General features: G+C 66.9%; 43 protein-coding genes, 1 pseudogene and 1 riboswitch. Of the genes and pseudogenes, 13 read left to right on the top strand and 31 right to left on the bottom strand.

Going from position 1 to position 47,846, the window contains the following annotated elements; translation table 11 throughout:
* Both ribB and N7590_RS11770 read right to left on the bottom strand, forming a co-directional pair.
* A partial coding sequence (ribB, locus tag N7590_RS11775; protein ID WP_279935526.1) for a 3,4-dihydroxy-2-butanone-4-phosphate synthase occupies positions 1-1,082 on the bottom strand: 1,082 nt, incomplete at its 3' end.
* Complete coding sequence (locus tag N7590_RS11770) at positions 1,079-1,714, bottom strand: riboflavin synthase (RefSeq protein WP_164242613.1); 636 nt, start codon at positions 1,712-1,714, stop codon at positions 1,079-1,081. The genes N7590_RS11770 and ribB, both read right to left, overlap by 4 nt.
* A 74-nt stretch (positions 1,715-1,788) precedes the next feature.
* A riboswitch (FMN riboswitch) is annotated at positions 1,789-1,933 on the bottom strand.
* Between the two features lie 230 nt (positions 1,934-2,163).
* Here N7590_RS11770 and N7590_RS11765 point away from each other — a divergent pair.
* The 6 genes from N7590_RS11765 to N7590_RS11740 all read left to right on the top strand — a co-directional run bounded on the left by N7590_RS11765 (position 2,164) and on the right by N7590_RS11740 (position 7,678).
* Positions 2,164-2,784, top strand: a complete 621-nt coding sequence (locus tag N7590_RS11765; RefSeq protein WP_164242614.1) for a hypothetical protein — start codon at positions 2,164-2,166, stop codon at positions 2,782-2,784.
* Between the two features lie 142 nt (positions 2,785-2,926).
* Positions 2,927-3,583 (top strand): hypothetical protein, encoded by a 657-nt coding sequence (locus tag N7590_RS11760; RefSeq protein ID WP_164087437.1) that lies wholly within the window; start codon positions 2,927-2,929, stop codon positions 3,581-3,583.
* A gap of 101 nt (positions 3,584-3,684) precedes the next feature.
* The gene (locus N7590_RS11755; RefSeq protein WP_164242615.1) at positions 3,685-4,563 is read left to right on the top strand and encodes a hypothetical protein; all 879 of its coding nucleotides are present in this window, start codon (positions 3,685-3,687) and stop codon (positions 4,561-4,563) included.
* A gap of 125 nt (positions 4,564-4,688) precedes the next feature.
* A complete protein-coding gene (locus N7590_RS11750) occupies positions 4,689-5,585 on the top strand; it encodes a hypothetical protein (RefSeq protein ID WP_164242616.1) in 897 nt (298 codons plus the stop codon).
* 138 nt (positions 5,586-5,723) lie between these two features.
* Positions 5,724-6,611 (top strand): hypothetical protein, encoded by an 888-nt coding sequence (locus tag N7590_RS11745; protein WP_164242617.1) that lies wholly within the window; start codon positions 5,724-5,726, stop codon positions 6,609-6,611.
* A gap of 170 nt (positions 6,612-6,781) precedes the next feature.
* On the top strand, positions 6,782-7,678 hold the full coding sequence (locus tag N7590_RS11740) for a hypothetical protein (RefSeq protein WP_164242618.1): 897 nt from the start codon (positions 6,782-6,784) through the stop codon (positions 7,676-7,678).
* Between the two features lie 124 nt (positions 7,679-7,802).
* On the opposite strand, the gene ribD is transcribed toward N7590_RS11740, so the two are convergent.
* From ribD to N7590_RS11700, 8 genes and pseudogenes are all read right to left on the bottom strand, one after another.
* The gene (gene ribD / locus N7590_RS11735) at positions 7,803-8,888 is read right to left on the bottom strand and encodes a bifunctional diaminohydroxyphosphoribosylaminopyrimidine deaminase/5-amino-6-(5-phosphoribosylamino)uracil reductase RibD (protein ID WP_164242619.1); all 1,086 of its coding nucleotides are present in this window, start codon (positions 8,886-8,888) and stop codon (positions 7,803-7,805) included.
* 78 nt (positions 8,889-8,966) lie between these two features.
* A complete protein-coding gene (gene nrdR / locus N7590_RS11730) occupies positions 8,967-9,488 on the bottom strand; it encodes a transcriptional regulator NrdR (protein ID WP_004154186.1) in 522 nt (173 codons plus the stop codon).
* 94 nt (positions 9,489-9,582) lie between these two features.
* Complete coding sequence (locus tag N7590_RS11725) at positions 9,583-10,014, bottom strand: hypothetical protein (protein ID WP_164242620.1); 432 nt, start codon at positions 10,012-10,014, stop codon at positions 9,583-9,585.
* A 113-nt stretch (positions 10,015-10,127) separates the two neighbouring features.
* On the bottom strand, positions 10,128-10,565 hold the full coding sequence (locus tag N7590_RS11720; protein WP_164242621.1) for a hypothetical protein: 438 nt from the start codon (positions 10,563-10,565) through the stop codon (positions 10,128-10,130).
* Positions 10,566-10,661: 96 nt separating this feature from the next.
* Complete coding sequence (locus N7590_RS11715; RefSeq protein ID WP_164242622.1) at positions 10,662-11,084, bottom strand: hypothetical protein; 423 nt, start codon at positions 11,082-11,084, stop codon at positions 10,662-10,664.
* Positions 11,085-11,111: 27 nt separating this feature from the next.
* Entirely contained in the window at positions 11,112-11,528 is a 417-nt protein-coding gene (locus N7590_RS11710; protein WP_164242623.1) for a hypothetical protein, read from the bottom strand.
* Between the two features lie 67 nt (positions 11,529-11,595).
* A complete protein-coding gene (glyA, locus tag N7590_RS11705; protein ID WP_053509807.1) occupies positions 11,596-12,849 on the bottom strand; it encodes a serine hydroxymethyltransferase in 1,254 nt (417 codons plus the stop codon).
* A gap of 173 nt (positions 12,850-13,022) precedes the next feature.
* A pseudogene (locus N7590_RS11700) lies at positions 13,023-13,503 on the bottom strand (RcnB family protein).
* Between the two features lie 254 nt (positions 13,504-13,757).
* Between N7590_RS11700 and ettA the strand changes: the two are divergent.
* Both ettA and N7590_RS11690 read left to right on the top strand, forming a co-directional pair.
* Positions 13,758-15,422 carry an energy-dependent translational throttle protein EttA gene (gene ettA, locus N7590_RS11695; protein WP_005412220.1) on the top strand — a complete coding sequence of 555 codons (1,665 nt, stop codon included), beginning with the start codon at positions 13,758-13,760 and terminating at the stop codon, positions 15,420-15,422.
* Between the two features lie 83 nt (positions 15,423-15,505).
* Positions 15,506-16,822 carry an NCS2 family permease gene (locus N7590_RS11690; RefSeq protein ID WP_008268362.1) on the top strand — a complete coding sequence of 439 codons (1,317 nt, stop codon included), beginning with the start codon at positions 15,506-15,508 and terminating at the stop codon, positions 16,820-16,822.
* A 39-nt stretch (positions 16,823-16,861) separates the two neighbouring features.
* Here the strand turns inward: N7590_RS11690 and bcsZ are convergent, their stop codons facing one another.
* The 13 genes from bcsZ to N7590_RS11625 all read right to left on the bottom strand — a co-directional run bounded on the left by bcsZ (position 16,862) and on the right by N7590_RS11625 (position 36,087).
* Positions 16,862-18,004 carry a cellulose synthase complex periplasmic endoglucanase BcsZ gene (bcsZ, locus tag N7590_RS11685; protein WP_164242533.1) on the bottom strand — a complete coding sequence of 381 codons (1,143 nt, stop codon included), beginning with the start codon at positions 18,002-18,004 and terminating at the stop codon, positions 16,862-16,864.
* On the bottom strand, positions 17,988-21,569 hold the full coding sequence (gene bcsC / locus N7590_RS11680; protein ID WP_164242534.1) for a cellulose synthase complex outer membrane protein BcsC: 3,582 nt from the start codon (positions 21,567-21,569) through the stop codon (positions 17,988-17,990). Before bcsC ends, bcsZ begins: the two co-directional genes overlap by 17 nt.
* Positions 21,569-23,938 (bottom strand): cellulose biosynthesis cyclic di-GMP-binding regulatory protein BcsB, encoded by a 2,370-nt coding sequence (gene bcsB, locus N7590_RS11675; RefSeq protein ID WP_164242535.1) that lies wholly within the window; start codon positions 23,936-23,938, stop codon positions 21,569-21,571. Before bcsB ends, bcsC begins: the two co-directional genes overlap by 1 nt.
* Positions 23,935-26,559, bottom strand: a complete 2,625-nt coding sequence (gene bcsA / locus N7590_RS11670; RefSeq protein ID WP_164242536.1) for a UDP-forming cellulose synthase catalytic subunit — start codon at positions 26,557-26,559, stop codon at positions 23,935-23,937. Before bcsA ends, bcsB begins: the two co-directional genes overlap by 4 nt.
* Positions 26,559-27,314 carry a cellulose biosynthesis protein BcsQ gene (gene bcsQ / locus N7590_RS11665; protein WP_164242537.1) on the bottom strand — a complete coding sequence of 252 codons (756 nt, stop codon included), beginning with the start codon at positions 27,312-27,314 and terminating at the stop codon, positions 26,559-26,561. Before bcsQ ends, bcsA begins: the two co-directional genes overlap by 1 nt.
* Positions 27,311-27,490, bottom strand: coding sequence for a cellulose biosynthesis protein BcsR (gene bcsR / locus N7590_RS11660; RefSeq protein WP_053509792.1), 180 nt, complete (start codon positions 27,488-27,490; stop codon positions 27,311-27,313). Before bcsR ends, bcsQ begins: the two co-directional genes overlap by 4 nt.
* Positions 27,490-29,121: a cellulose biosynthesis protein BcsG gene (bcsG, locus tag N7590_RS11655; RefSeq protein ID WP_164242538.1), complete on the bottom strand. Its 1,632-nt coding sequence runs from the start codon at positions 29,119-29,121 to the stop codon at positions 27,490-27,492. The genes bcsR and bcsG overlap by 1 nt, the downstream gene beginning before the upstream one ends.
* The gene (gene bcsF, locus N7590_RS11650; RefSeq protein ID WP_040008940.1) at positions 29,118-29,297 is read right to left on the bottom strand and encodes a cellulose biosynthesis protein BcsF; all 180 of its coding nucleotides are present in this window, start codon (positions 29,295-29,297) and stop codon (positions 29,118-29,120) included. The genes bcsG and bcsF overlap by 4 nt, the downstream gene beginning before the upstream one ends.
* A complete protein-coding gene (gene bcsE / locus N7590_RS11645) occupies positions 29,294-30,832 on the bottom strand; it encodes a cellulose biosynthesis protein BcsE (protein WP_164242539.1) in 1,539 nt (512 codons plus the stop codon). Before bcsE ends, bcsF begins: the two co-directional genes overlap by 4 nt.
* Positions 30,833-31,045: 213 nt before the next feature.
* Positions 31,046-32,083 (bottom strand): fimbrial protein, encoded by a 1,038-nt coding sequence (locus N7590_RS11640; protein ID WP_164242540.1) that lies wholly within the window; start codon positions 32,081-32,083, stop codon positions 31,046-31,048.
* The gene (locus N7590_RS11635) at positions 32,074-34,638 is read right to left on the bottom strand and encodes a fimbria/pilus outer membrane usher protein (protein WP_345781937.1); all 2,565 of its coding nucleotides are present in this window, start codon (positions 34,636-34,638) and stop codon (positions 32,074-32,076) included. The genes N7590_RS11640 and N7590_RS11635 overlap by 10 nt, the downstream gene beginning before the upstream one ends.
* Positions 34,639-34,730: 92 nt before the next feature.
* Positions 34,731-35,462 (bottom strand): molecular chaperone, encoded by a 732-nt coding sequence (locus N7590_RS11630; protein ID WP_008266722.1) that lies wholly within the window; start codon positions 35,460-35,462, stop codon positions 34,731-34,733.
* 85 nt (positions 35,463-35,547) lie between these two features.
* Positions 35,548-36,087, bottom strand: coding sequence for a fimbrial protein (locus tag N7590_RS11625; protein WP_004154162.1), 540 nt, complete (start codon positions 36,085-36,087; stop codon positions 35,548-35,550).
* A 459-nt stretch (positions 36,088-36,546) separates the two neighbouring features.
* Here N7590_RS11625 and N7590_RS11620 point away from each other — a divergent pair, with 459 nt between their 5' ends.
* A complete protein-coding gene (locus N7590_RS11620; RefSeq protein WP_004154160.1) occupies positions 36,547-36,912 on the top strand; it encodes a hypothetical protein in 366 nt (121 codons plus the stop codon).
* A 22-nt stretch (positions 36,913-36,934) separates the two neighbouring features.
* Here N7590_RS11620 and pncB read toward each other — a convergent pair whose 3' ends face one another.
* The 6 genes from pncB to N7590_RS11590 form a co-directional block, all read right to left on the bottom strand.
* Positions 36,935-38,116, bottom strand: coding sequence for a nicotinate phosphoribosyltransferase (gene pncB / locus N7590_RS11615; protein WP_008264910.1), 1,182 nt, complete (start codon positions 38,114-38,116; stop codon positions 36,935-36,937).
* A gap of 105 nt (positions 38,117-38,221) precedes the next feature.
* Complete coding sequence (locus N7590_RS11610; protein WP_164242541.1) at positions 38,222-39,061, bottom strand: glycosyltransferase family 2 protein; 840 nt, start codon at positions 39,059-39,061, stop codon at positions 38,222-38,224.
* On the bottom strand, positions 39,058-39,909 hold the full coding sequence (locus N7590_RS11605; protein WP_049456281.1) for a glycosyltransferase: 852 nt from the start codon (positions 39,907-39,909) through the stop codon (positions 39,058-39,060). Before N7590_RS11605 ends, N7590_RS11610 begins: the two co-directional genes overlap by 4 nt.
* Positions 39,910-40,297: 388 nt before the next feature.
* Entirely contained in the window at positions 40,298-41,200 is a 903-nt protein-coding gene (locus N7590_RS11600) for a sulfurtransferase (RefSeq protein WP_164242956.1), read from the bottom strand.
* Positions 41,197-42,009: a CoA pyrophosphatase gene (locus N7590_RS11595; RefSeq protein ID WP_053512056.1), complete on the bottom strand. Its 813-nt coding sequence runs from the start codon at positions 42,007-42,009 to the stop codon at positions 41,197-41,199. Before N7590_RS11595 ends, N7590_RS11600 begins: the two co-directional genes overlap by 4 nt.
* A 102-nt stretch (positions 42,010-42,111) precedes the next feature.
* On the bottom strand, positions 42,112-42,813 hold the full coding sequence (locus tag N7590_RS11590; protein WP_005408797.1) for an FKBP-type peptidyl-prolyl cis-trans isomerase N-terminal domain-containing protein: 702 nt from the start codon (positions 42,811-42,813) through the stop codon (positions 42,112-42,114).
* Positions 42,814-42,980: 167 nt separating this feature from the next.
* Between N7590_RS11590 and N7590_RS11585 the strand changes: the two genes are divergently transcribed.
* Genes N7590_RS11585 through nth form a run of 3 tightly spaced genes read left to right on the top strand, consistent with a single transcriptional unit; the run spans position 42,981 to position 44,813 of the window.
* Complete coding sequence (locus N7590_RS11585; RefSeq protein WP_164242957.1) at positions 42,981-43,763, top strand: enoyl-CoA hydratase-related protein; 783 nt, start codon at positions 42,981-42,983, stop codon at positions 43,761-43,763.
* Between the two features lie 4 nt (positions 43,764-43,767).
* Positions 43,768-44,121, top strand: coding sequence for a hypothetical protein (locus tag N7590_RS11580; RefSeq protein ID WP_164242958.1), 354 nt, complete (start codon positions 43,768-43,770; stop codon positions 44,119-44,121).
* Positions 44,121-44,813 carry an endonuclease III gene (gene nth, locus N7590_RS11575; RefSeq protein ID WP_053449246.1) on the top strand — a complete coding sequence of 231 codons (693 nt, stop codon included), beginning with the start codon at positions 44,121-44,123 and terminating at the stop codon, positions 44,811-44,813. Before N7590_RS11580 ends, nth begins: the two co-directional genes overlap by 1 nt.
* Before the next feature lie 79 nt (positions 44,814-44,892).
* Here nth and N7590_RS11570 read toward each other — a convergent pair whose 3' ends face one another.
* Both N7590_RS11570 and N7590_RS11565 read right to left on the bottom strand, forming a co-directional pair.
* Positions 44,893-46,125, bottom strand: coding sequence for a porin (locus N7590_RS11570; RefSeq protein WP_053449245.1), 1,233 nt, complete (start codon positions 46,123-46,125; stop codon positions 44,893-44,895).
* Positions 46,126-46,264: 139 nt separating this feature from the next.
* A complete protein-coding gene (locus N7590_RS11565) occupies positions 46,265-46,489 on the bottom strand; it encodes a hypothetical protein (RefSeq protein WP_164242959.1) in 225 nt (74 codons plus the stop codon).
* A 133-nt stretch (positions 46,490-46,622) separates the two neighbouring features.
* On the opposite strand from N7590_RS11565, the gene pstS reads away from it, so the two are divergent.
* On the top strand, positions 46,623-47,639 hold the full coding sequence (gene pstS / locus N7590_RS11560; protein ID WP_164242960.1) for a phosphate ABC transporter substrate-binding protein PstS: 1,017 nt from the start codon (positions 46,623-46,625) through the stop codon (positions 47,637-47,639).
* Positions 47,640-47,846: the final 207 nt, after the last annotated feature.

The raw sequence follows: 47,846 nt of genomic DNA, 5'->3' as shown, positions 1-47,846 counted from the left end.
ACCACTTCCAGGCCGAACCCGGCCAGGCCGACCTGGCGGCGCGGGGTGCCCAGCACGCGCAGCTTGCCCAGGCCCAGGTCGGACAGGATCTGCGCGCCGGCACCGTTGCGGCGCCACTGGCCCACATCCTTGTCCTTGCCCGGCACCACCGGCGCCGGCTGCTGGCGCAGGCGGGCCAGCAGGGCCTCGCCATCGCGCGGCGCCGACAGCACCACCATCACCCCCGCCCCTTCGGCATCGATCGCACGCAGGGCATCGGTGGCGGCCACGCCGAAATCGTCGCAGCGCCAGTGCAGCAGGTCAGCCAGCGGATTTTCCACCTGCACGCGCACCAGCGTGGGGCTTTCCGCGTCCGGGGTGCCACGGACCAGGGCGAAATGCAGGTCGTGGGCGATGCGGTCGCGGTAGGTGACCAGCTTGAATGGGCCGAATTCGGTGTCGATGTCGCGCTCGTCGACGCGCTCGACGGTCTTTTCGGTGGCCAGCCGGTAGGCGATCAGATCGGCGATGGAACCCATCTTCAGGCCGTGCTCGCGCGCGAACACTTCCAGCTCCGGGCGGCGCGCCATGCTGCCATCCGGGTTCAGGATCTCCACCAGCACGCCGGCCGGCTCCAGCCCGGCCAGCATGGCCAGGTCGACACCGGCTTCGGTGTGGCCGGCACGGGTCAGCACGCCACCCGGCTGCGCGATCAGCGGGAAGATGTGGCCCGGCTGGTGCAGGTCGGCCGGCTTGGCATTCGGCTTCACCGCAGTACGGATGGTGTGGGCGCGGTCGTGCGCCGAGATGCCGGTGGTGACACCCTCGGCGGCCTCGATGCTGACCGTGAAGTTGGTCTGGAACTGTGCGGTATTGGCCTGCACCATCGGCGCCAGGCCAAGGTCGGCGGCACGGGTACGGGTAAGCGGCAGGCACACCAGGCCGCGGCCGTGGGTGACCATGAAGTTGATGTCCGACGGCTTGACCAGTTCGGCGGCCATGATCAGGTCGCCTTCGTTCTCGCGGTCTTCGTCATCGACGATGACCACCATGCGGCCCAGGCGGATCTCTTCCAGGATTTCCGGAATCGGGGCGAAATTCATGCGGCATCTCCCTCTTCAGACGGTAGCTGCCGGCCGCTGGCCGGCAGGCTGACAAGCCTTTCCACGTAACGGGCGACCAGATCGATTTCAAGATTGACCGCGCTGCCCACGCCCGAGGCGGAGAACGCGGTATTGGCCACGGTGTGCGGGATCAGGGCGACTTCAAAGCCTTCGTCATCCACTTCGTTGACGGTAAGGCTGACGCCGTCCACGCAGATCGAGCCCTTCTTGGCGATGTAGCGGCGCAGCGAGGCCGGTGCGGCAAAGCGCCAGCGCTGGGCGCGCGCGTCTTCGTGGATGGACAGCACCTGGCCGAGGCCATCGACGTGGCCGCTGACCAGATGGCCGCCGAGGCGGTCGGTCGGGCGCATGGCGCGCTCCAGATTGATGACCGCGCCCCCGCCCAGCTGGCCCAGCGTGGTCAGGCCCAGGGTCTCGGTGGAGGCATCGGCCTGGAAGCTGCTGCCGTCGAATGCGATGACGGTGAGGCAGACGCCGTTGATGGCGATGCTCTCGCCCATCTGCACGTTGTCGAACGGCAGATTCCCGACATTGAAGGTGAAGCGGACATCGCCGCCGATGGATTCGCGTGCGGCCAGACGGCCGACGCCTTCGATGATTCCAGTAAACAAGTAACGTTCTCCGCAGAATGTGAGCGAAAAACGCCGCAAGGCAAACAGGCGCACGCAGGGCATGAGCCCTGTGGCACCGTCTTCTTTCATCCGGACTATGACCGTCGGCTCCGGCATTGGACCGGATCTGCTGACCCCCGGCGTAGGCCCGGGCGCTCGCGGGCTCGTGCTTGCGCACCTACCGCCGGTGGGGAATTGCACCCCGCCCTGAAGACGTTTGTGTACCGGCGAACCGGCACGGGTAGTGTACCAGCCGCCTTGCCGGGGTCGCTCAGGGTCGGGCCATCCCACGTTCAGCTGTGACCGGCGTCGCGTTGCTGGACATGCCTTCGCCCCGCGGCTCGCATTCTGTAAAATTTTCATTAAAATCCGTCGCCGGACGACACGAGGTCGCCACGGGCCGGCCGCAGGGCCGGCTCGCCAATGGACTGAAATTCACAGGAATTCCCATGCGCAAGATCCTGATCGTGGCCGCTCTGCTGGCCGCCGCCCCCTTCTCGGCTTCGGCTGACGCCCTGAGCTACACCTACGTGGAAGGCGGCTGGACGCAGGTCAAGGTTGACGACAACGCACTGGACGACCCCAAGGTCGACGGCGCCTATCTGCGCGGTTCGTTCGCACTCTCCGAGCAGGTGCACGTGTTCGGCGGCTGGTCGCGTACCCGCAAGACCTACCACTACAACGACGGTTCGCTGAAGCTGGAACTGGACCAGCCGGAGCTGGGCATCGGCTACCACATGCCGTGGACCGACCGCGTCGACTTCACCGCCGACGCCGCCTGGGTGCGCCAGAACGTTGAGCTGACCGATCGCTACTACGGCTACTCCGAGCGCTTCAAGGACCACACCAACCTGGGCCGCGTCACCGTGGGCCTGCGCGGCAAGCCCTCGCCCATGACCGAAGCCTGGGTCAAGACCGGCTACATGGACGGCGGCAACAACTTCAAGGGCACCTGGGTGGGCACCCTGGGCGGCCAGATCAACTTCACCAGGACCTGGGGCCTGGTGGGCGAAATCTCCGGCTACCGTGACGTCACCCAGTACTCGGCCGGCGTGCGCGCCAGCTTCTGATCCAACGATCGCTCCTCGTCGTGCGATCGAACGGGCCCCGCAAGGGGCCCGTTTTTTTTGGGGGCTGTCTTTTCAGACAAATTGCATGGTGTCCGGCGGGCCAATGCCACAGGCTGCTGCTTTTTCCCCTTCTGGATGGATGATGCTGGCCTATCGCCTCCCCCTGCTGCTGTGCCTGCCGCTTGCCGCGCAGGCCGCCACCGCGGAAAAACTGAGCCCGGAACAGGCCTTTGACCTATATGCCCGGGCCCTGCTGGAAAGCGATGCCCAAGCCGCAGAAGCCCTGGTCCGCGCGCTGCCCGCCGATAGCCTGTGGACTACCGATATGGTTCGGGGACTTGCCCGTTTCGAAGCGGAAATGCGCGCAGCGGTAGCCGGGCAAAGCGATGATGAGGAGGAGGTCCCCGCCGCACTTACCGAGGCGATGGTCGCCCAGATCACCAGAACATTTGCCAGCAGCCACTGCCGGGCAGTGCCTGGACAGGTCATTGCCGAAACTGCACCGGGCGGGAAGGCGCGGGTCACATTCACCTGCCAGGTACCGGTGTGGGATACAGAAAGCGGTCTGCTGGCCGAGCCGGACATCCAGCAGAAACTGCGGGACGATCAGGTGTTTGCTACGTATCTGATCGCATCGGAGCTGCGCATGGCAGAGCTGCAGACGATTACCGGCACCGCCGTGCTGGAAGGAAGCGCCGAGATGGGATATTTCCCAGGCGGCGGCATGATGCGATCCCTTTCCCCGGTGCTTTTCTCGGTCTTTCCCGCAGCACTGACCGATGCGCTTAAGGACGAATAGTGCGGTGTTCGCATGGCTTGCACACCCGTGCCATCGAATCCGCGTGCAGATGCGCTAGTCTTTCGCGCCTCTGCACTACCCACTGGAAACGGAACACCGTCATGAAGACTCCCCTGCGCACCCTGCTCGCCAGCGCTCTGCTGTGCGCCCCTGTGTTGACCACCGCCGCGCCGGCGCAGACGCCCGAACAATCGCTGGACCTGTACGCACGCGTGCTGATTGAAGACGATGCCGCTGCCGCGCGCACGCTCAACGATGCCCTGCGCAGCGCCCCCGACAGCGAGGACGCGTTGACGCTCGCGCCGGGCGCGGTGGCCAAGGCCCTGGCCGAACCGTGGATGGCGCTGCAGGCCAGCATCGGCGTCACGCCCGATGCCGCCGCGGCCGAAGAGATGTTCGCCAAGGTGCTGAAGGCATCGGCCTGCCGCGCCACCGGCAGCACCATCGAAGACAACGAGTACGTGAACGGCCAGAAGATCGCCACGGTCGATTTCAGCTGCAAGGTGGTGGACCTGGACAGCGTGCGCCCGCTGTTCATCGCCAGCATCAGCAGTGACGACCCCGCCGCACGCCGCCGCTTCATCGATGCCTACACGCAGGCACTGAAGAGCGGCGCGCGGCGCACGGTGAAGGGCAGCCACAAGATGTACTCCAGCGCAGAGCAGGCGTACTGGTTCACTGGCAGCTTCGATATGCTGATCAGCCCGGTGCTGGATGCACTCGCGCCGTTCGAGCAGTGGAGTGAAGATGCCCAAGCCGCCAGCGTACCGAAGGTGACCGGCGTGCCCAGCTGCGACCTGCTGCTGCAGCAGCACCGCAGCTGCGTGGCGAAGATCGCCCCGGACCAGATCAGCGGCGTGGACGCGATGGCCGAGGAACTGAAGGCCAAGGCACAGGTGCAATCGGCCGATGAAATGACGCAGGAGTGCAAGGCTCTGCGCCCGATCGCACGGATGATGTGGACCGACGAGTGCGCCTGAGAGGGTGACACTGGAACACTTTCCAGAGCGTGACAACCGGCTACCGTTCTATTTCAAACAAATCTGATAGCCGGTACCTGGCGACCACTGCACACTCGCGAGCCCTTCGCCCAAAGGCTCTAGTGATGCGCCTCCTGCTTCTCTCGCTGCTGCTGGCCACGGTGCCAGCAGCAGCTCGACCAGCGCCGCTCTCGCCGGAATCCACCTTCAACCTGTACATGCGGGCGCTGGTAGAGAACGACCGCCAAGCGTGGCGGGAGTTCCACGCAACCGTGGGACCTGCACTGGACCTGTTCCGCGGATGGGAAGACGAAACTTCACCGTTGGCCAAAGCCTTTCCAGACGCTGCTCTGGAATGGGTGGCCGATAATGCTGGGGCGGTCGAGGCCGCTCAAGCGCAGCAGGAGTGGATTACCGCGGTTACCCGCAGCTCGCGCTGCCGCGCTTTGAGTAGCGATACCTGGCACCGGCTGAGCGACGGCTATCGCGTCGCCACTGTTCGCTTCACCTGCCAAGTGGGCGATATCGAGCGACTGCGCTCCGTGTTTGAGGCTTGGCAGTTTGACGATCAGGATGAGAGAGATCATCTCATTTGGTCGTCCTATGTCACGCTTTTGCGCGATGGCCCGTTTCGGGCTCTCAACGGCACAACCCAGCTGGTGATGGCTCCCGATAGCGATATCTGGCATAGCGAAGAGCTCGACCAGCTCTCGATCCATGGCCGGATTGAAAAAGATATCAGCCGGGTGCTGATGGAGGCATGGGTACCGATGCTCCACTGGTGGGGTCAGACGCTTACAGCGAGCGAAAAACACATGACACTGGTTGCCGATTGTGACGGCATGATCCAGCACTATCAGCGCTGTGCGGCCCGCTTCGCACCGAATGAACTGCTGGGCGCATACGAGCTGGCAAGGCATATCAGCGTAAAGCACAGGACGGTAGCGGACAGCGAGCTGGCACAGCAATGCCTGGCACTGCGAGCCAAGGTTGACGCCCTGTGGCCGGAGCCTTGCGATTAACGGACAGATGCCCCGCAGTGTGCGCCAGTAGTCGCCAATGCCGCATCCACCTTGATCAATGTCATTTCGAAATAATTGCATGGACGGCCATTAGAGGTCGGGCAATGCTTTCCGCTCCTTCGCCGAGGGCGATCCTTGATGCGTATGCTTCTCTACTTCCTGGTCCTTACCGCCTTTCCGGCGGCAGGCAACTCCGATCCTCTTTCGCCCGAGGCTGCGTTTGATCTGCACGCGAGGGTAATGCTGCGGAACGACGCCGATGCGCGCCGCGAATTCGATGCACGCATCGGGCCGGCGCTGGGTCCGTACCAGGGTATGCACCCCGAGGTGCCGCCGCTTGCCAGAGGCTTGTCCTCGTCATCCCTGGACCTGATGCTTCAGAGTGCCGCGGCCGACGGCGTGCGACGCCATACCTATCCTTGGGCCACGGCCGTCCTGCGCCGGACGCATTGCCATGCCACCGGCAGCAAGGTCTGGCAGCGAAGCGGCGATGGCTACCACGTGGCCGATATCCGCTTCACATGCCAAGTCGCTGATGTTCAGAACCTGCATGACTGGTACATCGCCACACTGTTCGACCAACGCCATGGCAAGGATCGGTTCTGGTCGGCGTACATGAAGCAGCTGCTGGAAGGCCCCTTGCGAACAACGGAAGGCACCACGCAACTCGTCGCCGCATCTGACGACGGCATCTGGCACAGCGAGCGCCTGGGCGGCACATTTCCTGTCATTGAGCAGAATGTGGCCGAGGCACTGTGGGCAACCTGGCTGCCAATGAAGCAGTGGCAGGCCGAGGCAAAGCAACGCATGGCGCAGCACCTGACCCGCAACACGGAATGCGATTCACTACTCCGACGGTACTGGACGTGCTCCGCACGCCTCGGCCCGCGCGATCTTTCCGGCGCTGATGCACTGGCAGCGATGCTGGTCGACTCGCAGCACAACATGCCGGAAGCCGAACGTTCACAGCAGTGCACGGCACTGCGTTCGAAGATCGAGGCGCTGTGGCCGGAGCCCTGCGAATGAGGACTCCGCCATCCGGATGTCAGGGCGGCGCCTGCAGCGCAGACCGACCCTGGCGCAAAGCCTGATCACGCAAGTGGTGAAGCCAGATGTCCTCGAAAATTCGAACAAATTGCATGGACAGCCGCTGGCGTGCCCTGCACCCTCGCGGGCCTACACTCAGGACTACGATGATGCGTCTAGTGCTTCTTCCACTGCTGTTGGTCATGGTGCCGGCAGCAGCCCGGCCGGTCCCACTCACACCAGAAGCCACGTTCGACCTGTACATGCGGGCGGCGATCGAGAATGACCCCTTGGCGCGGAGGGAATTCGAAGCAAACTTGGGCCCTGCACTGCACCTGTTCCCCGACATGGGGACCGACGCATCCTCGTTGGCCGAAGCGCTGCCATCCGGCGCTTTGGAATGGTTGGTCAACGACGCCGGAGCGGAAGATGCCACACGTGTCCAGCAGGCGTGGACGACTGCGGTTCTCCGCAACACACGCTGCCGCGCCTTGAGCAGCGATATCTGGCACCGGCTAAGCGACGGCTATCGTGTTGCCACCATTCGTTTCAGCTGCCAGGTGGGTGACACCGAACGACTGCGCACATTGAGTAATGCCTCGATGTTTGACCCCCAGGAGGACGAGGACGATCACTTTTGGTCAGCGTATGTCGCACTCCTGCGGGATGGCCCTTTCAAAACGATTTACGGCACATCACAGCTGGTGATGGCTCCTGACAGTGAAATCTGGCACAGCGAAGCACTCGATCCGCGAACCCTCGGTAGCGAGGTCGACAACGATGTCGGCAGTGCGCTGGCGGGCGAATGGCAGGCGATGCACAGCTGGTGGTTTCAGACGATACGCATGACGGAGCGACACATGACCTTGGTTGCAGAGTGCGACGAACTTGTCCAACAGTACCGCCGCTGCGCCGCCCGCTTCGCGCCGCAAGAGCTTCTGGGTGCCGCAGCGCTGGCGAAGCAGGTAAGTGACCAGCACGGGACCATTGTAGACAGCGAGTTGGCACAGCAGTGCCTGGCGCTGCGGCCCAAGATGGAGGCCTTGTGGCCCGAGCGCTGCGAGTAACACAGCAACCTCCAGCGCCGTTCCAAGCATGAACAGACTCGGGAGGTGTGGAGCAGGCTTACCGTAGAGGAGCAACGCGCTGGCCCGTTCCGGGAAGCCGGCAAGCGGCCGGTGCTCTTGCGAGTCACGTGCGCAGCAGCAGCCGCAGGTCATCCCCCACCTGGCGCTGATCGACCACGCGCAGGCGGCGCTGCTGGTCCATCGCGTCGATGCCGAGGCCAGCCAGCAACGGGCGGCCACTGTCACCCAGCAACGTGGGCGCCAGGTACAGCAGCAGTTCGTCTACCCAGCCACCGCGCAGCAGCGCGCCAGCCAGGGTCGCGCCCGCTTCGGTGTGCACTTCGTTGATGCCGCGCTCGGCCAGCAGCGCCAGTACCGCGCCCAGATCGAGATGCCCATGGCGCAGCGCCACGCTGGCGAATAAGGCGTCGGCCGCATCAGGGGGACTGACGACCGCGTTGTGCAGGTACAGCGTGGGTGCCCCGCCCTCGCGCACGCGGCTGCATTCCAGCGAACGCAGGCGCGAATCGAGCACGACGCGCAGCGGTGGCATCACTTCGGCATCGGCCAGGCGCACGGTCAGCATCGGGTCGTCGGCCAGCACGGTATCGGCGCCGGTGAGGATCGCACCTGCGCGCGCACGCCAGTGCTGCACGTCTTCGCGCGCGGCTGGGCCGGTGATCCACTTGGAGCTGCCATCGGCCATCGCGGTGCGGCCATCCAGGCTGGCGGCCAGCTTCACCCGCAGCCACGGACGGTTGCGCTCCACGCGCGACAGGAAGCCCTTGTTGAGCTCGCGGGCCTGCGTGGCCATCAAACCCTCGGCTACGTCGATGCCTGCCTCGCGCAGCAGATCGAAGCCACCACCATCGACCTTCGGGAACGGATCGCGCATCGCCGCGACCACGCGCGATACGCCAGCCTCAATCAGGGCCAGGGCGCAGGGCGGTGTACGCCCGTAGTGCGCGCAGGGTTCCAGCGTGACGTAGGCGGTGGCACCGCGCGCTTCGCTGCCAGCCTCGCGCAGCGCGAACACTTCGGCATGCGGCCCACCGGCACGCTGGTGCCAGCCCTGCCCGACCACGCGTTCGCCATGGGCGATGACGCAGCCGACCATCGGGTTGGGGCGAGTGGTGTAAGCACCGCGCTCGGCCAGACGCAACGCGTTGGCCATGTGCAGGTGGTCAAGGACGGAGAACGGGGTGGTCATGCCGCCATGGTAACGCCGCCAGCATGGATCCATGCCATGCGGTCTCTGTGCCAACCAAGGTTGGCACCCACCAGGGCGTCAGCCCTTCTTCTTCTTGGTCAGGGCGATCACATCGCCCAGCAGCTGCAGCTGTTCGGTGCTGGAAGGCAGTTCGCGTTCCAGCTTCTCGATCTCCTCGCGGAAATCGGCCACATCCTCGAAGCTGCGGTACACCGAGGCGAAACGCACGTAACCCACATGGTCGAGCTTGCGCAGTTCGTTCATCACGAACTCGCCGACCTTGATGGAAGGCACTTCGCGTTCGCCACTGATGCGCAGCTGGTGAACCACCGCGCGCACCGCCGCTTCGATTTTCTCTTCGGGCACGGCGCGCTTCTGCAGCGCGCGGTCGAAGCCGGCGCGCACCTTGCGCTGGTCGAAGGCCTCGCGGGTGCCATCGCTTTTGACAATGGCCGGCAGCTTCAGCTCGACCGTTTCCAAGGTACTGAAGCGCTCGTTGCAGGCCTCGCACTCACGCCGACGACGGATCGTCGCGCCGTCTTCGGAGACGCGCGAGTCGATGACCCGGGTATCGGCATGCTGGCAGAAGGGGCAATACATGGAACGCCTGGCTCGCGAGAAGACCTGCGGCCACGGTCGTGGCAGCGTCGCAAAGGTACCTGAGAAGGGGCGCAGCAGCAATCTCCGCGCTTCTTCACTCAGGCCCGCCGCCCTTTGCCAGCCATCGCAAGTGGCAGGCGAGGCTGAGCCAGGGGGCCCCCCAACCCATTGCCAGCGCCAGCAGAATCGGGTCGCCTCCAAGGCCTGGAACCGTCAGGACCAGCGCGCACACAAGCTGAGCGGCAGACAGCAGAAACAGCGCCACCAGCATTGGCGCGGCCGCTTTCAATCCGTCCGGTCCACGCATCTGCCATGTATCTGCCAGCCAGACAACAAGAATGCACGCTGCCACGGACAGCACACCCCAAGCCGCACCCCATGTGAGAAATGCTCCCTTACCGCTGCCATGTGCCCATCCCCACAGCAGCACCAGCAGGCCCGCCAGGCCAGCCAATGCGCAGGGAATGGAGAAAAACAAGCTATGAAGAAGCAGATAGAGGCCGTGTCGACGGCGCACGGTGCGCATTGGGGTGTCCATGCAGGGAACCTAGGCCGGCTTTCCCCGGCAAACCATGCAATTTCTTTGAAACCGCTGGTCGTGCCGTCCCAGCGGCAATGACGACACGCACGCCGAAGGCTTTACTCCTCCTGCCTTGAAAGCCACCGCATATGCCAGCTCAAACTGGCCCATGGAGCGCAGATAGTCATCAGGAAGGGGGTATACAGCAGAGCTGCTGGCTCCCACCCAATGGCCGTGAACAGCATCGCCACGGCCGCAGCGGCCTGGAAGGCAGAAACGATGGGCAGCGCCTCCAACAAGCCTTCATGCGAATGTAGCCCTTCCATACCCGTAGTCCGCCAGCTGTCGCCCAGCACTACAGCGGCATAGGCGCTCCAGACCGAGATCACCACCCAGTTGGCGGCAGCCATCAGGAACGCTTCGGATGGCTGCGGCCTGGCGAGCCACACCATGAAGAGCGCGCATGTGGCCAGCACGCCAACCAACGCGCACGGAATGGAAAACAGCAACAGATGCCACCGCAACCTGACGTGGGTAAAGCGACCCAGCGGATTCATGGGGTATCCCAACCGTGAAGACCGCTGGGAGCTTAGGCAGGGCGCGCGCCTACTACCATGCAACTTGTCTTAAAAATCAGCGCACGGATAACCGGCTCACGTCCCCCAGCGCAACCACGCCAGGTGTGCGGCAGGCAGCAGGAACGGCGGCCCCAGGCCCAGGTAGCTCAACAGCGCGAACTCGCCGTCCTTGAACACCAGATGCAGCGTGACGGCGACCACAGCCAGCGCGGCCAGGACGCCCAGCAGCAAGCCCACCCACGCCGCCGGCGACGATTGCCGCAGTCCATCACGGCCGCGCCGCAGGAATACACCGCTCAGCCACAGCCATGACAGCAGGCCGATGATCCCGCCCAGCGACCACAGCAGCAGCAACGTGGGTTCGTTGCCAGACAGGTACTTGCCGTCCATCGCGACCATCAGCCCCAGCACCGCGACGGTTCCGCCGGCAGCAAGTGCAGGCAGGCCAAGCACGAGACCGCCCACCGCAACCATCCATTTGTGCAGGCCCTCATCCATGCATCCGGCTTCCTTCCATGTGCCGCGTCATGCGCGGCGTTTGAGCCACACCAGCATCGCGGCCGGCATCAGCAGCGACGGGCCCAGCATCAGCACTTCCAACGCCGAGCCGACCTCCTGCCATCCGATCCACGCGGCCAGCCAGATGACCGGTAGTGCGGACAGGCCACCGGCCAGCAGCAGCCACCACCACACCGCGCGCACCTGCAGTCCGGCCCGCCCCTGCAGCAGATACCCGGCGCTGAGCCACAGCCAGGCCAGGCAGCCGGCAATGCCCGCCAGGCCCCACAGCAGCGGCACAATGTCCGGCGCGCGGTTACCGCCGAAGGATTGCAGCCCCTCGACCAGGAACAGCACCGAGACGGCGCCCCCCATCACCAGGCTGGGCAGGCCGAACACCACCGCAAGAGCGGCATACAGGTACTTGAGGCGGCGCTCGTCCATGCGCGGGTGCTCCGATGCCGGGGTCAGAGCCCTTCCCGCGGGAAGGGTTCCGACCCCGCAAAACCGGTCAGCCGTAGACCGGGTACTTGCGGCACTGCGCGCTGACCGCGTCGCGCACGCGGGCGATGACCGCTTCATCGGCCGGTGCATCGAGCACGTCGGCGATCCAGTTGGCCAGGTCCACGCAATCCTGTTCGACGTAACCGCGGGTGGTCACCGCCGGGGTGCCCAGGCGCAGGCCCGAGGTCACGAACGGCGAACGCGGATCGTTCGGCACCGAGTTCTTGTTGACGGTGATGTGGGCCTTGCCCAGCGCGGCTTCCGCGTCCTTGCCGGACACGTCCTTGCCGATCATGTCGACCAGCATCAGGTGATTTTGGGTGCCGCCGGAAACGATCTTGTAGCCACGTGCGATGAGCGTGTTGGCCATCGCCTGGGCGTTCTTCACCACCTGCTGCTGGTAGGCCTTGAAGCCCGGCTCCAGCGCTTCCTTGAAGGCCACGGCCTTGCCGGCGATGACGTGCATCAGCGGACCGCCCTGGATGCCCGGGAACACGATCGACTGCAGCTTCTTGACCAGGTCTTCGTCGGCGCCCTTGGCCACGATGATGCCGCCGCGCGGGCCGCGCAGGGTCTTGTGGGTGGTCGAGGTGACCACGTGGGCATGTTCCAGCGGGCTCGGGTAGACGCCAGCGGCGACCAGGCCGGCCACGTGGGCCATGTCGACGAACAGGTAGGCACCGACCTTGTCGGCGATGGCGCGGAAGCGCGCCCAGTCGATCACCTGCGAGTAGGCCGAGAAGCCGGCCACGACCATCTTCGGCTTGTGCTCCAGCGCCAGGCGCTCGACTTCGTCGTAATCGATCAGGCCCTGGTCGTTCACGCCGTACTGCACGGCGTTGAACAGCTTGCCGGAAGCATTCACCTTGGCACCGTGGGTGAGGTGACCACCGTGGGCCAGGCTCATGCCGAGGATGGTGTCGCCCGGCTGCAGCAGGGCGAAGTACACGGCCTGGTTGGCCTGCGAGCCGCTGTGCGGCTGCACATTGGCGTAGTCGGCACCGAACAGCTGCTTGAGGCGGTCAATGGCCAGCTGCTCGGCGATGTCCACGTATTCGCAGCCGCCGTAGTAGCGCTTGCCCGGGTAGCCTTCGGCGTACTTGTTGGTCAGCTGGCTGCCCTGGGCTTCCATCACCGCCGGGCTGGTGTAGTTCTCGCTGGCGATCAGCTCGACGTGGTCTTCCTGGCGCTGGGTCTCAGCGGCAATGGCCTTGGCCAGTTCGGGATCGTAGGATTCGATGCGGACGTCACGCGGGAACATCGGGTACTCCAGCAGGCAGGGAAAGGGGGTACGACTCAGCCCTCGATTGTAGCCCCGCACCGGCCTGCTGGGGCCGAAACGGACGGGGCCGGCATCCCCGAAGGAATCCGGCCCCGTATGGTTTCGCCTGCCGTATCAGCCACGCCACGCCATGCGTGGACCAGACCGTCGGCTCAGCGCCCGCTGAGCACGTACTGGGCGATCACGCCGGTGGCGATGGCCACCAGCAGCATGTTGCCGCGGTCATCGCGGATCCAGTGGTGGCCATAGGGCGGGCGGCGCAGGTGGTAGCGCGGATAGTCGTTCACCACGTAGACCGGGCCGGAGTAGTAGTTGCGGTAGGGCGAACCGACCCGCCAGCCGTAGCTGCCATAGCGCGGCGGCGGCGGGGCCGGACGGTAGACCACCCGCGGCGGTGCCGGGCGGTAGTAACGATCGTGGTCGCGGTGCCAGTCGCGGCGGTCACGCTCCCAGTCGCGCCGGGCCTCGCGGCGGTCGCGCTCCCACCCAGTCACGGCGGTCCTGGCGCCACTCGCGGCGGTCTTCGCGCCACTCACGGCGGTCGCGGTGGTCGTTGTCGGCGAAGGCCGGGGTGACGGCACCCAACGCCAGCACAGAGGCCACGGCGCCGGCCATTACTCGATTGATGCGCATGTCAGACCTCTGTTCGGGTGGTAGGTGAGCCCATATTGCCCACTTGATCTGAACCGTTTCCGGCTGGAAACGCTTCCCGTTTCAGGACTGTGACCGGGTATTCAGGCGATAGCCAGCCCGGCGCCCCCTGCCCGGCGCGGCCCGGAACCGGTTCCGGCTATAATCGGGGGTACACCTTTTTCAGTCTGTGCCCGCTGCCGCACCGGGATGTTCCCGTGACGGACCGGGCGCAGGGCCGCGCTTACGGAGACCTCATGTCCTCGCAATACATCTACACCATGAACCGCGTGTCCAAGGTGGTCCCGCCCAAGCGGCAGATCATCAAGGACATCTCGCTGTCCTTCTTCCCGGGCGCGAAGATCGGCCTGCTGGGCCTGAACGGCGCCGGCAAGTCCACCGTGCTGAAGATCATGGCCGGCGTGGACACCGATTTCGAGGGCGAAGCGCGCCCGCAGCCGGGCATCAAGGTTGGCTACCTGGCGCAGGAACCGGAACTGGACCCGACCAAGACCGTGCGTGAAGCGGTCGAGGAAGGCGTGGGCGAAGTGCTGCAGGCCCAGGCCGCGCTGGACGCGGTGTACCTGGCCTATGCCGAGGAAGGCGCCGACTTCGACGCGCTGGCCAAGGAACAGGAGCGCCTGGAGGCGATCCTGGCCGCCGGCGACGCGCACACCCTGGAAAACCAGCTGGACGTGGCCGCCGATGCACTGCGCCTGCCGCCGTGGGATGCCGTGGTCGGAAAGCTGTCCGGTGGTGAGAAGCGCCGCGTGGCGCTGTGCCGCCTGCTGCTGCAGAAGCCGGACATGCTGCTGCTCGACGAACCGACCAACCACCTCGACGCCGAGTCGGTGGAGTGGCTGGAACAGTTCCTGGCGCGCTACACCGGCACCGTCGTGGCGGTCACCCATGATCGCTACTTCCTGGACAACGCCGCCGAGTGGATCCTGGAACTGGACCGCGGCCGCGGCATTCCGTGGAAGGGCAACTACACCGACTGGCTGACCCAGAAGGATGAGCGCCTGAAGCAGGAAGACAACCAGGAAAAGGCCCGCCAGAAGGCGATCCAGAAGGAACTGGAATGGTCGCGCCAGAACGCCAAGGGCGGCCGCACCAAGGGCAAGGCCCGCCTGGCCCGCCTGGAAGAGCTGCAGTCGGTCGATTACCAGAAGCGCAACGAGACCAATGAAATCTTCATCCCGCCGGGCGAGCGCCTGGGCAATGCGGTGATGGAGTTCAAGAACGTCTCCAAGAAGTTCGGCGACCGCCTGCTGTTCGACAACCTGAGCTTCCTGGTGCCGGCCGGCGCCATCGTCGGCATCATCGGCCCGAACGGTGCCGGTAAGTCGACCCTGTTCAAGATGATCACCGGCCAGGAAAAGCCGGACACCGGCGAGATCGTTGTCGGCCCGACCGTGAAGCTGTCCTACGTGGACCAGAGCCGCGACGCGCTGGAAGGCAACCACAACGTCTTCCAGGAAATCGCGGGCGGCCTGGACATCCTCAACATCAACGGCATCGAGATCCAGTCGCGCGCCTACATCGGCCGCTTCAACTTCAAGGGCCAGGACCAGCAGAAGATGGTCGGTTCGCTGTCCGGTGGTGAGCGTGGCCGCCTGCACATGGCCAAGACCCTGCTGCAGGGTGGCAACGTGCTGCTGCTCGACGAACCGTCCAACGACCTGGACATCGAAACCCTGCGTGCGCTGGAAGATGCGCTGCTGGAGTTCCCGGGCAACACCTTCGTCATCTCGCATGACCGCTGGTTCCTGGATCGCATCGCGACCCACATCCTGGCGTTCGAAGGCGACTCGCACGTGGAGTTCTTCCAGGGCAACTACCGCGAGTACGAAGAAGACAAGCGCCGCCGCATGGGCGACGACGCTGCACCGAAGCGCCTGCGCTTCAAGGCACTGAAGTAAGGCAGCAGGAAAGGCCGCGCTCGCGCGGCCTTTCTTCTTCTGTGGGCCGCCCGCTTGCTGGCGACACCTTCGCGAGAATCCCCATGTCCCTGTTCGAACGCCTGTTCCAGCTGCAGCAGCACGGCACCACCGTGCGCACCGAGCTGCTGGCCGGTGTCACCACCTTCCTGACGATGTCCTACATCGTCTTCGTGAACCCCGAGATCCTCGGCACCACCGGTATGGATGCCGGTGCGGTGTTCGTGGCGACCTGCCTGGCCGCCGCGCTGGGTTCGGCGGTGATGGCACTGGCCGCCAACTTCCCGGTCGGCATGGCGCCGGGCATGGGCCTGAACGCGTTCTTTGCCTTCACCGTGGTCGGCGCCGCTGGCCTGCCGTGGCAGCAGGCGCTGGGTGCGGTGTTCATCTCCGGCCTGGTGTTCCTGGTGCTGTCGCTGACCGGCGTGCGGGCATGGCTGGTATCGGGCATTCCGGCGTCGCTGCGTTCGGCGATCGTGGCCGGCATCGGCCTGTTCCTGGCGATCATCGCACTGCAGAAATCCGGCGTGATTGTCGGCAATGAAGACACGCTGGTGGCGCTGGGCCCGTTGAACACCGCGCCGCCGCTGCTGGCACTGGCCGGCTTCCTGCTGATCGCGGTACTGGAAGCACGCCGCATCCGTGGTGCGATCCTGATCGGCATCCTGGCAGTGACGGCCGCAGGCTGGGCCCTGGGTGATGTGCAGTACCAGGGCCTGGTGTCGCTGCCGCCGAGCCTGGCTCCGACCTTCCTGCAGCTGGACCTGCCGGGCCTGCTGCACCACGACGGCGGCGCGCCGATCGCGGTGCTGCTGCAGGTGGTGCTGGTGTTCGTGCTGGTGGAAGTGTTCGATGCCACCGGCACGTTGTATGGCGTGGTCGGCCGCGCCGGCCTGCTGAAGCTGCCGGGTGCGCAGAAGCGTTTCGGCCGCGCGTTGCTGGCCGACAGCACGGCGATCGTGGCCGGTTCGATGCTCGGCACCAGCAGCACCACCGCCTTCGCCGAAAGCGCCTCGGGCGTGCAGGTGGGCGGCCGTACCGGCCTGACAGCGCTGGTGGTGTCGGCGTTGTTCCTGGCCGCCCTGCTCTTCTCGCCGCTGGCGGCGATGGTGCCCAGCTATGCCACTGCGCCGGCGCTGCTGTTCGTGGCCGGATTGATGCTGCGCGAACTGGTGGAAGTGGACTGGAGCGACCTGACCGAATCGGTACCGGCCGCGCTGTGTGCGCTGGCGATGCCGTTTACCTACTCGATTGCCAACGGCCTGGCGTTCGGTTTCATCGCCTACGCCGCGCTGAAGGCGGGCACCGGCCGCTGGCGCGAAGTGCACCCGGCGGTGTGGCTGGTGGCGGTGCTGTTCACCCTGCGCTACGCGCTGGAGTAAGCGGCGCCGGCATGCACCCGGCCCTGCAGCGCGCGCGGCTCACCAGCGCGGCTGCAGCCTGCCGTCGGCGTTGAAGCGCCAGCGCCCTTCGGCCCAGCCCAGCCCGAACAGGCTGAGCATCTGCGAGTAGTACGCCGGGGCATCGGCGCGCTGCTGCTCGGCGCTGGGCAGGCTGGCCTGCAGTGCACGGGCGCGCTCGTTTTCTCCCTGGGCCAGCAGATACGGCAGCAACGCCGCGCGGAAGCCGTAATTGCCTTCGCCCTGCCCCTGCCCGCTGCGGGTGTCGATCTTTTCCCACATGGCGGCGCCGCTGCGCAGGCGCTGCAGCGGGCCGGACAACGCAGCCAGCTGCGGCCGGAACAGCGGATCGCGCGGCGCGGTCATGCCGGCCCAGGTGTAACAGCGGATCGCGTCGTAGCTGCCGACCGCACCCTTCACCGGGTCGGCCACGAAACCGCCGGCCTGCCAGGCCGTCCAGTCCGGCGCGAATCCGTGCGGGCTGCTCTGCTGCAGCATCCGCACCGTGTTTGCCGCCAGTGCCGGCCACGGCCCCTTGCGGTCAACCGATGCAAACCGCCGCAGCAGCGGCAACGGCAGATAGCTGGGGTTGATCCGGGTCGCATCGCCTTCGACGAAGCCCTGCGGGCCGGGCAGCAGCATCGGCCCCAGTTCCGGCAGCTGCACGATCTCGCGCTCGCGCACCTGCTGCAGCATGCCTTCGGCGATGGCCTGCAATGCCGGACGCCGCCACAGGCGCGCACCTTCCAGCAGCGCATAGGCCAGCCACAGATCCGAGTCAGAGGCGGGGTTGCTGTCCAGTACCTGCCAGCCCCCCTTGGCATCCCGCCCCCACAACCAGGCCGGCAGGCGCTGGCGCATGTCACCGCCGGCCAGGTTGTCCTGCGTCCAGGCCAGGATGCGATCGAACAGGGCCTGGTCATTGGCCACCAGCGCAAAGAACAGTGCATAGGACTGCCCTTCGGAGGTGCTGCGCTGATCGTCCTGGCTGCGATCGATCATGCGCCCGTCGCGGCTCAGGCTGCTGTCGAGCAGCACCTGCCACGCGGGCCAGCGCGATGCCGATGGCGCCGGTTGCGCCTGCGCGGCACCCCAGCCGAGCAACGGCACGGCCACGGCCGCCTGCAGCAGGCGCCGGCGGTGCAGGTCAGCGGAATTCGCCATAGGGCACCAACGGAGAGACCGGCAACGGCAGGTTGCCCTGCCAGGGTTTGAAGGTATAGCGCAGGTAGAGCTGGAACGAGTTCGGCGAGAAGTCGCGGCTGCGCTGCAGGGTACCGGCGGCGCCCAGCACGAAGTGGTCACCCAGCCGGCGCTCCACCGCACCGTACAGGCGGTAGCCGGTGCCGGTGCTCTTGCTGTCGCCGGTGTACAGGCCCGCCTGATCCAGTGTCAGCGGGCCGTACTGCGGTTCCAGCTGCGCGATCACGCGTTCGATCAGTGCCTGGTCCGGGTAACGGCTGATCGAGGACGTCCGCGCGCTGGACACGCTTACCGATCCGTCCAGGCGTACCGACCAGTTGTCGTTGCGCCAGGCGAAGCTCACCGGCAGGCTCAGCGATGCGTAGCGCTGCGGGCTGTAATAGCCGCCCTGGCCCAGCGAGTAACCGCCCAGATCCTTCTGGTAACGCCAGTACATCGCGGTGGTACCGACATCCAGGCGCATGTCGGTGCGCTGGATCAGCTTGTGGTACCAGCCAACCATCGCACGGGCACGCGTGTTGTCCACCACGTTCTCGCCGGTCAGGCGATGCCAGCTCCAGTTCGACCAGACGCCATTGCGGCCGCCCTGGTCGTAGCCCAGGCTGAAGGTCAGGCCATTGGCGGTGACACCGCCCCAGCGGATGCCGCTGCGCGGATCGTATGCACCGGCCTGCGACAGCAGCGAATTGGTCATCGGCCGCCGCGATACGGTGGCTCCCCAGCCGAATCGGCCCAGGTCTCCATTGAAGGTGAGGCCGCCGAGCCAGTTGCCGACCGCATAGTTGGAAGGGGTGTGGCCGATATCGAAATTCCAGCGATCGTCCAGCGTGCGCCAGCCGACGGCGAAGCCGGCACCGGACGTGCGTTGCTGATGCACGAACCGGGTGCAGCCCGGTGCACGCAGGCGCGTGCCGTCGGCCTGGACCAGGTCCAGATCGCAGCTGCCGAAGTCCTCGTCGTAGGCGCCGTTGGCATCGGTCTGGAAGCGCCCGGCATCGAACTGCACCTGCTCGATGCGCGCCCAGCCCAGCCCACCGGCGAACGGCGCGTCGAGGTGCGCGATGCGGGTATCACGCGACAGCCGCGAGATGCCCGGCGTGCCATCGCTGCGGCGACCCGTATCCTGCATCACGGTCAGGGTGGGATTCTCCTGCTGGTACAGGGTTTCGACATCACTGCGCAGGCTGCGACGCAGCCAGTCGTCGCCTGCGGTCTCGCGGCTGGCCAGGGTCAGCGCGCGGTTGTCGCGCGGTGCTGCCTGTGCCGGTGCCAGCAGCCCGTTGTCAGCCATCGCCTGCGCATACATGTCCAGCGCCTGCTGCGGATCATCACGGCGAACCAGCCGTGCCGCGTCGCGCCAGGACTGTGCATCGGGCGCGGTCCTGCGTGCCAGCAGCGCACGCAGGATCGCGAGCGCCTTCGCGTCCTCGCGCAGGTCGGTCCAGATGGTGGCGAGCTGGCGCTGCTGCCCCGTCGCCTCATCGGCAACCTGGGGCGGTGCATCCTGCATCTGGCGGCGTGCGCTGGCCAGGTCGCCGCTGCCGATCCAGGCCTGGATCCGGCCCAGCTGCGCATCAACGTTGTCCGGCTGTGCGGCCAGCACGCGCTGGTAATAGTGCAGTGCCTGCGCGTGGTCACCGCGCAGGCGGGCCCACTCGGCCAGCAGCATGTCGTTGTCGGTGCTGGGCGGTTGCTGCAGCAGCAGGGCGATGGCCTCGGCCTCCCGGCCCTGCGCGCGCAGCTCCCACAGATGGTCGGTCAGCTGCTGCCGGTGCAGGCGCGCCGACAGCGCGCGGATGTCATCGTCCCATTGCGCCTGGGGAAGTGCATCGAGCACGGCCAGTGCCTGCGGCAGGCGATCGGACCCGGACAGGTACAGCGCCTGCGCATAACGCGCCTCTGCACTGCCGTTGCGCCGGGCCATGTCGGCCACCACGGCATCGGCATCCTGCTCCCGCCCCGCCGCACGCAGCTCGTTGCCGAGGGCATAGGCCAGCCAGGCATCTCCGGGCAGTTCCGCGCGCAGCTGCGTTCCCAGTTCGATGGCGGTGGCGGCGTCACCGGCGGCCAGCGCCTGCTCGCGGCGTTCGCGCAGCCGCGTGATCTGCAACTGGCGCAGGTCTTCGGCATACAGCTTGCGCTGTGCGGCAGGCAGCGCGTTGATGAAGGCCTCCAGCCGCTGCGGATCGGTGCGGCCATACAGCTGCACCAGCTTGCGCACCACGTTGGCATCGTTGGGCGCGATCCGCCGCGCGCTCTGCAGCTGGCGTTCGGCAGCCGCATCGTCACCGCGCGCGACGGCGACGTCGACCAGTCCCAGCGCGGCATTGACGTCGCGCGGCTGTTGCCGCCGTGCCTGCGCGTACAGGCGCTCGGCCTCGTCCAGGCGGCCCGCCGTCAGCGCGGCATCGGCCTGGTCCAGCTGCAGCCAGTAGCGGGTGCTGGCGATCAGGTCGCGCCATTTGTCATTGCTGTCGCCGGCCGGTGTCGCCTGCACCGCGCGCTGGAAGTAGGCGATGGCCTGCTCGCGGCGGCCCTGGCGCATCAACGCCATGCCCAACCCGCCAAGCAGGCCTGGCTCGCGTGGATAGCCTCGCAGCGCCTGCAGGAAGGCGCGCTCGGCGTCTTCATTGCGGCCCGCGTCCAGCAGCTGCTGGCCGCGCAGCCCGGCACGCCACGCCGGGTCACTGACCCGCTTGTGCTGGTCCGCGTAGCGCTCGCGCACCAGTGCGATGTCGGTAAACGTGGGATTGCGGGTGATGAAGTCCTGCAGGCGGCGCACGCTGCGTTCGTCGGCAGCCTGATCCTTCAGATAGGCCCATTCGGCGTCGGCGGCCATGCCGCGCGCTTCCGGGTTGCGCCCCATGCGTTGCAGCGCCGCCAGTGCCTCGCTGTCGCGGCCCGCAGCGAACAGCAGCTGCGACAGTGCCTGCAGCAGGGTGACATTGCCCGGGTAGCTGCGATCGAGCTCGGTGAGCGCACGGATCGCCGGTGCACGGCCTTCGGCCTGGGTACCGCGAAGCCGCCAGTATTCCAGGCCCAGCTGCAGGCCCGGCGGGTCGTCGTTGAACAGGCGCCGGTAGATCGCCAGTGCTTCCTCGCTGCGACCACCGGCGGCGAACAGGCGGGCCTGCTGCAGTTCCTGCTGAAGGTCGCCGCGATAGGCCTGCCACAGGCGTTCGCCGGCCGCCAGCTCGCGGCTGCCTGCGCCGATCTGGCGCAGCCGTGCCAGCGTGGCTTCGGCATCGTCCAGCTTCTGCTGCGACAACTGCACTTCCAGGATCGCCACCAGCGTGCCGCGATCATCCGGTGCCAGCATCCGCAGCCGCGCCAACGCGTCTTCGATCAGGCTCTGGCGGCCGGTGGCCTCGCCGATGCGCACCTGCTGCAGCAGCCATTGGCGTTGCTCGGCCACCGTGCCTCCCGGTGTGGCCGGCAACGCCTGCGCCGCGCACGGGCCGGCACCGGCCAGTCCCAGCAGGACCAGCCCCGACGCCGTCACCAGCGGGTGCCGCGTGCGCGCCATCAGTGCCCCGGATCCAGGCGCTTGGCGGCCACCCAGCGCAGCGTGCGCCACAGCAGGAAGGCGAACATCAGCACCACCAGTGTGGCCAGCACCGCCAGCAATGCGGGATGGTCGGCCAGGTGGTACCACAGCAGCAGCCACCACGGCAGCGCGCCAACGTAGTAGTGCTCACCCACGAACTGGCTGTGGATGCCGGACGTGCGCAGGATCGCCACCGAGCCGGCAATTGCCTCGCGCTTGCCGGTATCGCTGAGCGCGTCGTCGAGCAGGCCATAGTCCGCGGCATTGCTGGCGGCCAGCGAGACGATGCTGCGCTGGGCATGACGCGGCGACTGCATGCCGATGATCGCGGCAAACGGTGCCTGCGCCGTCACCGCAACCTCGGTCACTGCCGGGTCGCCATCACGGCTGCCACGCCGTGCCTGCTCCATCGCCTGCTGCGGCGAAGGCGACTGGCCGTTCAGCAGCCGCGTGCGCTGGTCATCGATCAGCAGCGAAAGCTGCTGGCTGCCGCGCAGCTCGGCCGGCAATGCGCCCAGCATCAGCAGGTCCGCATCGAGCGCGCTGGCCTGCTTCCAGTCATCGGACAGGCGCAGGCCGTAGGCGGGGTAGCCGGTCTGCACGCCCAGGCCGCCCACCAGGTTCAACAGCAGGCTGACCTGCGCCTCGCTGGGAGCGGGCGGCACCAGCACGACGGTCTCGGACAGGTCGGCCATGCGGGTGAACGGGAAACCGCTCAGGGCGAATGCAGACAGGTCCGGCAGACCCATGTAGTGATGGAAGCCGGAGAAGTCGATGGTTGAATCTTCCTCGATCGCCGCCTGCAGGTTCGGTGGCAGCACGGTCTGGCAATGATCGCGCTGCGCGCTGCCCATCACGCTGGCGAAGTTGAAGTCGAAGCGCAGCTGGTTGCGGTCACCCAGCTTGAGTGCAGGAATCAACAGGCGTCCATCGTCGGCACCGGCATCACCGGCCAGCACCGGCAGACGGATCTCTTCCAGGCCCTGCTTGCCGGTGCGCCGCACCAGCGGGAAGCTGGAAATGAACTGATCGTTGATCGCAACACCCAGCCGCGACTCGTCGCTGCCGAAGGGCGGCGTGTAGCGGTAGCGCAGGTTCAGCGGAATGCCCTGGTTGCGCCAGATGAACAGATCCGGCGGCAGGTTGAGGTTGACCGTGATCGGCTGCGGCGACACGCCGTTGGCATGCAGCTGCTGCGGATAGTCCAGCAGTTCGGCCAGGCGCACGGCGCGGTCGGTGCGCACCCAGTTCGGGGCGTCATACGGCTTGCGCGGGGCCAGCGGCTTGATCTCGTCAATGCTGACCTGGCGCCCACGGAACAGCACGTTGCCGGCCGCCATCGCAGCCACTGCCTTCTGCAGGTCGTCATCGTTGCGGCCCAGCACCAGCAGCAGCTTGCGCTGCGGGTCGTCCGGCAGTGCCATCAACTCGATCACCGGGCCCTTCACCGGCGCGTGGTTGCCGATCACCGCGGGGAATTTCCCATTCACGGCCAGCACCACCGCATGGCCCTTCTCGGGCAGCGCGCCGAAGCTCACCGGGAACCGCGCCTGCCGCCACCAGCCGGCAAGGCTGCCGAAGTACGACGACATCACCGCCGCCGCGCGCTGCTGTGCCAGGCTCGGGGTGCCGGCGAACACCACCGGCAGTTCGAGCCGCGCGGTGTCGCGCGGATCGAAGAACGGCAGCGGGAAGTTCGCCAGGTCGTCCTGCATCGCCAGCGGCTGCCCGCCCAGGCGCAGGGTGCTGTTGCTGGACAGGTTGACCCACAGCGAACTGTGCGTGGGTTCTTCGCAGATGTCGGTGTAGTGGCCGACGAACTCCAGCCGCACCTGGTTGAAGTCGGCGATCAGCCGCGCATCCAGCGGCAGCTTGGCCTGCACCGGGCGACCCAGCTGATCATTGCTGATCGGCACCACGCCCATCATCGCGTCGTTGAGGTAGACCCGCAGATGCGACAGGGTCGGCAGCAACGACGGCGAAGGCGTGAAGCTCAGGTCCAGTTCCGCATCGCGCACCAGGCGGTCGCGGCGGACCTGGAACTCGAACGTGGTGGCGTTGCGCACGCCGGACAGCAGGGTGTCCTGGCGGCGCCCCAGCTGGGCGAACGTGCTCTGCCGCTGCCAGGGCCAGGCGCTGCCGGCCCAGGTCTGGGTCAGCGCCGCAGCTTCGGCCGGAACCGCGGGGGTGGCCGAGGTCGCGGGCAGCGCAGGCGGTGCTGCCACCGGTGCGGCATTTGCCGGTGCGGGCGGCGGCAGCGGAACCGGAGCAGGTGCGCTGTTGCCGGATGCCACCGGCAGGGCCAGCAGGGGCAACAGCAGCCAGCGCAGAGAAGACGGAATGCTCATGGACGAAGCCCTGGATCAGCGGCTGGGTCAGCCGGGTGGGAAGGAAGCGGACGTTGCGGGGCAAAACTGGCGAGCCATCGCAGCAGGCGACGATTCCAGTGTGCGGGGCGGTCGAGGTCGAACGGAGTGAAATCGCCCATCCGGCGGTAACCGCGCCAGCCCAGGACCAGCACGCTCCATAGGCTGCGCGGCAGGCTCTTGGGTTGATAGCCGGCATGCCAGTCGAGCCACGCGTCCGCGCGCGCGAACGTGCACTGGGCGAACTCCACGCGCTGGCGCTCGTCCTCGAACAGCAGCAGCAGGCCCAGGCGGTGACCGACGGTGCGCTGCACGCGTGCCGGGAAAGCGAATTCACGCCGGCCGCGACCCAGCAGCACCTGTACCTGCTGGCCTTCGGCGAGCTGGGCATCTTCGCCCAGCTCAACGCCAACGCCATCGTTGGAGTAATCCTGCAGCACGCCGCGCAGGCGCCGGCCATCGGGAATCTCCAGCGCCATCGGCAGGCGGGTGGTGACGCGATGGGTGCGCCGCACCTGCTGCACTTCGGCGGCCACGGCCAGCGCTCCGCCGATGATCAGCAGGTTGTACAGCACCCACAGCGAGCTGACGACCACCGTGCCACGTTCATCGGCCGGCCCGTGCATGAACCGCCACACGGCAAAACAAAGGCCCAGCACGTTCAGCAGTGCCAGCACCAGATAGGGCCGCGCCACCCGCCAGTCGAAGCGGTCACCGGCCTGGGTGCCGCCCTTGTCGGTGACGTTGAACTTGCCGCGCCCCGGGCTGAACAGTGCCACCGTGGTGGGACGCGCGATGTACCAGGCCAGCACGGTCTCATACACCTCGCCCCAGAACGGGCGGCGGTACTTGCCCTGGATGCGGGCATTGGTGAGGCTGGCATGGGCCATGTGCGGCACCACGAACAGCAGGATGGCCAGCGCCGGGGCGTAGATGATGTAGACGTGCAGCAGCAGGAACGCCAGCGGCGCGGTCAGGAACACCAGCCGCGGGATGCCGGCAAGGAAATGCAGCATGGCGTTGGCATAGCAGAAGCGCTGGAACAGGCTCAGCCCCTTGCCCAGCAATGGGTTGTCGATGCGGAAGATCTGCACCATGCCGCGCGCCCAGCGGATGCGCTGGTTGACGTGCGCGCCAAGGCTGTCGGTGGCCAGCCCGGCCGCCTGCGGGATGCGCAGGTAAGCCGAATTCCAGCCCTTGCGGTGCAGGCGCAGGGCGGTATGCGCATCTTCGGTGACGGTCTCGGTGGCGAAGCCGCCGATCGCATCGATCGCCTCGCGCCGCAGCACCGCGCAGGAGCCACAGAAGAACGCCGCGTTCCACAGATCGTTGCCGTCCTGCACCAGCCCGTAGAACAGCTCGCCTTCGTTGGGATCGTTGCGGAACACCTGCAGGTTGCGCTCGAACGGGTCGGCGGAGAAGAAGTGATGCGGGGTCTGCACCAGCGCCAGCTTCGGGTCACGCAGGAACCAGCCACAGGTGATCTGCAGGAACGAGCGCACCGGCAGATGGTCGCTGTCGAAGATCGCCACCAGCTCGCCATCGATCAGGGTGAGCGCATGGTTGAGATTGCCGGCCTTGGCATGGCGGTTGTCGGTGCGGGTGATGTAGTTCACCCCGGCGCGCTCGGCGAAGGCACGGAACTCCTCGCGCTTGCCGTCATCCAGGATGTGGATGCGCAGTTTGTCCGCAGGCCAGTCCAGGCCCATCGCGGCGTATACGGTATGCCGTACCAGCGCCAGGTCTTCGTTGTAGGTGGGAATCAGCACGTCCACCGTCGGCCATTGCCGCACGTCGGCCGGCAGCGGCGCAGGTCGCCTGCGCAACGGCCAGGCGACCTGCACGTAGCCCAGCATCAGCACCAGCCAGGAGTAGGTTTCCGCAGCCAGCAGGATCACGCCGCAGACCAGGTCGAAGGTGCTGTTCCAGTTCAGCGTGGCGGTATAGCGCCACCACAGGTAGCGGCAGGAGACGGTGATCGACAGCACCACCAGCACCAGCGTGGCGTAGCGGCCCTGCATGCGCCGCACCAGCAGGGCGATGACCCACAGCAGCAGCACGAACACGAACTGCGCGACGTAGGTGAACGGTTGGGTGATGCACAGCGCCGCCAGCCCGAGCGTGAGCAAGCCGATCAGCAGCGTCAGCAGATGCCGCGAGCGCGGCGACAGGGCGCGGACGCGCTGCCCGAACCAGCCTGCGAAACGGCTGTTCCAGAATTCGCTGGGCGCATCGCTCATCGCCCGCAGATAGCGCAGGCGGCCTCGGCCTGCGGCGCCGCGAAGCTCGGCAATCCGCTGGCGGTTGGCTTCGGCCAGGCGCTGCCGCCGCTTCGACGCCTTCGGCACCAGCCGCACCAGTGACAGCCAGGCGGCCTGGATCAGCAGGCGCAGCGGATCACCCGGACGCCAGCGACGGTCACCCTGGATCTGCGGGAAGGCGTTGCGCAGGCGCGGCGCGATCGACTGCCAGGCCGGTCCCTCCAGGCGCAGGAAGGCCCACCCGGTCCATTGCAGCAACCACAGCAGCGCCCGCGTCGGCCAGGACGCATGCACACGCTCGCGCAGGCGCCCCCAGCCCAGGTAGTAGACCCGGGCGCCCATCAGGGGCCGCCTTCGCGGTGCTGCCGCCGCGCCGCTTCAGCCAGGCACCACAGCACCAGGCCATCGACGTCGGCCGCGGCCAGCGAGTTCGCCGCGTAACGCCGCAGCGGTTGCTTGCTGGCGAGTGCGGCCGGCACCCGCGCATCCTCATGCAACGGCTGCGGCACCAGCCGCCTGGCATGGGTGTGCAGCCACAGCTGCATCAGATCGCGCTGCACCGGAACGGCCGGATCGTAGCGGTTGGCCAGCACCAGGCGCTCGTCGTCCTGCTGCCGTTGCAGGACCACATGACTGACCGGATCGACGCAGGCCAGGCGCAACGGCAGGGTGCAGTGCGCGTGCTGGTTGATGGCTGCCGCATGTGCCGGCAGGCGCTGCGGCAGATCGAACAGCACCCAGTCGAACTGGGTCTGCAGCAGCGGCAGGCGATCGGCCCAGGTCGAAGGCGCCTGGCGCAGCTGCTGCTCGACCTGCATCGCGCCCTCGGCATCCACCCGGCCATAGGGCAGCACGGCCAAGCCGGGCGCGATGGCAAAGGCGGCATCGCGCCAGTCGCTGCCGTCCAGCTGTGCATGCGCCCAGCCACGTTCGACATCGGCGGGCAGGCCCAGATGCAGGCCGAGCATCTGGTCGGGACTGCATTCCACCAGCAGCACGCGCTGGCCCTGGGCATGCAGGCCCTGCCCCAGCGCGGCCAGCACCGTGGTCACGCCGGTGCCGCCATGGACTCCCTGCAGGGACAACAGGTTGCTCATCCGCGCCGCTCCAGTTCCGCCAGCAGCGGCCAGCGCGCCAGCGCCTGGGCACGTTCATGCTGGGCCGAGAAATCCACGTAGGGCAGCTCCGGCATGTCCAGGCTGCGGCGCAGCAGATCGATGTCGTCCTCTTCCACGGACAGGGTGGAGGGCACGGCAAGAATGTCGGCAGGCATCAGCGCGCATCCTCCGGGTAGGGGCTCCAGGTCTGGCTGCCCTGCAACTGCAGCCAGGGTTTGCCGCCGTAGTCGATGACCTTGGCGCCTTCGTTCTCCGACACCGAGGGCGTCTGCGGCAGGCCCTTGAGCAGGCTGTCCCAGTTGCGTTCGCTCGGCGGCGACTGCGCGTTGAGCGCGTAGACGCGCGAGACCAGCTCGGACACGGCCAGGTAGCTGCTCGGCTCGGGAATGTGGCGCGGGCCACCGGCCGCCGGTGCGCCCATCCCGACCAGCTTGACGCCCACCGGCACGTGGGTGATCGACGGGCTGGGAATCTCGCGCATGCCCGGAATCTGCATGCGGTCACCGTGCAGCGCGGCGCCATGCTCGGGGACCACCACGATCATGGCGCGCCGGCCGCTCTTTTCAACCGCATCGACAAAACCGGCCATATCACCCAGCACCATTTCCGCGCGCGCCTTGTAGTCGGCGGCATTGGAACGGCCATCGGCACCGACGATGCGGTTGCCGTCATGCAGCGAGATCGTGTTGTAGAACAGCGCCACCTGCTGCGGGGCTTCGGCCAGTCGCTGCTTCCACCAGGCCATCAGCACGTCGCCATCGCGACGCAGTGGCGACTTGTCGAACGCCACCAGCGCCTTCGGGAAGGCGCTGATATCCATCGGCTGTGCCTGCAGCCCACCGTACTGGTGCAGCTCGCCGATGAAGTCGTCGAAGTGGCCATCGTGGTTCATCGCCAGCTCGCTCTGGAAGCCCAGCCGCTGCAGGTTCGAGAACAGCTGGCACTCGGCAGGCACCGGGTCGAACAGCTTGGTATGCGAGGTCTGGCCACAGCTGGCGCGCAGCAGCCGGATCGCCGCCGGGCCGCTGTAGGCGGTGGCCGAATTGAAATCGTCGAACACCACGTCCATGTGGTCGAGCAGGTTGTTCTGGCGCAGCCCGACTTCATCCAGGTCGCTCCACGCCAGCGAGCAGATGTTGAGGATGATGACGTCGAACGGAGCACCGCTGGCCGGTGCCGGGAAGCTGGTCTTCAGGCTGGCCTGCTGCTGGTAGAAACTGCTCAGCCACGCATTGAGCGTGTCGTTGTTGGCGGGCGGCAGTCCCCCTGTCGTCGCCCCGGCGGTCCCCGTGCTGGCCGCCGTGGCGGTGCCCTGCCCCCAGTTCCAGCCGGCCGGCATCGGTATCGCCATGACGGCCAGGCCGAGCATGCCCAGCACGCTCAGGGTGGTGATGCGCAGCCACGGCTTGAGCAGGAAGTAGGCCACCAGCAGCAGCGCGAGCACCGCCACCATCTGCCAGTTGATGAAGCGCTGGGCCAGTTCGAGCCAGTAGTCGGCCGAGAAATCCAGCACGCCCGGTTGCACCAGCAGGCGCTGGAACGGTGGCCACCAGGTGTCCTGGTAATAGAGCGCCACGCCCACCGGCACGGCCACGACGGTGCGTGCGATGCGTGCCCAGCGCCAGCGCAGCGGAACCAGCAGCGCCCCCAGGAACAACAGGTTGGGCAGGATCTTCAGGTCCAGCGCGCCCATCCAGGACAGCACCACCTTGGACAGGAAATACAGGTTCCAGCCACGCAGGTCGGCCCATGCGAACGGAGATGCAGGAACGTTCTGCGGACTCATGCAGCGCTCCGCGGCGCACGCTGGCGCACGCCGGCGCGGCGCAGATGGCGGGGCGGCAACCAGCGCGTGGCACGGCGGCGCAGCCCGCGCCACAGGGTGCCCAGCATGGCCCCGAAGGGGATCATCACGACCGCGCAGGCGACGATCAGGGTCCAGAGTTGCTGGTCGGTGGTCATGCGGTATCTCCCAGCCGCAGCGGCTTCGGGGCAACGACGGCCGGCGCTTCCCGCACCGGAGCCACTGCGGGCAAGGCAACCGGCGCCTCGGGCAGCAGCTCGGCGTCCGGATCGCTGCCGCTCGGGTTCATGGCAGCGATGTCGTATTCGGCAAGACGCTGATAGCCATCAAACAGTTCGCGCCATGGCAGGCGGAACAGATTGCCCAGCGCCTGCTCGACCGCATCGCGACGGCAACCGAACAGGAACAGGCGGACCTGCCCGCGATAGATACAGGCAAGATCACCCTGGCGGCGGATGCGCAGCTGTTGCAGGGTCTGTTCGGCGCGCAGGCCGGCAACCGGCTGCAGGGCCAGCACCGCGCTTTCCACCGCGCTGCCGTCCTGGTCGATGCGTTCTGCGGCGATCTGGCGGAAACGTGCGGCATTGACCAGGCCGCTCAGCGATGGCGGCCGATGGGCGCGGATCAGCGGCTCCGGGTCATCGGCCAGCTGGCCCTGCCAGCGTTGCCGCTGCACGGTTTCCAGCAGCGTCAGCAGGCGTGGCAGCGGCGTGTCGGCCGGCACCACCAGGCTGCACCCGCACTGCATCAGCAGGCGTTCGTCGGCGTAACGCAGGCAGGGCTGAAGCTCGCGCACGACCAGCTTCAGCGCGGTGCCGCGCTCGCGGCGCAGGCGGTGCAGCAGCCGGGCCAGCGCGTCCACCTGGGCGTTCTCGTTGATGGCCAGCACCACGGTGGCCTCGCGCGCCTGCAATGCGGCCGGCAGCAGGCCGGCCCAGCCATCATAGAGGCGCCATGCGGCGGACAGCGGCGGCGCGCCCTCCAGCACGTCGGCCTGGGCGAGGAAGACGTCGCGATCACTTCCGCTGGCAAGGCTGGCAGCCTCGTCAGCGGTATCGGCCTCGGCCACGTGGCGCAGGCCCGAGCCCTCCTGCACCACGCCAAAGGAACGCTGCGCGACCACGCCATGGCTGTTCGACCAGTAGTGCAGCAGCAGCTGCAGGGCGCCGCGATGCGGGTGCAGCTGGGCCACGCCGGCGCAGGCGCGGTTCAAGGGCAGCAGGCGTGGTGCCAGGGTGGCGACTTCACCATGGCAGAGCAGCAGCACGATCTGGCCGGTCTGCCCGGCCCAGCGTTGCAGCCGTTCGCACCAGCGCGCCAGGCGCGTGTCATCCCAGCCATCCAGCGCAGCAACCGGAAACTGCACCAGGCTGAGCCCGGTGGCGGCGGACGCCACCCGCGGCAGGTCCTGCGGCAAGCCACGCAGCGCCTGCTGCATGCCGTGGTGGGAACGCTGGAACAGGCGCAGGCGCAGCGGCCCCTGATCGTCCGCCAGCAGCGACAACATCGGCTCGGCGCCACGGCCCAGCGTCACCAGAACGGCGTCCTGCAGCGCAGCGGCGGTGGACAGCACGCCGGCACCGAGCAGGTCGGTCGGCGCGCTGCCGGCCGCGACGACCCAGTACAGGCCGCCCCCGCGCATCTCAACGAACTCCGAAGGCAATCCGGCTATGGCAAGGTGGGCTGCTGTCACGCCGGGTCCTTTCAACGCCCCTCAACCGGGCGGAAGGCCCGATGGCGGAGACGCTGCGGTGAAGGGAAGGTCATTTCCATGACGCACATCACATTCATGTTTCTGTACGGTCATGATAGCTCCGATCTTCACGTTTGCGGCATCAAGACGCAGTCAACGCCGCCTGCGGAACAGGCGACGTGCGGGGCAGTGCTCAGCGATGGAAAAGCGGTCTTACTCGTACTGGATCGTGAACGTTGCCTGCCCGTTGGCGACACCGGCACCGACGGTCCCGGCCTGGGTCTGCACATAGCGGGCCCGCAGCGGCAGGCTCATGACACTGGTACCCGGCGCGGTGGTGCCGACATTGATGGCCTGGCCGAAGCGGACTTCGCGTTCGGTGCTGCCATCACGCTGCACCATCTGGATGCCGATGCGGGTCGCGCTGTTGGTGGCCGCGCTCAGTTTCAGCACCCCCGGCATGTTCGAACTGTCCTGGTCGGCGTCGAGGCGGATGCCGATCTTGCTCTGGTAAGACGCAACGTTGCTGCCCTGGCAGTTCAGGCGGATCTCGAAGTCACGATCGACCGCGCGCGAACCGACGCCGGTGAAGCTGGTATTGGGCACGCTGCCGAAATCAACGGCGATGTTGCGGCTACCGGCCTCCACTTCGCAGGTCGGGCTGACCACGGTGGTGCCCGAACCGCGGAAGGTCGAGGTCAGCACTGGGCGGCTGGGGCCGTCGCCATCGAAGTAGTAGGTGGTGAAGCGGCCATTCGGCGCAATCACGCCCGAACCGGTCTGCGCGGCGGTCTTGATCAGCTGGATGCGGAACTGCCCACCGATCAGCGAGATGGTGGAGTTGGCGCCGAAGTTGATGGAATGCGGGTAATAGGTCTGGATCGCGCCGGAGTCGCGGAACAGGCGGATGCCCACACCGGCAACGCCGGTCTCGTAGACGTTGGCGAAGCCGGCCACCGGTCGCTTCTGCGGGGCATTGACGTACTCACCGGTCGAGCTGCCGCCATACCAGTAGTCACAACGGGCGACGCTGTTCTGCTGGTTGATCGGCACGCTGAGTTCCTTGATCACACCGCCCACCGGCGTGCTGGGCAGGATCACGATCTGGCCCATGTCCATCTGCACATCCTGGGCAACGAAACCGTTGATCTGGATGCGGCAGGCGGCGCTGGCCTGCTGCGCCAGCAGCGCGCCACCAAGCACGGCCAGCGTGGCCAGCAGCCTGCGGCCACGGAAAGGAATCATCGGCATGCTGCCTCCAGCGGAATGAAGCCGGTCTTGGACGCATCGGCGCCCGCCGGAACCTGGTAATCAATCGTGCAGCGCTGATCGGCACCGGCGCCCCACTCCACCAGCAGGCGGCCCTGGTTCTGTTCGCTGCGCACGTACAGGCGGCCGCCCTGGCTGACCATGCCCACCGGCTGGCCCTGCTCATCCTTGACCTGCGCGCCGAACGGCATGCTGCGGCCATCGGGGTTGCGGACCTGGATCAGCAGTGCATTGCCCTTGCGGGTGTCGAAGCGCAGGTAGCTGATGGCACCGGCGAACGGCGCGACCGACTGGCTGGTGCTTTCCAGCTCGACGTCGTGGGCCATGCCCTGCGGGTCGAGGGTGACGGTGTTGAGGCGGTACGGCGACACGTACGGCACCACCGCGTAACCGCGGCCGTCCACGCGCAGGCCCGGGGCGTTGCTGACGATGGCATCGCGCGCGCCCGGTGCTTCGACCAGCACCATGGTGTCGCCGCGCTGCGGGGTGAAGGTGAAGCCGCCCGGATGCACGACCACGCTGCCGTTGGCACCGACCGAGGCCTGGCGGAAATCACGCGAATGGCTGTAGGTCGCGTTCAGTGCCGAGTAGCGGCTGCGGTACTCGACATTGCCGACCGCGGTGGTGCCACCCTCGCGCGAATCGGACAGCGCCGCGCCATAGCTGAAGTTGTTGTCGACACCGGCAGAACCGGTGATGCCGACGCGGCTGTTGTCGTAGCCGCCGCGGTCGCGCATGCCGAGGTCGGCACTGAACGACACCGGGTGGGTGCCACGGCCCAGCGGCACGCTCATCGACAGCAGGTACTGGGTGTCGGAACGACCGAGCACGCCTTCTTCGGTACGCAGTGCGGAGAAACCGAAGTTCACCGAACGCCAGGCGTTGTTGTAGCCGACCTGGTACTGCTTGGAGGTGCCGGCGCGGTCGTAGAAGTCACGCACCGAGCCGGTCACGTACAGCGCGCCGCCGCGACGGCCCAGCGGCTGGTTCAGGGTCAGCTGGAACTGGCTGCGCTGGCGGCCACGGGTGGTCGGATCGATGCCGCGCTTGTCCGAATCGCGGCCATACAGCGCGTCCTGCAGGCTGTAGAAGCCGTCGGTCGAATAGCGGTACGCGGCCAGGGTCAGGTTGGTCCCGGTCTCGCCGATCATGTTGCTGTAGCTCAAGCGCACGCTGGCACCGGTGTGGTTGCCGTAGTGATCGAACGAGGTACGCGCATGGGTGACGTCGGCCGCGAACGCACCGACCGGCGTGGACAGGCCAACGCCGTACAGCAGCGACAGGTAGCCATCGCTCAGCGCACTGCCGCCGTACAGGGTCAGCTGGTTGCCGATGCCGCGCTGGTAGGTACCCTGCACCAGCCACGGCTCATCAGCCAGCAGCTTGTTGCGGACCTGGCCGGCGGTCAGCGCGTAGCGCGAGACGCCTTCGCGCAGCATCTGCGGCACCGAACCGAACGGCACCTTGAATTCGCGGCGGCGGCCATCGGCCTCGATCACGCTCACTTCCAGGTCGCCGCCGTAGCCGGTCGGGTACAGGTCGTCGATGACGAAGCTGCCCGGCGACACGGTGGAGGAATAGATCAGCTGCTGGTTCTGGCGCACTTCAACGCGCGCGTTGGTTTCGGCGATGCCGCGCACGACCGGCGCGTAGCCGCGCAGCGAGTCGGGCAGCATGCGGTCGTCGCTGGCCAGGCTGGCACCGCGGTAACCGATCGAATCGAACAGCTCGCCGGTGGTGTAGGCCTCACCGATGGTGAGCATGCCGCGCACCTGCGGGATGCCGCGCTGCGCGTAGGTGGCAATGCTCTGCCAGTGACGGCCATCGCCCTCGGACCAGGTCAGGTTCGAGTCGTGGCGGAACTGCCAGCCGCCCAGGTTCAGGCCGGCATTGAGGCCGAGGTAGGCGCTACGGTTGCGCTGGCCACCTTCAACGCGGCTGTCGCTGTCGATGGCATTGAAGCTGTAGCCGACAAAGCCGGCGTTGATGCCCCGGTCCCACAGCGCCGGATTGACGTAGCCGCGTGCTTCGCGGCGCAGGAACACCTGCGGGATGCTGAGGTCGTAGCGCAGGTTGCCGCTGTCATAGATGCCGTAGGCATTGGCCATGCGCTGCTGCACCGGCACGCAGCTGGTCTTGTCGGTCGGCAGCGTCGGGTCCTGCTGCAGCAGCACGGCCTCGCTGTCCACGCCCATTTCTTCCAGCATCGGCAGCGGCAGGCACGCATCGACGTGGCCCTGCGCGTCGGCCTTGAACTGCAGGTCGCGACGGCCCTGCCAGCCGCCGTTGACGTAGACGTCGACGCGGTAGGTGCCGGCCACCATCGGGTTGCCATTGCTGAAGGCTGCCAGGTCAACCTGCTTGGCCTGGCCGGACAGGAAGCTGGAATTGAACTGGGCCGATTCCGGGGCACGCGCATTGGCTGCGCCGCTCTGCGCCATCAGCGCCTGCTCGCCCAGATTGGCCGGCGCTGCCAGTGCCCATCCTGGGCAGGCCACGCCAGCTGCCAACAGGCAGATCGCCTGGTGGATCGACAATGTCAATCTGTTTCCGATCACACTGACATTCCTTCAATTCGCCGCGCGGCGGCGGTGGCGGGATGCGCAGGCCCTGGGCCAGCGCGGCGCGTTCAGCCCCCGGTGCTGCCGAGGCGGATCGTGTGTTCCACCCGGCCGCCGTAATCGTTGATGGTGATGAAGCGCACCTGGTCGGTGCCCGCCGGTGCGGCGAACTCCAGGCTCTGCTTCGGCGCGACCATTGCGCCCTTGTCCTCGACGGCCTTTTCGCTGCTGCCGGTCACGGCATGCACTTCGGCCAGCGTGACGTGGAACGGACTGGGGTTTTCCACGCGCAGGCGGTCACCCGTGCGGGTCCAGCGCAGCGCTGCCGGTGCGTCGTTGGCGACGCCCTTCAGGCCCTGCGGCCGGTAAAAGAGCTTCAGGCGCGAACGGAACGCGACCTGCAGGTAATTCTGTTCGCCCGTGTTGTCGGCGTTGTCCGGCGACGGCGGCACATCCAGCACGTTCAGCCAGAACACCGACTCACGGTCGGCCGGCAGTTGCGCACCGGAGAAGATCACGCGCAGCGCCTGGCTGCGGCCCGGCTCGACGCGCGCGATCGGCGGCGTCAGCACGAACGGGGCATCACTGGTATCGGCGGTCTGGTTGGCATCGCCACTGTCGATCCAGGCCTGCACCAGGGCCGGCGAGTCGCCCACGTTGTCGACCTGCACGGTGACTTCGCGCGCCTGCGCCGGGTAGATCACCCGCGTGCCATTGACCACCACGCCGGCCAGTGCGTCCTGGCAGAAGGGCAGCGTGAACGCTGCCAGCAGCAGCGCCCGGGGAAAGAATGCTTTCATCGGAAGTACTACGCTCGAGAGGTGTGGCCAGGGGCCGCGGAGCACTGGCCGGCGCGTACGCCGGCCAATGCGGGTACGGCGACGATCAGTTGTAGATGATCGTGTACTTGACGCTGCTGGTGACGTCGCCCGGGGTGGCGGCGGCAGTGGCGTAGTACTCAGCGTAGTAGTTCAGGTCGGCCGAGCCGTCGGTGCCGACGGTGACCCACTGCGAGTTGGTCTGGGCCAGGCCAGCGCCGGCAGCCTTGATCGGCAGGAACTGGTTGTTGGAGCCCAGCAGCTGCAGCTGCACGTTGGTGGCAGCGTTGGCCGAGGCCTGGTTGACCAGGCGGCCGCTGTTGAAGTCGACGGTCGAACCCGGCTCGAAGTAGGTGGCGACGTTGCCGGCGCTGCACTTGGTCAGGTTGATGGCGAACGGGGTACGGCCCGCAACGGCACCGGCAGTGGCCAGGGTGTTCTTGGACACGGTCGGCAGGTTGACGGCGAAGTCCTTGCCGCCCGGGGTCGAGATGGTGCAGGTCTTGTCGGTGACCTTGCCATTGAAGGTGATGGTGCCGTCGGCGGCATTGGCGGCCAGCGGAGCGGCGGCCAGCATCAGAGCGGCGATGAGAGTGTTCTTGTGCATTCGCTTTTACCTAACCCTACTGAAGAGATGAGAAGTAGAGGAGGAAGCAAGGAGCACTGCCGGGCTAACAAGACCCATCCTTGCGTCTCACCTGTGGCCGGACTCGGACATACCTTCCCCTGAATCCGTGACGCAAGTATAGGCACAAGTGTGATGAAAGTCTCATTATTTTTATGAACGCCAATTTATTGACGGCACAAATGTGACGTGCTAAGCGAAATGGCGCCCAGCAGGGCGTGGGGGATTTGACGCGGGCCCTGGCGGGCCGCAAACGACGTTCGATGACGCATTGAGTGACGCACCCGGCATGCGCGGAATCCGGCCTTTTTCAGGCGGAAATCAGCTTCTTTGATGCGCATCACTCTTTCTTGGTGATGGCCCTAGCAGATTCGAACTCGTCCTATTAAAGGCTGATCGAAGCTGTCGCTAACTAGGACACACCGAACCAGAGAACGTGTCATGAGGAACTCCATTCTGCTGTGCGTGGCCCTGATGTCCGTCAGTGCGCTGGCCCAGGCCAGCAGCGGCAACATCCGTTTCAGCGGCCGCATTGCCGAGCCGGGCTGCACGACGAACCTGTCCCAGGGCGAACTGAGCCTGGCGGCCTGCCCGCCGTCGGCCAAGGGCTCGACGGTGGAAGTGACGGCGCTGGCCGATGGCCAGGCTGCGACGCTGCGCGACGGCAAGCGCCAGGGCCAGAAGCTGTCGGTGTCCGCCAGCGCGATGCGCGCCGGCGATATCGCCTTCTCCGAACGCTACCGCGTCCAGGCTTCGCAGCAGCAGCCGCTGCAGGGCGCCTATCTGGTGGTCGTCGACTACCTGTAAGCGCCCGCCCTCACCGGCGCGGTCATTCCGGCTGCGGCAGCTCGAAGACCTGGCGCAGGTAAGCCAGGTAACCCGGGTCGTCGCACATGCTCTTGCCCGGCGAATCGCTGAGCTTGGCCACCGGCTGGCCATTGCAGCGGACCATCTTGATGACAATGTTGAGCGGCGTCGGGCCCAGATCATTGGTCAGGTGGGTGCCGACGCCGAATGCGACCTGGCAGCGACCGCGGAAGTAGTCGTACAGGCGCATCACCTTGGGAATGTCGAGCCCATCGCTGAACACCAGCACCTTGCTGCGCGGATCGACGCGGCGCTGCTGGAAGTGCGCCAGCATGCGGTCGCCCCAGTCGAACGGATCGCCCGAATCATGGCGGACGCCGTCGAACAGCTTGCAGAAGTACATGTCGAAGTCGCGCAGGAACGCGTCCAGGCCGACCACGTCGGACAGCGCGATGCCGAGGTCGCCGCGGTACTCGCGCGCCCACGATTCCAGTGCCGCCACCTGTGAGTCGCGCAGGCGCGGGCCCAGCGCCTGGAACGCCTGCAGGTACTCATGCGCCATGGTGCCATGCGGGGTCATGCCGTACAGCCGGGCGAAGTGCACGTTGCTGGTGCCGACCAGCTGCGGGCCAAGGGCATCGCGCAGCAACGGCAGCAGGCGCGCGTGCCAGTCACGCGAGTAGCGGCGGCGGCTGCCGTAGTCAGCAATGCGGCATTGCTCGAAGCCGGGGGTATCGCGCAGCAGCGCGGCCTTGGCCTGCAACCGGCGCTCGCCCTCGGCGAAGTCGGCCGTGGTGGTGTTGCGGAACCAGACTTCGTTGATGATCGCCAGCAGCGGCACTTCGAACAGGATGGTGTGCAGCCACGGGCCGGTGATGTCCAGCTCGATCTCACCAGGCACCGCCTTCGACGCGCGCAGCTGGATGTACTTGCGGTCGAGATGGAACAGGCCGAGGAAATCGGCGAAGTCCGGCTTTACGAAACGCAGGCCCCGCATGTAGTCCAGCTCTGCGTCACTGAAGCGCAGGGTGCACAGGTGGTCGATTTCTTCGTCGATCTGGTCGATGTAACGGGCCAGGTCGATGCCGGGGGTACGGCACTTGAACCGGTACTGCACCTGGGCGCCGGGATGCTGATGGAGCACCGCCTGCATCATGGTGAACTTGTACAGGTCGGTGTCGAGCAGGGACTGGATGATAGGCATGGGGCGGATTATGCGCCCGCCGGGGTGAACCGGGGGCGCGCCCGCCTTTCGTAGAGCCGAGCCCACGCTCGGCTGGATCTGCCTGAGCCGAGCGTGGGCTCGGCTCTACAACGACCTGCGCAGCAGGCGCGGCACCAGCATCAGCGCATGCGCCCAGATCGCCGCCCATACCGCAGCGCGCACCGGTAACGAGCGCTGCCTCGCCTCGAATTTCTGGAAGTAGCGCCACAGGCCCTTGTGCTTGTGCCATTCGACGAAGAACGGCCGCGAGCGGCTGGAGACACCACGCACGTGGGTCACCTGCAGATCGTTGGCGATCGCCACCACCGCGCCGGCCTCGCGCGCACGGCGGCACAGGTCCAGGTCTTCGGCATGCAGGCGATAGCCCGCATCCCAACCGCCGATGCGGTCGAACAGGACGCGCGGCATCATCAGCAACGCACCGGACAGCGCCGGCACCCGCTGCAGGGCCTGGTGCGGATCGCGCGGCACCGCCAGTTTCGAACCCCGGCCGGGCGACCGCAGCATCAACAGGAAATCGGGATCGCGACGGCGTACCGCCTCGTCGGCCTGGCCATGCTCGTCCAGCTGCTCGACACCAAGCAGGCAATCGCCGAGCGCCTCGGCACGGCGGCGCAGCTCGGCCAGGGTATCCGCTTCGACCATCAGGTCCGGGTTGATGAAGGCCAGCCACGGGCTGATCGAGTCGGCCACGCCCTGGTTGTTGGCGGCGGCAAAACCGGGATTGTCCGGATTGCCGACGAAACGCACGCGGGCATCATGGCTGGCATGCCGCTGCACGATGTCCAGCGTGCCATCCAGCGAACCATTGTCGATCACCCGGATCTCGGCCACATCCTGCGCCTGGCGCAGGCGCGAGAGGCAGGCATCGATGGTGCTGCCACTCTGGTAGGTGACGACAATGGCGGCAATGGCAACATTCAAGCGGGTGGCTCCGGCGCGGGCGGGACGAACAGGTCGCCCTGTTCGCGCGGCATTATCGCCTGCTGCATGCGCTGTTGCAGGTCGGCACGCAGTCCATGCAGCGGATCATGCATCAGGAAGTCGGCCAGCCGTGGCACCCAGCCCGGCCAGCGCGCGGCCAGCGCTTCAAGATCACCGTCGCGGCTGATCGCCTCCCCTGCCCGGCTGACAAAGGCCGTCTCGCACAGCACGTTGCGCCATCCCAGCCCGGCCATGCGCAGGCTGAGATCGACCAGTGCGGCGTTCCAGCCGGCGTAGCTGTCCACGTCCAGGCCACCGGCCCGACGGCGCGCATTGCCGCGCACCAGTACCGCATGGGTGACCGCCGAAGGCAGTTCCGGATGCAGCGTCGGCAGCGTGGCACAGGTGTGCGCCAGCACGGCCGGGTCCTGTGGTTCGGGATTGATCTCGCCCAGCCGTGGCCAGGCCGCCGTTTCCCCGGCATTGCACCACGGTGTCGCGGTGGCGATGGCGGCATCGCGGGCGAAGGCGTCCTGCAGCTGCTGCAGCCAGCCCGGCGCCGGCACGCTGTCCGGTGCCAGCACTGCCACGTCCAGGCCATCGCAGGCCCGCAGCATTTCATCAAGGTGGGCGACTTCGCCCAGTGGCCGTGCGCGCCGGGTGTATTCGGCCTGCAGCGGCGTATGTGCCAACCAGTGCTCCACCACCGCCTGTGCACGCGGACCGGTCTGCGCATCGTCGGCCAGCCAGACCGCGGTACCCGGCGCGGTGCCGGCATCCAGCGCCGCCAGGCAGCGGTCGAGCGCAGCGTCGTCCACGCACAGCGGCAACAACACGATCGCCCCCATCCCGCCTCCGTGGTTGTCGGTGCCCACAGCCTAGCACTGGCAGGGTATCGGCCGGGTTGCACCCGGCACCCGCGGTAGTGCCGGCCGCTGGCCGGCAACCTCAACAGCAAAAGCGTGCATTCCGAGGGTTGGCGGGGTGGGTCCGGTTGCGGGGGACGCCGTAAATACGTCCATGTAGGCTCGGTCGCCGCATCCATGCGGCTCACGCCCCCGCAACCGGACCCACCCCGCCTTCGACAGATTCCGGCTGCTGTGGGTGGGTGTCGACCTTGGTCGACACGGTGGATCCACGCCATGCGTGGATGAGCGTCACATCGATCGGAATGGGCTTTTGTAGAGTCGAGCCATGCTCGACTGCTTCATGCGCGATGCGTGCAAGGGTACGAGCTCACGCGCCGCTGGCCACCGGGCGGCTGCTGTCGCTGACCCAACCGCTCCAGGAATCGGCGTAGATGCGGGCGCCGGACAAACCGGCCGATTCCATCGCCAGCAGCAGATGGCAGGCCGTCACGCCAGAGCCGCACATCAGCACCACCTGTTGCGGATCGCGGTTGCCGATCACGCCCTGCAGTTCGGCGCGCAGTTCCTGTGCATCACGCAGGCGGCCGTCGAGGACGTTCAGGGCGAACGGCCGGTTGACCGCACCCGGCACGTGGCCGGCGACCGGGTCCAGCGGCTCCACTTCGCCACGGAAACGTTCGCCCGCACGGGCATCGACCAGCCAACCCGGCGCGTGCTTCAACCGCGCAGAGATTTCATCGGCATTGGCGATCTGGGTGGTATCGAAACGGCCCGGATAGGCCGGCAGCGCTGCTGCCGCCTCCTGCCCGGTTGCCAGCGGATGGCCGGCAGCCTGCCAGGCGGCGATGCCGCCGTCGAGCACCGCCACCCGGCCATGGCCGAGCAGGCGCAGCAACCACCACAGCCGCGCGGCGGCCATGCTGCCGTCGCTGCCGTCGTAGACCACCACCTTGGTATCCGGACCAATGCCCCATTGGCCCAGCTTCGCGGCGAAGGCGTTGCTGTCCGGCAGCGGATGGCGGCCATGGCCGACGCGGGACAGGTCGGACAGGTCGCGATTGAGATCGGCGTAGACCGCACCCGGGATGTGCCCTGCAAGGTACTGGCCGCCACCGGCCTGCGGATCAGCCAGCGAGGACCGCGCATCGACCACGCGTACGGCGGTACTGGCAGTAGCACGTGCGTCGACCACGCGAACGCCCTCGCCCAATGCAGCGGCCAGGGTGGCGACATCGACCAGGGTGGTCCACGGCGGATCGATCGGCTTCATTGCACTTGCTCCAGGCGGCGACGCAGGTTGTAGAGGATGGCCGCGGTCGCGCCCCAGATGCGCTGGCCCGGCCAGCCGTATTCAAGGACGTGGCGGATGCGGCCGCGATGATTGATTTCGACCTGGCGCAGGTTGTCGGCAGCCATCAGGTAGTCCAACGGCACCTCGAACACCTCGGCCACTTCGCTGGGTTGCGGCACCGGCACGAAGTCCGGATCCACCACCGCCACCACCGGCGTGACCCGGTAACCGGTGATCGTCACGAAGGGATCCAGGTAGCCCAGCGCCTGCACCTGGCCGGGCGCCAGCGCGATTTCTTCCTGGCTCTCGCGCAGCGCAGCGGCCAGTGCATCGCGGTCGTCCGGTTCGGTGCGACCGCCGGGGAACCCGACCTGGCCACCATGGGTGCGCAGGGTCTCGGTACGGCGGGTGAGAATCACCTGTGCGCCGTTGGCACGCGGCACGATGCCGGCCAGCACCGCCGCTTCCACGGGGGGGCCGGGCGGCAGGAGGTCGATCAGTTCACTGCGGTTCCAGCCGTCGCCAAGCGGCGGCACGGCCAGTGGATGCAGCGCGCGCATCAGGCGTTCGTGATCGGCCAGCGAGCCACGCAATGATTGCTGCAGCTGTTCACGCAGGGGTTGCACGCGATGCAGGATGCGGCTGCGTTCCTCGTTGCTCATCGACGACCACCGCGCGATCTCATCGAGATGCCGCCCGCAGCCGGCGCACCGCCGGTCCGGATCCAGCGTGCACACTCCGATGCAGGGACTTGCGACAACACGCGCCGATTCTTCCGTTGTTTGCACCCTGCAACAGTAGCGCGAGTGGGCTGGATTTGCGCGTCAGGCACTGCGCAAACAAAAACGCGCCGGTGGGATCACCGGCGCGTTTCGTTTACTGCTTCGATATTACTTGACGCTGACCAGCTTGATCTCGAACTGCACAGCCACGTTCGGCGGGAACGGGGTGCGCGGGTCGGCACCGTAGGCCTGGTCCGGCGGCAGGGTGACTTCCCACTTCGAGCCTGCCGGCATCTGCAGCAGGGTCTCGCGCATGGCCTTCATTTCGACTTCGCTGACCTTGATCGACGGGATCTGCTGGGCCGGGCGGGCTTCGGTCGGGCGCTGGCCGTACGGGAACGGACCGGCCACTTCCAGCTGCACGGTGCTGGCCTGGGTCGGCTTGGCACCCTTGCCGGCTTCGATCACGCGGTACTGGACGCCGCTCGGCAGGGACTGCACGCCGGCCTTGGCCTTGTTCGCTGCGATGAACTGATCACTCTTGGTCTTGTTTTCGGCAGCGGCCTTTTCGTACTCGGCCTTGGCGGCCTGGGCACGGCCCTGCTCGCGCTTCTGGAACGCTTCAACGGCCGGCTTCAGCTGCTCGGCGGTGATCGCCGGCTGCTTCTTGGCGTAGGCATCCTGCAGGCCCTTCACCACCGAGTTGATGTCCAGCTGCTCACCACGACCGGTCAGCTCCGCCAGGTTGTTGCCGTAGTCGTAACCGAAGTAGTAGCTCAGCTTGCCCTTTTCGGACGAGACGTCCTGGGCGAAGGCATTGCCCGTCAGGGCCAGGGCCGCGACGGCGACCGCGATAGAACGCAACTTCATCAAACAGTTCTCCAGGGGTGGTAACTCAGGGACGTTCTGCGCCGCCCTGAGGCGACGGGTTAGGATAACGGGCGCAACGTGTAACCGCTACTCACGATGCAGGCTATGACCCGTCTGCGTTCGCGGAGTTCAATCTCACTTTTTTTTAACGTTCCAGGAGTTTCCCCGTGGCCGATGCCCTGATCGCTGTCGCCGACGACGGCGCCATCCGCACCGTGACCGTCCAGCGCCCGGACAAGCTCAACGCCCTCAATGCCGCGACCCTGCAGGCGCTGGCCGAGGCGTTCAGCGCCGCCGCCGCCGACCCGGAGGTACGCGTGGTGGTGCTGACCGGCGCCGGCCCCAAGGCCTTCGTGGCCGGCGCCGACATCGCGGAAATGAACACCCTCAGCGCCGTTCAGGGACGTGATTTCTCGTTGCTGGGCCAGGCCCTGATGCGCCAGATCGAACGCATGCCCAAGCCGGTCATCGCGCGCGTGAACGGATTTGCGCTGGGCGGCGGCCTGGAACTGGCGATGGCCTGCCATCTGCGCATCGCCGCCGATACCGCCAAGGTCGGCCAACCGGAAATCAACCTCGGCCTGATTCCCGGCTTCGGCGGCAGCCAGCGCCTGCTGCGCCTGTGCGGTCGCGCCGCCACCCTGGAGCTGTGCCTGCTGGGGGCGCCGGTCAACGCCGCGCGTGCGCTGGAACTGGGCATCGTCAACGAGGTGGTCGCCGCCGACGCGCTGGACAACCGCGTGCAGGACGTGGCCCGCCAGCTGGCACGTTCGGCGCCGCTGGCCCTGCGCGGCCTGCTCGATGCGGTGCACGTGGGCGGCGAGTGCAGCCTGGAAGCGGGGCTGGAGTACGAAAGCGCACAGTTCGGCCTGCTGTTTGCCACCGAGGACATGCGCGAAGGCACCAGTGCCTTCCTGCAGCGCCGTCCGCCGGCCTTCCAGAACCGCTGACGCCATGGCATCCCGACCCAACCCCGCGCAGCTGTTCGCCCGGGTCCAGGCAGACGATCTCGATGGCGCCCTGCAGGCCGGGCTGATGGACTATGTCGCCCGTGCCGGCGACGAACAGTTGCTGCCCGGCCACCCCGAGTTGCCGCATCGCCTGCAGCAGGCCCAGCAGCAGTTGCACGCGGCCTGGGCGGCGCGCGAACGCTATCGCGCCCGCGCGGTGCGCCTGGCGCGCCGTGAGGCCGAACGCGACGCACGCCGGACACCCGCCCCGGCACCGGACGTGAAGCCGGCCCTGCCCGCGGCAGCGGCGGCCATCCTCGCCCGGGCCAAGGCCCGCGCCACCGGCAAGGAGCAGTAATGGCCACGGTGAAGAAGACCGCGCGCGCACCGGCGCGCCGTGGCGGCGTGATGCCGCGTGCCGACGTGGTGGAAATGTTCACCCGCCTGCGCGAACTCAATCCGCACCCGAAGACCGAACTGGAATACAGTTCGCCGTTCGAACTGCTGGTGGCGGTGGCGCTGTCGGCACAGGCCACCGACGTCGGCGTCAACAAGGCCACGCGCCGCCTGTTCCCGGTGGCCAACACGCCGGCGAAGATCCTCGCGCTGGGCGAGGACGGCCTGAAGCAGTACATCGCCACCATCGGCCTGTTCAACGCCAAGGCGAAGAACGTGATCGCCACCTGCGCGATCCTGCTGGAGAAGCATGGCGGCGAAGTGCCGCGTGACCGCGACGCGCTGGAAGCGCTGCCCGGCGTCGGCCGCAAGACCGCCAACGTGGTGCTCAACACGGCGTTCGGCGAGCCGGTGATGGCGGTGGATACGCATATCTTCCGCGTGGCCAACCGCACCGGGCTGGCCCCCGGCAAGAACGTGCGCGAGGTGGAAGACAAACTGGTGAAGGCGATTCCGGCCGAGTTCCTGCTCGACGCGCATCACTGGCTGATCCTGCACGGCCGCTATGTGTGCAAGGCGCGCAAGCCGGATTGCCCGGGCTGCGTGATTGCCGACCTGTGCCGGTTCAAGGACAAGACCACGGCCGAAGCGTGACGCGGACCGTGTTGTGACGAAACGAAGACGGCAGGCACCAGGCCCGCCGTCTCGCTTTCAGACACTGTGTTTCAGGTGATCAGAACGACAGGTCGCCCCAGACGCCGAATTCCTTGGTCTTGTCGTTCTTCTTGTCGCCGGCGTTGGCCAGGTGCGTGTACTTGTACACGGTCGACAGCTTGAGGTTCTTCATGACCGGGAACTCGACGCCGACGTTCCAGTACTTGTCGCTCAGGGTCGGGTCCAGGGTCTTGCTGACGTCGGTGTCATCGTAACGACCGAACACGTTGATGCCGCCGTCGGTGACGCGCACGCTGCCCCACACCGACCAGCCGCTGGTCTTGTCGGTGGCAACGGTCAGCACGTTGTTGAGGTTCTTGGCCTGGAAGTACTCGCCACCGACGCGGAAGTTGCTGTCGGCGTAGGCCACCATCGCGTTGGCGCGGGTGTAGGTGTTCTCGGCGCTCTGGATGTCGGTTTCCTTGCCCAGCTTGCCGCTGTAGCCACCGACGGCGACCACGAAGTTCTCGTTCGGGGTGTAGGCCACGCGGCCTTCCACGTCCATGCCCTTGCTGCGGGTCGGGTTCTTGTAACCGGCGCCGGACACGACCGAGACGGCGTAGTTGAAGTTGTTGCCCAGGTTGCCGAAGCCATGCAGGCCCCAGTCGGACGAGTTGCCGTACTTCAGGCGATCGGTCAGCGTGTTCTCGACATAACGCATGCCGTAGAACTTCTCGACGTACGGGATCCACGGCATGTCGGCGGCGCCGACGCGCAGGTTGAAGGCCGGGTCGAAGCTGCCCTGCACGTAGGCTTTCTTGACGAACAGTTCGGTGTTGCCGATGGCCGAGCTGTACTGGAAGTCGGTGGTCAGGTTCGCCGACCAGATGTCGTTGAACTTGTGGTCGACGGTCAGGTAGAAGCGCTTGACGTCCAGGCCGGTGCCGCTGGCGGCGGTGTCCTTGCCGTTGCTGGTCTTGTCGATGTTGGTCAGGTCGAAGAACATGCGACCGCCAATCTTGTTGTCATTGACCAGCTTGGCCAGCTTGTCGACGCTGGTCTGGGTCTTCTGCGCACCTTCCAGGGCCTGGGCCTGGGTGATGTTCACTTCAGACTGCGCGTCGGACTGCGCCTGCAGCGCCTGCGAGTCGCTCTGCAGCTGCTGGACCTGGGCCTGCAGAGCAGCGATCTGCGCCTGCAGCTGCTGCAGCTGTGCCTGGGATACGCCCGTGCTGGCGGGAGCTGCGAAGGCGTCGGCGGAAACCAGACCGAGGCTTGCAACGACCGCGGCGGCGAGCAAATGGGAACGCATTTTGGATTTCTCCAGAGGGTTGGAATGGCTTGGGCAGAACGCCACGCCGGCAGGCCGGTCAAGCGTTTTGCTAACATTCCGTTAAAACCATGACAGCCGAATGACAACCTGAGCACCAACCACAGATTTCTTCGTGCGGTCATGCGTACGACGCATTTGCCGCGCCATCCTTGTCGATCCCTTGCGGCATATGGCGTGATGTATCGGCGTCGACGCGCTGGCCGCCGCCGCGCGGCGTCCACCTGCCGCGCCGGTTGCGCGCGGAAAACGCCGGATCGCTGCGGAATGCCCGGAACACGCATGCATCGGACAGGCCATCAGCGACATATAGAAAGGGGTCACAACGGCTGCGTCGTTCCTTCACGCCCCTGCTCCACGGGCGCCGGGCAACGCTGTCATGGATGCGTCATACAACGGTCCCCGCGCTGTCATCGAACCGTTATGGAATGTGCACCGGGCGGGTAACCCCGCATCCCAATCAACCCAGGAGCCACCCCGTGATCCACGCCTTCAAGTCGCGCGTTGCCGTTGCCGTCTTCGCAGCGTCGTCCGTGTTCGCCGCCAACGCCGCTGAAATCACCGGCGCGGGCGCCTCGTTCATCTACCCGGTGATGTCGAAGTGGTCGGCCGACTACAACGCCGCCACCAGCAACAAGGTCAACTACCAGTCGATCGGCTCCGGCGGTGGTATCGCCCAGATCAAGGCCAAGACCGTTGATTTCGGCTCCTCCGACGCCCCGCTGAAGCCGGAAGAACTGGCTGCTTCGGGCCTGGCCCAGTTCCCGTCGGTGATCGGCGGCGTGGTGCCGGTGGTCAACGTGGCCGGCATCGCTCCGGGCGCGGTGAAGCTGGACGGCACCGTGCTGGCCAACATCTTCCTGGGCAAGATCAAGACCTGGAACGACCCGGCCATCGCCGCGCTGAACCCGGGCCTGACCCTGCCGAGCGCCAAGATCACCGTCGTGCACCGTTCGGACGGTTCGGGCACCACCTTCAACTTCGTCAACTACCTGTCCAAGGTCAGCCCGGAGTGGAAGAGCTCGGTCGGTGAAGGCACCTCGGTCCAGTGGCCGGCCGGCATCGGCGGCAAGGGCAACGAAGGCGTTGCTGCCTACGTGAAGCAGATCAAGGGCGGCATCGGCTACGTCGAACTGTCCTACGCGCTGCAGAACAAGCTGTCGTACACCGCGATGAAGAATGCCGCCGGCAAGTTCGTGCAGCCGAGCGACGCCTCGTTCGCCGCCGCTGCCGCCAGCGCCGACTGGGCCAGCGCCAAGGACTTCTACCTGGTGATGACCAACGCCCCGGGCGCCGAGTCCTGGCCGATCACCGCGACCAACTTCATCCTGGTGCACAAGAAGCCGAAGAACGCTGCCAACGGCAAGGCCACCCAGGAGTTCTTCCGCTGGGTCTACAAGAGCGGCGACGCCCAGGCCCGCCAGCTGGACTACGTGCCGCTGCCGGACAGCCTGGTCCGCCAGATCGAGACCTACTGGTCGCAGAACCTGAAGTAAGCAAGCGCGTTCCCCCGCAGGAACGGGATCGGCGGGTCCTCTCTCCCCCGCCGATCCCACCCGGGCGCGAGATCCTCGAGATCTCGCGCCTTTCTCGTTTGCCGGTGGCGTCGAGCTTGCTCGACTGCCCGGGTGGGTAGAGTCGAGCTTGCTCGACTGCTCCTGGTCGGTAGAGTCGAGCTTGCTCGACTGCTCCTGGTCGGCCCT

The sequence above is a fragment of the Stenotrophomonas sp. GD04024 genome, assembly GCF_029837545.1.
GTDB lineage: Bacteria > Pseudomonadota > Gammaproteobacteria > Xanthomonadales > Xanthomonadaceae > Stenotrophomonas > Stenotrophomonas forensis.
Note: the sequence above shows the minus strand (reverse complement) of the source record. Positions and strands in the feature narration are given on the sequence as shown.

Coding starts and splice junctions, on each gene's coding strand:
- bcsF (WP_040008940.1), bottom strand. CDS start 29,297: ATGACCACCGACCAGCAACTCTGGACCCTGATCGTCGCCTGCGCGGTC.
- N7590_RS11625 (WP_004154162.1), bottom strand. CDS start 36,087: ATGCACAAGAACACTCTCATCGCCGCTCTGATGCTGGCCGCCGCTCCG.
- N7590_RS11630 (WP_008266722.1), bottom strand. CDS start 35,462: ATGAAAGCATTCTTTCCCCGGGCGCTGCTGCTGGCAGCGTTCACGCTG.
- bcsB (WP_164242535.1), bottom strand. CDS start 23,938: ATGAGCATTCCGTCTTCTCTGCGCTGGCTGCTGTTGCCCCTGCTGGCC.
- N7590_RS11580 (WP_164242958.1), top strand. CDS start 43,768: ATGGCATCCCGACCCAACCCCGCGCAGCTGTTCGCCCGGGTCCAGGCA.
- N7590_RS11750 (WP_164242616.1), top strand. CDS start 4,689: ATGCGCCTCCTGCTTCTCTCGCTGCTGCTGGCCACGGTGCCAGCAGCA.
- N7590_RS11640 (WP_164242540.1), bottom strand. CDS start 32,083: ATGCCGATGATTCCTTTCCGTGGCCGCAGGCTGCTGGCCACGCTGGCC.
- N7590_RS11765 (WP_164242614.1), top strand. CDS start 2,164: ATGCGCAAGATCCTGATCGTGGCCGCTCTGCTGGCCGCCGCCCCCTTC.
- ribD (WP_164242619.1), bottom strand. CDS start 8,888: ATGACCACCCCGTTCTCCGTCCTTGACCACCTGCACATGGCCAACGCG.
- N7590_RS11760 (WP_164087437.1), top strand. CDS start 2,927: ATGCTGGCCTATCGCCTCCCCCTGCTGCTGTGCCTGCCGCTTGCCGCG.
- N7590_RS11600 (WP_164242956.1), bottom strand. CDS start 41,200: ATGAAGCCGATCGATCCGCCGTGGACCACCCTGGTCGATGTCGCCACC.
- N7590_RS11725 (WP_164242620.1), bottom strand. CDS start 10,014: ATGCGCACCGTGCGCCGTCGACACGGCCTCTATCTGCTTCTTCATAGC.
- ettA (WP_005412220.1), top strand. CDS start 13,758: ATGTCCTCGCAATACATCTACACCATGAACCGCGTGTCCAAGGTGGTC.
- N7590_RS11710 (WP_164242623.1), bottom strand. CDS start 11,528: ATGGACGAGCGCCGCCTCAAGTACCTGTATGCCGCTCTTGCGGTGGTG.
- N7590_RS11715 (WP_164242622.1), bottom strand. CDS start 11,084: ATGGATGAGGGCCTGCACAAATGGATGGTTGCGGTGGGCGGTCTCGTG.
- bcsA (WP_164242536.1), bottom strand. CDS start 26,559: ATGGGCGCCCGGGTCTACTACCTGGGCTGGGGGCGCCTGCGCGAGCGT.
- bcsG (WP_164242538.1), bottom strand. CDS start 29,121: ATGAGTCCGCAGAACGTTCCTGCATCTCCGTTCGCATGGGCCGACCTG.
- nth (WP_053449246.1), top strand. CDS start 44,121: ATGGCCACGGTGAAGAAGACCGCGCGCGCACCGGCGCGCCGTGGCGGC.
- bcsR (WP_053509792.1), bottom strand. CDS start 27,490: ATGCCTGCCGACATTCTTGCCGTGCCCTCCACCCTGTCCGTGGAAGAG.
- pncB (WP_008264910.1), bottom strand. CDS start 38,116: ATGCCTATCATCCAGTCCCTGCTCGACACCGACCTGTACAAGTTCACC.
- N7590_RS11605 (WP_049456281.1), bottom strand. CDS start 39,909: ATGGGGGCGATCGTGTTGTTGCCGCTGTGCGTGGACGACGCTGCGCTC.
- N7590_RS11755 (WP_164242615.1), top strand. CDS start 3,685: ATGAAGACTCCCCTGCGCACCCTGCTCGCCAGCGCTCTGCTGTGCGCC.
- N7590_RS11690 (WP_008268362.1), top strand. CDS start 15,506: ATGTCCCTGTTCGAACGCCTGTTCCAGCTGCAGCAGCACGGCACCACC.
- N7590_RS11740 (WP_164242618.1), top strand. CDS start 6,782: ATGCGTCTAGTGCTTCTTCCACTGCTGTTGGTCATGGTGCCGGCAGCA.
- glyA (WP_053509807.1), bottom strand. CDS start 12,849: ATGTTCCCGCGTGACGTCCGCATCGAATCCTACGATCCCGAACTGGCC.
- bcsQ (WP_164242537.1), bottom strand. CDS start 27,314: ATGAGCAACCTGTTGTCCCTGCAGGGAGTCCATGGCGGCACCGGCGTG.
- N7590_RS11720 (WP_164242621.1), bottom strand. CDS start 10,565: ATGAATCCGCTGGGTCGCTTTACCCACGTCAGGTTGCGGTGGCATCTG.
- N7590_RS11745 (WP_164242617.1), top strand. CDS start 5,724: ATGCGTATGCTTCTCTACTTCCTGGTCCTTACCGCCTTTCCGGCGGCA.
- N7590_RS11590 (WP_005408797.1), bottom strand. CDS start 42,813: ATGAAGTTGCGTTCTATCGCGGTCGCCGTCGCGGCCCTGGCCCTGACG.
- N7590_RS11570 (WP_053449245.1), bottom strand. CDS start 46,125: ATGCGTTCCCATTTGCTCGCCGCCGCGGTCGTTGCAAGCCTCGGTCTG.
- N7590_RS11620 (WP_004154160.1), top strand. CDS start 36,547: ATGAGGAACTCCATTCTGCTGTGCGTGGCCCTGATGTCCGTCAGTGCG.
- bcsC (WP_164242534.1), bottom strand. CDS start 21,569: ATGGCGCGCACGCGGCACCCGCTGGTGACGGCGTCGGGGCTGGTCCTG.
- nrdR (WP_004154186.1), bottom strand. CDS start 9,488: ATGTATTGCCCCTTCTGCCAGCATGCCGATACCCGGGTCATCGACTCG.
- bcsZ (WP_164242533.1), bottom strand. CDS start 18,004: ATGGCGAATTCCGCTGACCTGCACCGCCGGCGCCTGCTGCAGGCGGCC.